This is a genomic window from Pseudomonas sp. NPDC079367 (assembly GCF_044542195.1).
Taxonomy (GTDB): domain Bacteria; phylum Pseudomonadota; class Gammaproteobacteria; order Pseudomonadales; family Pseudomonadaceae; genus Aquipseudomonas.
This window is the reverse complement of sequence record NZ_JBITTW010000013.1, coordinates 308-55903: the sequence shown is the minus strand read 5'-3', so window position 1 is coordinate 55903 and position 55596 is coordinate 308. Positions and strand designations below refer to the sequence as shown.

The 55596-nt window shown below is 61.3% G+C and carries 53 protein-coding genes and 1 riboswitch (1 of these 54 running past the window's edge); of the genes, 28 read left to right on the top strand and 25 right to left on the bottom strand.

Annotated features, from left to right (window positions below):
• Positions 1-334, bottom strand: partial view of a YggS family pyridoxal phosphate-dependent enzyme gene (locus tag ACIGDJ_RS13420; protein WP_397478638.1) — the 5' portion only. Its footprint begins 353 nt before the window's first position; 334 of the gene's 687 nt are visible here — the first part of the coding sequence; its start codon is at positions 332-334; its stop codon lies off the left edge, out of view.
• Positions 335-390: 56 nt separating this feature from the next.
• On the opposite strand from ACIGDJ_RS13420, the gene ACIGDJ_RS13415 reads away from it, so the two are divergent.
• Positions 391-1425: a type IV pilus twitching motility protein PilT gene (locus ACIGDJ_RS13415; protein ID WP_016772732.1), complete on the top strand. Its 1035-nt coding sequence runs from the start codon at positions 391-393 to the stop codon at positions 1423-1425.
• A 150-nt stretch (positions 1426-1575) separates the two neighbouring features.
• On the opposite strand, the gene ACIGDJ_RS13410 is transcribed toward ACIGDJ_RS13415, so the two are convergent.
• Positions 1576-2193, bottom strand: coding sequence for a C40 family peptidase (locus ACIGDJ_RS13410; protein WP_101161233.1), 618 nt, complete (start codon positions 2191-2193; stop codon positions 1576-1578).
• A 248-nt stretch (positions 2194-2441) separates the two neighbouring features.
• Here ACIGDJ_RS13410 and ACIGDJ_RS13405 point away from each other — a divergent pair, with 248 nt between their 5' ends.
• Entirely contained in the window at positions 2442-2876 is a 435-nt protein-coding gene (locus ACIGDJ_RS13405; protein ID WP_101161231.1) for a TM2 domain-containing protein, read from the top strand.
• A 97-nt stretch (positions 2877-2973) separates the two neighbouring features.
• On the opposite strand, the gene ACIGDJ_RS13400 is transcribed toward ACIGDJ_RS13405, so the two are convergent.
• From ACIGDJ_RS13400 to gshB, 7 genes are all read right to left on the bottom strand, one after another.
• Positions 2974-4245 (bottom strand): dihydroorotase, encoded by a 1272-nt coding sequence (locus ACIGDJ_RS13400; protein WP_397478637.1) that lies wholly within the window; start codon positions 4243-4245, stop codon positions 2974-2976.
• Positions 4242-5246: an aspartate carbamoyltransferase catalytic subunit gene (locus tag ACIGDJ_RS13395; protein WP_101161225.1), complete on the bottom strand. Its 1005-nt coding sequence runs from the start codon at positions 5244-5246 to the stop codon at positions 4242-4244. The genes ACIGDJ_RS13400 and ACIGDJ_RS13395 overlap by 4 nt, the downstream gene beginning before the upstream one ends.
• A gap of 27 nt (positions 5247-5273) precedes the next feature.
• Positions 5274-5780, bottom strand: a complete 507-nt coding sequence (gene pyrR, locus ACIGDJ_RS13390) for a bifunctional pyr operon transcriptional regulator/uracil phosphoribosyltransferase PyrR (RefSeq protein WP_101161223.1) — start codon at positions 5778-5780, stop codon at positions 5274-5276.
• A gap of 81 nt (positions 5781-5861) precedes the next feature.
• A complete protein-coding gene (ruvX, locus tag ACIGDJ_RS13385) occupies positions 5862-6299 on the bottom strand; it encodes a Holliday junction resolvase RuvX (protein WP_016772738.1) in 438 nt (145 codons plus the stop codon).
• Positions 6299-6871: a YqgE/AlgH family protein gene (locus ACIGDJ_RS13380; protein WP_101161220.1), complete on the bottom strand. Its 573-nt coding sequence runs from the start codon at positions 6869-6871 to the stop codon at positions 6299-6301. Before ACIGDJ_RS13380 ends, ruvX begins: the two co-directional genes overlap by 1 nt.
• 135 nt (positions 6872-7006) lie before the next feature.
• Positions 7007-7906 carry an energy transducer TonB gene (locus ACIGDJ_RS13375; RefSeq protein WP_101161217.1) on the bottom strand — a complete coding sequence of 300 codons (900 nt, stop codon included), beginning with the start codon at positions 7904-7906 and terminating at the stop codon, positions 7007-7009.
• A 107-nt stretch (positions 7907-8013) separates the two neighbouring features.
• Positions 8014-8985, bottom strand: a complete 972-nt coding sequence (gshB, locus tag ACIGDJ_RS13370) for a glutathione synthase (protein ID WP_101161214.1) — start codon at positions 8983-8985, stop codon at positions 8014-8016.
• 225 nt (positions 8986-9210) lie between these two features.
• On the opposite strand from gshB, the gene pilG reads away from it, so the two are divergent.
• The 16 genes from pilG (at position 9211) to madM (ending at position 27471) form a co-directional block, all read left to right on the top strand.
• Positions 9211-9615: a twitching motility response regulator PilG gene (gene pilG, locus ACIGDJ_RS13365; RefSeq protein ID WP_016772743.1), complete on the top strand. Its 405-nt coding sequence runs from the start codon at positions 9211-9213 to the stop codon at positions 9613-9615.
• A gap of 60 nt (positions 9616-9675) precedes the next feature.
• The gene (gene pilH, locus ACIGDJ_RS13360; RefSeq protein ID WP_101161212.1) at positions 9676-10041 is read left to right on the top strand and encodes a twitching motility response regulator PilH; all 366 of its coding nucleotides are present in this window, start codon (positions 9676-9678) and stop codon (positions 10039-10041) included.
• Positions 10042-10051: 10 nt separating this feature from the next.
• Entirely contained in the window at positions 10052-10591 is a 540-nt protein-coding gene (locus ACIGDJ_RS13355) for a chemotaxis protein CheW (RefSeq protein WP_101161210.1), read from the top strand.
• Positions 10592-10733: 142 nt separating this feature from the next.
• Entirely contained in the window at positions 10734-12782 is a 2049-nt protein-coding gene (locus ACIGDJ_RS13350; RefSeq protein WP_101161207.1) for a methyl-accepting chemotaxis protein, read from the top strand.
• An 11-nt stretch (positions 12783-12793) separates the two neighbouring features.
• Positions 12794-18703, top strand: a complete 5910-nt coding sequence (locus ACIGDJ_RS13345) for an Hpt domain-containing protein (protein WP_397478636.1) — start codon at positions 12794-12796, stop codon at positions 18701-18703.
• Positions 18696-19166 carry a chemotaxis protein CheW gene (locus ACIGDJ_RS13340; RefSeq protein WP_101161201.1) on the top strand — a complete coding sequence of 157 codons (471 nt, stop codon included), beginning with the start codon at positions 18696-18698 and terminating at the stop codon, positions 19164-19166. The genes ACIGDJ_RS13345 and ACIGDJ_RS13340 overlap by 8 nt, the downstream gene beginning before the upstream one ends.
• Positions 19167-19645: 479 nt before the next feature.
• Entirely contained in the window at positions 19646-20011 is a 366-nt protein-coding gene (locus tag ACIGDJ_RS13335; RefSeq protein ID WP_101161197.1) for a DUF6124 family protein, read from the top strand.
• Positions 20012-20257: 246 nt separating this feature from the next.
• Positions 20258-21928 carry a malonate decarboxylase subunit alpha gene (gene mdcA / locus ACIGDJ_RS13330; RefSeq protein ID WP_397504562.1) on the top strand — a complete coding sequence of 557 codons (1671 nt, stop codon included), beginning with the start codon at positions 20258-20260 and terminating at the stop codon, positions 21926-21928.
• Entirely contained in the window at positions 21928-22785 is an 858-nt protein-coding gene (locus tag ACIGDJ_RS13325; RefSeq protein ID WP_101161190.1) for a triphosphoribosyl-dephospho-CoA synthase, read from the top strand. Before mdcA ends, ACIGDJ_RS13325 begins: the two co-directional genes overlap by 1 nt.
• Positions 22785-23084 carry a malonate decarboxylase subunit delta gene (locus ACIGDJ_RS13320; RefSeq protein WP_056786420.1) on the top strand — a complete coding sequence of 100 codons (300 nt, stop codon included), beginning with the start codon at positions 22785-22787 and terminating at the stop codon, positions 23082-23084. Before ACIGDJ_RS13325 ends, ACIGDJ_RS13320 begins: the two co-directional genes overlap by 1 nt.
• Positions 23077-23928 carry a biotin-independent malonate decarboxylase subunit beta gene (locus ACIGDJ_RS13315; RefSeq protein ID WP_101161187.1) on the top strand — a complete coding sequence of 284 codons (852 nt, stop codon included), beginning with the start codon at positions 23077-23079 and terminating at the stop codon, positions 23926-23928. The genes ACIGDJ_RS13320 and ACIGDJ_RS13315 overlap by 8 nt, the downstream gene beginning before the upstream one ends.
• Positions 23925-24710: a biotin-independent malonate decarboxylase subunit gamma gene (mdcE, locus tag ACIGDJ_RS13310; RefSeq protein ID WP_397478634.1), complete on the top strand. Its 786-nt coding sequence runs from the start codon at positions 23925-23927 to the stop codon at positions 24708-24710. Before ACIGDJ_RS13315 ends, mdcE begins: the two co-directional genes overlap by 4 nt.
• A complete protein-coding gene (locus ACIGDJ_RS13305; protein WP_101161183.1) occupies positions 24704-25324 on the top strand; it encodes a malonate decarboxylase holo-ACP synthase in 621 nt (206 codons plus the stop codon). The genes mdcE and ACIGDJ_RS13305 overlap by 7 nt, the downstream gene beginning before the upstream one ends.
• Complete coding sequence (mdcH, locus tag ACIGDJ_RS13300; protein WP_101161181.1) at positions 25321-26241, top strand: malonate decarboxylase subunit epsilon; 921 nt, start codon at positions 25321-25323, stop codon at positions 26239-26241. The genes ACIGDJ_RS13305 and mdcH overlap by 4 nt, the downstream gene beginning before the upstream one ends.
• Positions 26242-26308: 67 nt before the next feature.
• On the top strand, positions 26309-26701 hold the full coding sequence (gene madL / locus ACIGDJ_RS13295) for a malonate transporter subunit MadL (protein WP_101161179.1): 393 nt from the start codon (positions 26309-26311) through the stop codon (positions 26699-26701).
• Positions 26702-26706: 5 nt separating this feature from the next.
• Positions 26707-27471 (top strand): malonate transporter subunit MadM, encoded by a 765-nt coding sequence (gene madM, locus ACIGDJ_RS13290; protein WP_024014642.1) that lies wholly within the window; start codon positions 26707-26709, stop codon positions 27469-27471.
• Positions 27472-27588: 117 nt separating this feature from the next.
• Here the strand turns inward: madM and ACIGDJ_RS13285 are convergent, their stop codons facing one another.
• The gene (locus ACIGDJ_RS13285; protein ID WP_397478633.1) at positions 27589-28509 is read right to left on the bottom strand and encodes a LysR substrate-binding domain-containing protein; all 921 of its coding nucleotides are present in this window, start codon (positions 28507-28509) and stop codon (positions 27589-27591) included.
• A gap of 141 nt (positions 28510-28650) precedes the next feature.
• Here ACIGDJ_RS13285 and ACIGDJ_RS13280 point away from each other — a divergent pair, with 141 nt between their 5' ends.
• The gene (locus tag ACIGDJ_RS13280; protein ID WP_007964065.1) at positions 28651-29268 is read left to right on the top strand and encodes a hemolysin III family protein; all 618 of its coding nucleotides are present in this window, start codon (positions 28651-28653) and stop codon (positions 29266-29268) included.
• A gap of 141 nt (positions 29269-29409) precedes the next feature.
• Here ACIGDJ_RS13280 and ACIGDJ_RS13275 read toward each other — a convergent pair whose 3' ends face one another.
• On the bottom strand, positions 29410-30129 hold the full coding sequence (locus ACIGDJ_RS13275) for a 16S rRNA (uracil(1498)-N(3))-methyltransferase (protein WP_101161176.1): 720 nt from the start codon (positions 30127-30129) through the stop codon (positions 29410-29412).
• Positions 30130-30276: 147 nt separating this feature from the next.
• Positions 30277-31683 (bottom strand): adenosylmethionine--8-amino-7-oxononanoate transaminase, encoded by a 1407-nt coding sequence (locus ACIGDJ_RS13270; protein WP_397478632.1) that lies wholly within the window; start codon positions 31681-31683, stop codon positions 30277-30279.
• A gap of 222 nt (positions 31684-31905) precedes the next feature.
• Between ACIGDJ_RS13270 and ACIGDJ_RS13265 the strand changes: the two genes are divergently transcribed.
• The 3 genes from ACIGDJ_RS13265 (at position 31906) to ACIGDJ_RS13255 (ending at position 35332) form a co-directional block, all read left to right on the top strand.
• Complete coding sequence (locus ACIGDJ_RS13265) at positions 31906-33666, top strand: flavin monoamine oxidase family protein (RefSeq protein WP_397478631.1); 1761 nt, start codon at positions 31906-31908, stop codon at positions 33664-33666.
• Positions 33667-34170: 504 nt separating this feature from the next.
• Positions 34171-34722, top strand: a complete 552-nt coding sequence (locus tag ACIGDJ_RS13260; RefSeq protein WP_101161170.1) for a cytochrome b — start codon at positions 34171-34173, stop codon at positions 34720-34722.
• A 31-nt stretch (positions 34723-34753) separates the two neighbouring features.
• On the top strand, positions 34754-35332 hold the full coding sequence (locus tag ACIGDJ_RS13255; protein ID WP_039757580.1) for a YceI family protein: 579 nt from the start codon (positions 34754-34756) through the stop codon (positions 35330-35332).
• A 246-nt stretch (positions 35333-35578) separates the two neighbouring features.
• Here the strand turns inward: ACIGDJ_RS13255 and ACIGDJ_RS13250 are convergent, their stop codons facing one another.
• From ACIGDJ_RS13250 to ahcY, 5 genes are all read right to left on the bottom strand, one after another.
• Complete coding sequence (locus ACIGDJ_RS13250) at positions 35579-37447, bottom strand: DEAD/DEAH box helicase (RefSeq protein ID WP_101161167.1); 1869 nt, start codon at positions 37445-37447, stop codon at positions 35579-35581.
• 221 nt (positions 37448-37668) lie between these two features.
• Complete coding sequence (locus ACIGDJ_RS13245; protein ID WP_397478630.1) at positions 37669-38481, bottom strand: substrate-binding periplasmic protein; 813 nt, start codon at positions 38479-38481, stop codon at positions 37669-37671.
• An 87-nt stretch (positions 38482-38568) separates the two neighbouring features.
• Positions 38569-39651 (bottom strand): hypothetical protein, encoded by a 1083-nt coding sequence (locus ACIGDJ_RS13240; RefSeq protein WP_101161162.1) that lies wholly within the window; start codon positions 39649-39651, stop codon positions 38569-38571.
• A 73-nt stretch (positions 39652-39724) separates the two neighbouring features.
• Entirely contained in the window at positions 39725-40570 is an 846-nt protein-coding gene (metF, locus tag ACIGDJ_RS13235) for a methylenetetrahydrofolate reductase [NAD(P)H] (RefSeq protein ID WP_101161786.1), read from the bottom strand.
• Between the two features lie 159 nt (positions 40571-40729).
• Positions 40730-42139, bottom strand: a complete 1410-nt coding sequence (ahcY, locus tag ACIGDJ_RS13230) for an adenosylhomocysteinase (protein WP_039757587.1) — start codon at positions 42137-42139, stop codon at positions 40730-40732.
• A 23-nt stretch (positions 42140-42162) separates the two neighbouring features.
• Positions 42163-42261, bottom strand: a riboswitch (S-adenosyl-L-homocysteine riboswitch).
• 196 nt (positions 42262-42457) lie between these two features.
• Here ahcY and ACIGDJ_RS13225 point away from each other — a divergent pair.
• Positions 42458-42865, top strand: a complete 408-nt coding sequence (locus tag ACIGDJ_RS13225; RefSeq protein WP_101161159.1) for an acyl-CoA thioesterase — start codon at positions 42458-42460, stop codon at positions 42863-42865.
• Between the two features lie 222 nt (positions 42866-43087).
• Positions 43088-43999, top strand: a complete 912-nt coding sequence (locus ACIGDJ_RS13220; RefSeq protein ID WP_312999591.1) for a formate/nitrite transporter family protein — start codon at positions 43088-43090, stop codon at positions 43997-43999.
• Positions 44000-44001: 2 nt separating this feature from the next.
• On the opposite strand, the gene ACIGDJ_RS13215 is transcribed toward ACIGDJ_RS13220, so the two are convergent.
• Together ACIGDJ_RS13215 and ACIGDJ_RS13210 are read right to left on the bottom strand one after the other, a co-directional pair.
• Complete coding sequence (locus tag ACIGDJ_RS13215) at positions 44002-45246, bottom strand: cation:dicarboxylate symporter family transporter (RefSeq protein WP_371918394.1); 1245 nt, start codon at positions 45244-45246, stop codon at positions 44002-44004.
• Positions 45247-45323: 77 nt separating this feature from the next.
• Complete coding sequence (locus ACIGDJ_RS13210; protein WP_101161152.1) at positions 45324-45737, bottom strand: VOC family protein; 414 nt, start codon at positions 45735-45737, stop codon at positions 45324-45326.
• Positions 45738-45828: 91 nt separating this feature from the next.
• Here ACIGDJ_RS13210 and ACIGDJ_RS13205 point away from each other — a divergent pair, with 91 nt between their 5' ends.
• On the top strand, positions 45829-46692 hold the full coding sequence (locus tag ACIGDJ_RS13205; protein ID WP_101161149.1) for a LysR family transcriptional regulator: 864 nt from the start codon (positions 45829-45831) through the stop codon (positions 46690-46692).
• Positions 46693-46722: 30 nt separating this feature from the next.
• Here ACIGDJ_RS13205 and ACIGDJ_RS13200 read toward each other — a convergent pair whose 3' ends face one another.
• Both ACIGDJ_RS13200 and ACIGDJ_RS13195 read right to left on the bottom strand, forming a co-directional pair.
• Positions 46723-47985 (bottom strand): cation:proton antiporter, encoded by a 1263-nt coding sequence (locus tag ACIGDJ_RS13200; protein WP_397478628.1) that lies wholly within the window; start codon positions 47983-47985, stop codon positions 46723-46725.
• 89 nt (positions 47986-48074) lie between these two features.
• Positions 48075-49244, bottom strand: coding sequence for an MFS transporter (locus tag ACIGDJ_RS13195; RefSeq protein ID WP_101161143.1), 1170 nt, complete (start codon positions 49242-49244; stop codon positions 48075-48077).
• A gap of 319 nt (positions 49245-49563) precedes the next feature.
• Between ACIGDJ_RS13195 and ACIGDJ_RS13190 the strand changes: the two genes are divergently transcribed.
• A complete protein-coding gene (locus ACIGDJ_RS13190) occupies positions 49564-50397 on the top strand; it encodes an EamA family transporter (protein ID WP_101161140.1) in 834 nt (277 codons plus the stop codon).
• A 40-nt stretch (positions 50398-50437) separates the two neighbouring features.
• Positions 50438-50821, top strand: a complete 384-nt coding sequence (locus ACIGDJ_RS13185) for an MAPEG family protein (RefSeq protein WP_024014628.1) — start codon at positions 50438-50440, stop codon at positions 50819-50821.
• Positions 50822-50911: 90 nt separating this feature from the next.
• On the opposite strand, the gene ACIGDJ_RS13180 is transcribed toward ACIGDJ_RS13185, so the two are convergent.
• On the bottom strand, positions 50912-52084 hold the full coding sequence (locus tag ACIGDJ_RS13180; protein WP_101161137.1) for a murein transglycosylase A: 1173 nt from the start codon (positions 52082-52084) through the stop codon (positions 50912-50914).
• 128 nt (positions 52085-52212) lie between these two features.
• Here ACIGDJ_RS13180 and ACIGDJ_RS13175 point away from each other — a divergent pair, with 128 nt between their 5' ends.
• Complete coding sequence (locus ACIGDJ_RS13175) at positions 52213-52662, top strand: cytochrome c (RefSeq protein WP_312999589.1); 450 nt, start codon at positions 52213-52215, stop codon at positions 52660-52662.
• Positions 52663-52782: 120 nt separating this feature from the next.
• Here ACIGDJ_RS13175 and ACIGDJ_RS13170 read toward each other — a convergent pair whose 3' ends face one another.
• The 3 genes from ACIGDJ_RS13170 to ACIGDJ_RS13160 form a co-directional block, all read right to left on the bottom strand.
• Positions 52783-53178 carry a DUF1090 domain-containing protein gene (locus tag ACIGDJ_RS13170; protein WP_312999588.1) on the bottom strand — a complete coding sequence of 132 codons (396 nt, stop codon included), beginning with the start codon at positions 53176-53178 and terminating at the stop codon, positions 52783-52785.
• 97 nt (positions 53179-53275) lie between these two features.
• On the bottom strand, positions 53276-54940 hold the full coding sequence (ligB, locus tag ACIGDJ_RS13165; RefSeq protein ID WP_397478627.1) for an NAD-dependent DNA ligase LigB: 1665 nt from the start codon (positions 54938-54940) through the stop codon (positions 53276-53278).
• A gap of 189 nt (positions 54941-55129) precedes the next feature.
• The coding region (locus ACIGDJ_RS13160; protein WP_397504561.1) for a methionine adenosyltransferase domain-containing protein at positions 55130-55596 on the bottom strand (467 nt) is incomplete at its 5' end.

The window sequence follows — 55596 nt, the reverse complement described above, 5'->3', positions numbered from 1 at the left end:
GTTCGGACAGGCGTTGGGCAATTTTCAGACGATCCACGGAGTGCACCCAGTCGAAATGCTCGGCAATCGCGCGAGTCTTGTTCGATTGAATGGGGCCGATGAAGTGCCAGATCAAGGGCAGGTCGGCTAACTCCAACTGTTTACCGAGGGCCTCCTGGAGGTAGTTCTCGCCGAAGTCGCGCAGGCCGGCGGCATAGGCTTCACGCAGGGCCTGGGCGGGTTTGGTCTTGCTCACGGCGAGTAGCTGGACGCTTTTTTCAGTTCGTCCGGCAGCGGCTGTCGCGGCCTGAATGCGTGAACTAACGAGGGCGATGTTGTCTGCTATGGTGGACATCAAGAGGCGCCGGCGGTCTGTAGGTTCGCGGCATTCTACTGGAATTGAGGGACGCTATGGATATCACTGAACTGCTGGCCTTCAGCGCCAAACAGGGCGCTTCCGACCTGCACCTGTCGGCCGGCCTGCCACCGATGATCCGTGTCGATGGCGACGTGCGACGGATCAATCTGCCGGCGCTGGATCACAAGCAAGTGCACGATCTGATTTACGACATCATGAACGACACCCAGCGCATCGAATTCGAGAAAAATCTGGAAACGGATTTTTCCTTCGATGTGCCCGGCGTGGCGCGGTTTCGGGTCAACGCGTTCAACCAGAACCGTGGCGCCGGCGCGGTATTTCGCACCATTCCATCGAAGGTGCTGAGCATGGAAGACCTCGCCATGGGCGATGTTTTCCGCAAGATCACCGACGCGCCGCGCGGGCTGGTGTTGGTCACCGGGCCCACCGGCTCCGGCAAATCGACCACGCTGGCGGCGATGATCGATTACCTCAACACCCATCGCCATCACCACATCCTCACCATTGAAGATCCCATCGAGTTTGTTCACGAATCGCGCAAATGCCTGATCAATCAGCGCGAAGTCCATCGCGATACCCGCAGTTTCGCCACCGCGCTGCGTTCGGCGCTGCGTGAAGATCCGGACGTGATTCTGGTTGGCGAGATGCGTGATCTGGAAACCATCCGCCTGGCGCTGACCGCCGCCGAGACCGGGCATCTGGTGTTCGGCACGCTGCACACGACCTCGGCGGCGAAGACCATCGACCGCGTGGTCGACGTGTTTCCCGGCGATGAGAAGTCTATGGTGCGCTCGATGTTGTCGGAGTCGCTGCTGGCGGTGGTCTCGCAGACGCTGATCAAGAAGATCGGCGGTGGGCGGGTGGCGGCGCACGAGATCATGCTGGGGACGTCGGCGATTCGTAACCTGATCCGCGAGGACAAGGTGGCGCAGATGTATTCGGCGATTCAGACCGGCGGGTCGTTGGGAATGCAGACACTCGATATGTGCCTGAAGGATCTGGTGACCAAAGGCTTGATCAGCCGCGAGCATGCGCGAGAGAAAGCGCGTACACCGGATAATTTCTGAGGAGAGCTTTATTGCTGTTGCCGGCCCCTTCGCGAGCAAGCCCGCTCCCACAGGTGACAGCATTCCAACTGATGGAACGCGGTCGAATGTGGGAGCGGGCTTGCTCGCGAAGGGGCCAGCAGTGTTTGAGCAAAGTCCGAATCAGTCAGCCTAGCGCTGGACTACACGCAGTTGCTGTTGCTCTTTGGGCAACACGCGCTTGGCTACGACATAGTGCTTTTGCCAGTACGGCTTGTTCAGCGTGTCGATGCTCACTGATTTGCCCCGGCGCGGGGCGTGGATGAAGCGGTCGTTGCCCAGGTAGATGGCAACGTGATTGACCCGACGGCTCTTGATGTTGAAGAAAATCAGGTCGCCCGGCTTCAGATCCTTGCGCTCGACTTTCTCGCCGTGGCCGCTGGCCATGGCGTTGGAGGTGCGTGGCAGGTCGAACGTGGCATCGTTGAACGCATATTTCACCAGACCGCTGCAATCGAAGCCTTTACTTGGGCTGCTGCCGCCCCAACGATAAGGTGTACCGAGGACGTTTACCGCACGGCTGAGCACATTGCTGCTTTCCTTGCTCGCCATCGGTGGCACCAGCTTGCTGTGGCTCTTGCTGCTCAGCGTGGTGGTCTTGCTCTTGCTGCTTTTGCTCGAAGGAGCCGAAGCATGGGATTTAGGGGTGAAGCCGTTGACGTTGGGAAGACGTTGCTCACGATTGGTGGCGTGGGCGGCCAGTGGCATTAATAGGCAAATAGTCAGCCATGTCTTGAAAAATGGTCGCATTAGGCGTGGCTCATAAGTGATAGCGCGCAACTTTATAACAGCTTTTTTTGCCGTTCCGGGGCCGTTCATCGATTCAATCGGCTGGTTGCGGAACCAAAAACGCTCAAAAAGTACGCAATTGTCCGACAGAAGTCAGGTTCTACAAGGGTTTCGCGCTAGCAACGGTAACATTTGCCATACGTCGGCTACCTGTAAAAAAGTCACAAAGAAATGAAGAATATTTATCTATCGAGTGCAATGAGGTCTTAATGAACAGCTATCAGCTCCCCCGCGTAAAGGAAAAAGACACTCACAGCAAAGTCATCGGCTACCTGCTGTGGATTTTCGGATTCACGGGCGCGCACCGCTTTTATTACGGTAAGCCGGTGACCGGGACGATCTGGTTCTTCACCTTCGGTTTGCTGGGGATTGGCTGGCTGATCGACGTGTTTCTGATCCCGGCGATGGACCGCGAGGCCGACCTGCGTTTTGCCGCCGGGCCGATCGAGTACAACGTCGCGTGGATCCTGCTGACCTTCCTCGGTGTGTTCGGCGTGCACCGGATGTATCAGGGCAAATGGATCAGCGGCCTGCTGTATCTGCTGACCGGCGGGTTGTTCTTTATTGGCGTGCTGTATGACTTCTGGACGCTGAACGATCAGGTGTCGGTGCGTAACGCGCACAATCGCGGCGCTTTCCAGTAAGTCATTGCCAGATCAAAAGATCGCAGCCTGCGGCAGCACCCACAAGTTGGAATGCATTCCATTGTAGGAGCTGCCGCAGGCTGCGATCTTTTGCTTATCAGGCTTGGTGGCTGATCCGCCCATCCACCAGCGTATAGCGAACTACACCCGGCAGGCTGTGGCCAATGAACGGGCAGTTTTCGCCTTTCGACAGCCACCGCTCGCCGGCCACCGTCGACGCTTGCGGGTCGAACAGCACGATATCCGCCGCCCCACCTACCGCCAGTTTGCCCGCCGGCAGACGCAACGCTTCGGCCGGCCCCGCGCTCAGGCGCGCCAGCAGTGTCGGCAGGTCGAGCAGCCCATCCTCGACCAGCGTCATCGCCAGCGGCAGCAGCAACTCAACACTGCTGATGCCCGGCTCAGTCGCGCCAAACGGCGCCAGTTTGGCGTCGCGCTCGTGGGGTTGGTGATGGCTGGAGATCGCCGAAACCACGCCGGACTTCACTGCGTCACGCAGGCCATCGCGGTCGGCACGGGTGCGTAGCGGCGGTTGCACGTGGTAGAGGCTGTTGAAGTCGATCAGCGCTTCGTCAGTCAGGATCAGCTGATACAGCGCGACATCGGCAGTGACTTTCAGACCTCGGGCCTGCGCCTGGGCAATCAGCGCCACACCGCGCGCACTGGTCAACTGACTGAAATGCGCGCGCACGCCGGTCTGCTCGACCAGCAGCAGATCGCGAGCGAGCGCCACGGTTTCGGCAGTTTCCGGGATGCCCGGCAGACCCAGGAAACTGGCGACCGCGCCTTCGTGGGCCAGACCGCCCTCGGCCAGATCGTGATCCTGCGAGTTGAAAATCACCGTCAGGTCAAAAGTCGCCGCGTATTCCAGCGCCCGGCACAGGGTGCGGCTGTTGCGGAAGCTTTCCAGACCGTTGCCGAACGCCACGCATCCGGCGTCGCGCAAGGCCACCAGTTCGGCCAGTTGCTCACCGTCCAGACCTTTGCTCAGCGCGCCGATCGGGAACACCTTGGTATTGCCGGCCTCGCGGGCGCGGTCGAGGATCAGTTCAGCCACCGCCGAGGTGTCCAGCACCGGTTTGGTCTTCGGCGGGCAGCACAGGCTGGTTACGCCACCGGCAGCGGCGGCGCGGGTCTCGCTGACGATCGAGCCTTTGCGGCTGTAGCCCGGCTCGCGCAGGGCAACGTTGAGGTCGACCAGGCCAGGCGCGGCGACGAGGCCTTGGGCATCAATGGTTTCTACGGCGTTGAAACCGGCCGGTGCAGCGCCGAGGGCGACGATTTTGCAGGCTTCAACGTGGATGTCGGTAATTTGATCCAGACCGCTGCTTGGATCGATGACGCGTGCGCCGAGAATGCTGAGCTTCATTGGGCGTTCTCCTGCTCGAATTGACGTTGCGCAGTCTGCCCGCTCATGGCCATGGACAGCACGGCCATGCGAATGGCGATGCCGTAGGTGACCTGATTGAGGATTACCGAGTGCGGGCCGTCGGCCACCGCTGATTCGATTTCCACACCACGGTTGATCGGTCCCGGGTGCATGACGATGCAATCGGGTTTGGCCCCGGCCAGACGCGCAGTGGTCAGGCCGAACAAGCGATAGAACTCGCCCTCGCTCGGCAGCAGGCCGCCGGTCATGCGTTCGCGTTGCAGGCGCAGCATGATCACCACGTCGACGTCTTTCAGGCCTTCGGCCATGTCGGTGTAGACCTTGACGCCGTACTGCTCGATGCCGATCGGCAGCAGGGTTTTCGGCGCGATCACGCGGATGTCCGGGCAGCCGAGGGTCTTCAGCGCGAGCATGTTCGAGCGCGCCACCCGTGAATGCAGGATGTCGCCAACGATCGCCACCGAGAGGTTTTCGAAACCGCCCTTGTGCCGACGGATGGTGAGCATGTCGAGCATGCCCTGGGTCGGGTGCGCATGACGGCCGTCGCCGCCGTTGATGATTGCCACCTGTGGGCAGACATGTTCGGCAATGAAGTGCGCCGCGCCCGAGTCACCGTGGCGCACGACGAACATGTCGGCGGCCATCGCTTCGAGGTTGCGCAGGGTGTCGAGCAGGGTTTCACCTTTGCTGGCCGACGAGGTTGACACGTTCAGGGTAATCACGTCCGCCGACAACCGCTGGGCCGCCAGTTCGAAGGTGGTGCGGGTGCGCGTAGAGTTTTCGAAGAACACGTTGCACACGGTCTTGCCGCGCAGCAGCGGGACTTTCTTCACCGCCCGGGCGCCGACTTCGAGGAACGAGTCGGCAGTGTCGAGGATTTCCGTCAGCAACTCGCGGCGCAAGCCGTCGAGCGAGAGGAAGTGGCGCAGCTGGCCCTGATCATTGAGCTGCAGCGGGCGCTTGGTATCTGGAGGCGTCATCGCGAGGGGGACTCTCAATAGGGCGTATTAAAGGGTGACGTCTTGCAGTTCGAGGGTCAGCGGCTCGGGGCCAGACAACTTGACCCGCTGGTTGCCGGCCAGGCTCAGAGTGGCGCCGACCACGTTTGGACGGATCGGCAGCTCGCCGGCGTCCAGGTCCAGCAGGCAGACCAGCGTCACGCTGGCCGGGCGGCCGTAATCGAACAGTTCGTTCATCGCGGCGCGAATGGTCCGACCGCTCATCAGCACGTCGTCGATCAGCACCAGATGCTGGCCTTCGATCTCGAAGGGCAGGGCGGACGGGCGCACTTGCGGGTGCAGGCCGTTCTGGCTGAAGTCGTCGCGGTAGAAGGACACATCCAGCGTGCCCAGTGGCGCATCGCTGGCCAGTTCCTTGAGCAGCGCCTGCGCGACCCAGATGCCGCCGGTGCGGATACCGATGTAACGCGGTTCGATGATGTCACGCTGGGCAAGGTGCGCCTTGAGGCGGGTCGCCATCTGGCTGATCAGATCGGCGGGATTGGGCAGGCTCATGGTTGCTCCTTCGTGATTCCGTGCTGCGTCCTGCCGGACGAAGCTCGGTTTATAACCAAAAGAAAAGCGCCGAAGCGCTTGTCAGGATTCAAACAATGCAGTGTTTTCATCGAGCCAGCCCTGCAGCAGCAGGGCAGCGGCGATGGCGTCCACCGGGTTGTCGCGGTAACTGCCTTTCTGCCCGCCACGCACCAGTCGCTCGCCCTTGGCTTCGAAAGTGGTCAGGCGTTCGTCGTGGGTATAGAAGGGCAGGTTGTAGCGGCCGTTGAGGCGGCGGGCGAATTTCTCCGCGCGTACGCACATCTCGCTGGGCGTGCCGTCCATGTTCAACGGCAGGCCGACCACTACGGCGTCGGGTTTCCATTCTTTTATCAGCGCTTCGACCTGATCCCAGTTCGGCACGCCATTCTGTGCTTTGAGGGTGCACAGCTCGCGGGCCTGGCCGGTGATGACCTGGCCGACCGCGACGCCGATCTGTTTGGTGCCGTAGTCGAAGCCGAGAATCAGGCGCAGGGCCATCAGGCGTGACCTGCCTGGCTGGTGAGCAGATTAAGGTCGATGCCCAAGTGCCGTGCCGCCGCTTCGAGGCGCAATTCACTGCGGGTGTTGAACAGGATGTCGGCATCGAACGGGCACGTCAGCCAGGCGTTGTCGGCCAGCTCGGCTTCCAGTTGCCCGGCCTCCCAGCCGGCGTAACCGAGGGTGATCAGGCTTTGCGCGGGGCCGATGCCGTCAGCGATGGCGAACAGTACGTCCTGCGAGGTCGACAGGGCCAGCTCACCGTCGAGCTGCGCGGTGGCCTGGAAGGTCTGGCCCGCCGGGTGCAGGACGAAACCACGATCGGTCTGCACCGGCCCGCCGATGAAGATCGGCACATCCTGACAGCGCGCCGGTGGCTCGATGTCCGGGCGCAGCTGTTCGAGGATGTCGGCCAGGTTCAACTCTTGCGGCCTGTTGACCACCAGCCCCATCGCGCCATTGGCCGTGTGCTCGACGATGTAGGTCAAGGTGTGGGCAAAGTTCGGGTCGGCCATGTGTGGCATGGCGATCAGGAAGTGATGCTTGAGGTAGCTGGGGCTGACGTTTTTCATGAGCGCTAGTGTGGCGTCGCAAGGGCGAACTGACAAGCTGAGGCTTTAAAAGATCGCAGCCTTCGGCAGCTCCTACAGAGTGTACGCAGGCCCACTGTAGGAGCTGCCGAAGGCTGCGATCTTTTGATTTTGCTCTTAATTGCTGGACAGTTTGTCGCCCCGGGCAAATTTCCAGGTGCGGATGATTTCCAGGCGGTCGATATCCGACAGATCGCCGGTAAACGGTGCAAACGGCGCAGCGAGGCGAACGATGCGCTGCGCCGCCTGATCGAGCAGTGGCTGGCCGGAGGACTCCAGCACCAGCACTTCATACAGCGAGCCGTCGCGATTGATCGAGACCATCAGGCGCAAATTGCCGTAGATCTGCTTGCGCCGCGCTTCTTCGGGGTAATTGAGGTTGCCGATGCGCTCGACTTTCTTGCGCCAGTCGTCCTTGTACCAGGCGCCCTTGTCGCGCATGGTCGAGGCGGCGCTCAAGCGGTGGATGCGCGGGCGTTTGGCGTACAGCTGTTGTTCCTTGGCCAGCTCCGCTTCGAGGCTGGCGATGTCGCTGGACAGCTGCGAGCTGTCGAACGCCGGCGCGTCGATGGTCGGTTTGACCTCGGTTTTGCTTTCTTCTTTTTTGGTCGGCGCTTTTTTTGGTTTCGGCGCAACGGTGGTCACCGCTGCCTTTGGTGCGGCTTCCTGCACCTCTGGCTTGGCCGCGGGCGGCGGGGTGACTTTCTTGACCTGATTGTCCTGGAATGGCGCGACTTCGGTGGTTTTGGGCAGGGCTTTCTTGTCCAGCGTGCCGCTGCCTTCCTGGTTTTCCTGGGCGAGAAAATCAGCCTTTTCCGGCTTCTTCTCGGCTTTGAAAGTCGCCAGGGTGATTTCCAGGGTTTTGCTGATCTGCTGCGGCTCGACCATGGTGAAGCCGACGCCCAGCAACAGCGCCAAATGAATCAGCGCCGCCAGAAACAGAGTAAAACCGAGGCGATCGGCCGGGCGCACGCCGCGATGGGCGAGTTCAGTGGGCAGATCGGACGGGAGGGTCATGACAAGAAAACCAACATCGCGTTTTTCAGAGGCTGCGCATGATAACGCAATGTTGGTTTCGCGCCTTGGGCTTCACGCTTCAAGCGACAGACTGCATGTGACGTGCATCAAGCTTGTGGCTTTTTGCCGGCCGCTTGCAGCTTTTTATCGATCGCATCCATCAGCATCCCGCCAATATCAGTGCCGAACGCATTGTCGATTTCGCGAATGCAGGTCGGGCTGGTGACGTTGATTTCGGTCAGGTGCTCGCCGATCACGTCGAGGCCGACGAACAGCAGGCCTTTTTCGCGCAGGGTCGGGCCGACCTGGGCAGCGATCCAGCGATCCTTCTCGGTCAGCGGCCGCGCTTCGCCACGGCCACCAGCGGCGAGGTTGCCACGGGTTTCGCCCAGCGCCGGGATCCGCGCCAGGCAGTAATCCACTGGCTCGCCATCGATCATCAGGATGCGCTTGTCGCCATCGACGATCGCCGGCAGGTAGCCCTGAATCATGATCTGCTGCTTGCCATGCAGGGTCAGGGTTTCGAGGATTACCGAGAGGTTCGGGTGGCCGGCGGTGTGGCGGAAGATCGACGAGCCGCCCATGCCGTCCAGCGGTTTGAGGATCACGTCGCCGTGATGGTCGGCGAACTGGCGTAATACGTCCGGGCGGCGGCTGACGATGGTCGGTGGCGTGCACTGCGGGAACAGCGTGGCGAACAGCTTTTCGTTGCAGTCGCGCAGGCTCTGCGGCTTGTTTACCACCAGCACGCCGGCGGCTTCGGCCTGTTCCAGCAGGTAAGTGGAATAGACGAACTCCATGTCGAACGGCGGATCCTTGCGCATCAGGATCACGTCCAGGTCGCTCAGCAGTTTGTCCTGCTCGGCGTCCAGTTCGAACCATTTGTCCGGGTTGGCGAAGACTTTCAGCGGCGCCATGCGCGCCCGCGCCTGACCTTCGGCCTGATACAAATCCTTCTGTTCCATATAGAACAGTTCCCAGCCACGCTTCTGCGCGGCCAGCAGCATGGCCAGCGAGCTGTCCTTTTTATAGGAGATGCTGGCGATAGGGTCCATGACAATCCCGACGCGAACGCTCATTGGGTTTTCCTCGAAATTTGGCTACCGAATCGGTATTGAAAAAGTGCCGCCAGAGTGGCGCCGGGCGGGTTTCGGGTCAAGGAAAAACCCGTCGATAGATTGCATCTGGAGACTGTGCTAAAAAGGCTGGCAGATCGCGCCGACCCTTGGCTATCAAGGGTTTCAGGCCATTATTCACGGCAAAACGGACAATTTGATTCGCAAAGGCGACGGTAGAACCCTCTTATGGAACAGCAGTCCAGCGCCTTGAAGGTCATGGTGATCGACGACTCGAAAACGATTCGCCGCACCGCCGAAACATTGTTGAAGAACGTCGGTTGCGAAGTGATCACCGCCATCGACGGTTTCGATGCGCTGGCGAAGATTGCCGACCACCATCCCGGGATCATCTTTGTCGACATCATGATGCCGCGTCTCGATGGTTATCAGACCTGCGCTTTAATCAAGAACAACAGCGCCTTCAAGGCCACGCCGGTGATCATGTTGTCCTCGCGCGACGGGCTGTTCGACAAGGCCAAGGGGCGGATTGTCGGTTCTGATCAATTTCTGACCAAGCCGTTCAGTAAAGAAGAACTGCTCAACGCGATCCAGGCCCATGTTCCGGGCTTTGCCGCCGTTTTGCCGCAGTAAGACACGCACAGTGACGCTCGGCCAGCGGGCCGGCAGTCGACCAGAAAAATGGGGAAGACCATGGCACGTATCCTGATCGTCGATGATTCGCCGACTGAAATGTACAAACTCACCGGCATGCTCGAAAAGCACGGCCATGAAGTGCTCAAGGCCGAGAACGGCGCCGACGGCGTGGCCCTGGCCCGTCAGGAAAAACCCGATGCCGTGCTGATGGACATCGTCATGCCCGGCCTCAACGGTTTTCAGGCGACTCGGCAGCTGACCAAGGATGCCGACACCGCGCACATCCCGGTAATCATCATCACCACCAAGGATCAGGAAACCGATAAGGTCTGGGGCACCCGTCAGGGCGCCAGGGATTACCTGACCAAACCGGTCGACGAAGACACCCTGATCAAGACCCTGAACAACGTACTCAAAGGCTGATCGCGCAATCATGAGCGAATCGCTGACCGCGTTCGAACTGCTCTGGCAGATCGACCAGCGCTGCCGCTTGCTGGCAGCGGATCTGCCCTCGCAAGCGGCGCGCCCGGATCGCTGGAGCGGGATCGGCTTTCGCCTCGGCGAGCATTGGTATGTGGCGCCGATGGGCGAAGTCAGCGAAGTCCTGCACGAGCCGCGCTTCACCCAGTTGCCCGGGGTCAAGCCGTGGGTCAAGGGTGTCGCCAATCTGCGCGGGCGGCTGCTGCCGATCATGGACCTGTGCGGGTTCTTCGGCCATGAGCTGTCGCCGCTGCGCAAACAGCGGCGGGTATTGGTGGTGGAGCATGAAGACGTGTTCGCCGGGGTGATGGTCGACGAGGTGATCGGTCTGCAGCATTTCGAACAGGGCAGTTTCGAGCCACTGTCGATCAGCAAGCGCCAGGGCTCGAAGGCCGAATTCGTCAAAGGCTATTTCCGCCGCGAACAGAACTGGCGGGTGTTCAGCCTGTTCGCACTGGCCAAATCCCCGGTATTCATGGGTGTGGCGGTATAGCAAGTACAACACTTCCCCCTGTGGGAGCGGGCTTGCTCGCGAATGCGGTGGGTCAGTCAATCCATGTGTCGGCTGACCTACCGCATTCGTGAGCAAGCCCGCTCCGACATTTGAAGGTGGCGGGTTTCATAGGCGAGGACCGATGACAACAGCAAAAACAGGCAAGTCGGCAGAAGCATCGCGCAGCCGTGCGCAGATCATCGTGCTGTTTATCGCGCTGATCGTGTTCATCATGCTGCTGTTCGCGAACTTTGCTTACCTCAACACCCAGGCGAACTACGACAAGCAGTACATCGGCCACGCCGGTGAGCTGCGCGTGCTCTCACAACGCATCGCCAAGAATGCCACCGAAGCGGCGGCGGGCAAGGCGGCTGCATTCAAACTGCTCAGCGATGCGCGCAACGATTTCGCCCAGCGCTGGGGTTACCTGAAAAAAGGTGATCCGAATACCGGCCTGCCGCCGGCACCCGTCGCCGTGCGCCCGGAAATGCGCGCGGTGCAGATGGACTGGGAACGCCTGCTGAAAAATACCGACGCGATCCTCACCAGCGAACAGACCGTGCTGTCGCTGCATCAGGTCGCCGCGACACTTGCCGAAACCGTGCCGCAGTTGCAGATCGAATACGAAAAAGTCGTGGAAATCCTCCTGCAGCGTGGCGCTCCGGCGGCGCAGGTGGCGATGGCGCAAAGGCAATCGCTGCTGGCTGAACGTATTCTCGGCGCGGTCAACACCGTGCTCGCTGGTGACGAAAACTCGCAACAGGCTGCCGACGCTTTTGGCCGCGACGCCGCGCGTTTCGGCCTGGTGCTCAACGGCATGTTGCAGGGCAACCCGGCGCTGAAAATCAGCCAGGTCGAAGACCGCGACGCCCGTGCGCGTTTGAGCGAAATCTCCGAGCTGTTCCAGTTCGTTTCCGGCTCGGTGGATGAAATCCTCGAAACCTCGCCAGAGCTGTTCAAGGTCCGCGAATCGGCGAGCAACATCTTCACCCTGTCGCAAACCCTGCTCGACGAAGCTTCGCACCTGGCCACCGGGTTCGAGCATTTGGCCGGCGGACGCAACACCGACACGATTGGCGGCTATGTGCTGGGCCTGCTGGCGCTGGCCTCGATCATCCTCATCGGTCTGGTCATGGTCCGCGAAACCAATCGCCAGTTGCGCGAAACTGCCGAGAAGAACGAGCGCAACCAGAACGCGATCATGCGCCTGCTCGACGAAATCGAAGACCTCGCCGATGGCGACCTCACCGTGACCGCTTCGGTGACCGAAGACTTCACCGGCACCATCGCCGACTCGATCAACTATTCCGTCGACCAGTTGCGCGATCTGGTGGCGACCATCAACCTCACCGCCGGCCAGGTTGCCGCCGCCGTGCAGGAAACCCAGGCCACCGCCATGCATCTGGCCCAGGCCTCGGAGCAACAGGCCCAGCAGATTTCTGAAGCCTCGACAGCGATCAGCGACATGGCCGAGTCCATCGATCAGGTCTCGGCCAACGCTGCCGAGTCGTCGGCGGTGGCCGAGCGTTCCGTGGAAATCGCCAACAAGGGCAACGAGGTGGTGCACAACACCATCCACGGCATGGACAACATTCGCGAACAGATTCAGGACACCGCCAAGCGCATCAAGCGCCTCGGCGAGTCTTCTCAGGAAATCGGCGACATCGTCAGCCTGATCGACGACATCGCCGACCAGACCAACATCCTCGCCCTCAACGCAGCGATCCAGGCATCGATGGCCGGGGATGCCGGGCGCGGTTTTGCCGTGGTTGCCGACGAAGTGCAGCGGCTGGCCGAACGTTCCTCAGCCGCGACCCGGCAGATCGAAACCCTGGTGCGGGCGATTCAGGCCGACACCAATGAAGCGGTGATTTCCATGGAACAGACCACCACCGAAGTGGTGCGCGGCGCGCGACTGGCGCAGGATGCCGGTGTGGCCCTGGAAGAAATCGAAGGCGTGTCGAAAACCCTCGCGGCGCTGATCCAGAGCATTTCCAACGCGGCGCAGCAGCAGACGTCTTCGGCCGGGCAGATCTCGCTGACGATGAATGTGATCCAACAGATCACCTCGCAAACCTCGTCGGGATCCACCGCCACCGCCGAGAGCATCGGCAACCTGGCGAAAATGGCCAGTCAGTTGCGCCGTTCGGTGTCCGGTTTTACCTTGCCGGCGGCGACAGATAAAGCGTGAGTGGAGTGGTTATGGGTGATCGGCACGACTATGTGGCCCTGGAGTGGGTCAAGGGCGAAATTGCCGAAACGCTGAAGCTGGCGCATCAGGCGATCGAAGCCGTGCTTGACGATCCGCAGGCTCTCCCCGGGCTGGACGATTGCCTGGCCTACATTCATCAGGTCCACGGCAGTCTGCAAATGGTCGAGTTCTACGGCGCAGCGTTGCTTGCCGAAGAAATGGAGCATCTGGTTGAAGCCCTCCAACATCAACGCGTGCCGCACCGCGACGAAGCCCTGCACCTGATGTTGCAAGCGCTGGGGCAATTGCCGGCGTACCTCGACCGCGTGCAGAGCGCCCGCCGTGACCTGCCGCTGGTGGTGCTGCCGCTGATCAATGATCTGCGCAGCGCTCGCGGTGAAAGCCTGCTGGCGGAAACCAGCCTGTTCAGCCCGCCACTGCCCGGGTTGGCGCCGCTCGGCGACGAGGCACTCGCCGCGCTGGAACCGCCCGATCTGCCGAACGTACTGCGCAAACTTCGGCAGATGCTGCAAATGGCTCTGGTCGGCCTGCTGCGCGAACAGGATGACCAGACGCACCTCGGTTATCTGGCCAAAGTCTTCAGCCGTCTCGAAGCACTGAGCGGCGATGCGCCGTTGAGCCCTTTGTGGCAAATCGCCTCGGCGTTGGTCGAGGGCATGCGCGAGGGCGCCATCGCCAACAGTCCAGCGCTGCGCAGCCTGTTCAAGGACGCCGACACAGAGCTCAAGCGCCTGCTCGATCAGGGGATGCGTGGGCTCAACCAACCGGCTCCGGCCGACCTGCTGAAAAGCCTGCTGTTCTATATTGCCAAGGCCGAACATCCCACCGGGCAGATGCTGACCATGAAAGATCGCTACTCCCTGGACGACGCGCTGCCCGACAGCGCGATGGTCGACGAAGAGCGCGTACGCCTCGCCGGCCCCGACCGCGATGCCATGCGTTCGGTGCTGGCAGCGCTGTGCGAAGAGCTGGTGCGGGTCAAGGAGCGCCTCGATCTGTTCGTGCGCAGCGACCGCCAGCACGCCTCGGATCTGGACAGCCTGCTCGCGCCGCTGCGGCAGATCGCCGACACCCTTGCGGTGCTGGGTTTCGGCCAGCCGCGCAAAGTCATCATCGACCAACTGGCGGTGGTCCTCAGCCTTGCTCAGGGCCAGCGCGAACCGAACGACGCAATCCTCATGGACGTCGCCGGTGCCTTGCTCTACGTCGAAGCGACACTGGCCGGCATGGTCGGCACGGTCGAGACGCAAAGCGCCGACGACGCGCGCCTGCCGACCACCGACCTGACGCAGATCCACCAGATCGTGATCAAGGAAGCACGCATCTGCCTGCAACAGTCCAAGGACATGATCGTCGATTACATCGACGCCGATTGGGACCGCCAGCATCTGCAACCGCTGCCCGAGCTGCTGACCCAGGTGCGTGGCGCGCTGGCGATGATTCCGCTGGCCCGCGCGGCGAGTCTGGTCGAGGCCTGCAACGGTTTCATTCGCGAGCATTTGATGCTCGATGCCCATGAACCGGGCTGGGAGCAACTCGATCATCTGGCCGATGTGATCAGCAGCCTCGAGTATTACCTCGAACGCTTGAGCGATGACCCGCAGGCGCCCGCCGAGCATCTGCTTGATGTCGCGCAGAACAGCCTCGCCAGCCTCGGCTTCTTTGCCAGTGAGCAGCCCGGCGAAGCGCAGGTGCCGGTGCTTGATGAGGTGCTCAGCCCCAGCGAAGCGCAGGTCATGCAGAACCTGCAGACCCTCGATGATCCGCAGGTCGTGCAGTCGCTGGCCGAGGTGCTGGCCAGTCCGGTTTCGACGCTCAACCCGCCGGCACGCACTACACCTGGTAGCCTGATGCCGCCGCCGACGGATGAAGAACCGGTCGACGATGAACTGCGCGAAGTGTTCCTCGAAGAAACCGACGAAGTCCTCGCGGTCCTCCACGAATACCTGCCGCGCTGGACCGCCAATCCGCAGGACCGCGCCGCGCTGACCGAGCTGCGCCGGGCGTTCCACACCTTGAAGGGCAGTGGGCGCATGGTCCGTGCGTTGATCCTCGGCGAACTGGCCTGGGCGGTCGAAAATCTGCTCAATCGCGTACTCGAACAAAGCGTCGAACCTGGCGCAGTGCTGCGCCAGTTGCTCGGCGACACCGTGTTGCTGCTGCCCGAGCTGATCAACGAATTCGCCACCCAGCGTCAGCGTCAGCGCAGTGACGTCGATCAACTCGCCGCCCGCGCCCACGCGTTGGCCAAGGGTGATGAACCGCTGGCCGCCGAAGACACCGACGACGTCGCCGCACTCGATCCGCTGCTGCTGGAAATCTTCCGCAAGGAAGCCGAAACCCACCTCGCCAGCCTCAACCGTTTCCTCGATCAGGCCGCCGAGCAGGTGCCGTTGCAAGCCAGTGATGAACTGCAACGCGCACTGCATACGCTCAAGGGCAGCGCGTCGATGGCCGGCGTAGTGCCGATGGCCGAACTCGCAGCGTCACTCGATCAACTGGCCCGCGAATTCAAGGCGCATCAGTTGCCGCTGGATCTGGATGAGGTCGAATTGCTGCTCGAAGCCGAGGGCTTGTTCCGCGTCGGTCTGCGCCAGCTCAAACACGATCCGCTGGCGCCGATTGTCGGGGCGCAGTCGCTGATCAAACGCACCGAGGCGCTGCTCGCCGAACGCCTGCAAGCAGGCTCCGATGGCGCTGACAGCGGCCGGCGGCTCAAACGCGATCCGCAACTGATCAACAACTTCCTCGCCCAGGGCATGGACATCCTCCTCGACGCGGAAAACCTCTTGCAGCGTTGGCAGCAGCACCCCGGCGAACGCCAGGAACTCAGCGCTTTGCTCGATGAGCTGACCACGCTGGGCGAAGGCGCACACCTTGCCGATCTGCTGCCGGTTGATGGCTTGTGCGAAGCCTTGCTCGACCTGTATGGCGCGGTGGAAGAAAGCAGTCTGGCGGTCAGCGAGCGGTTTTTCCACGAAGCGCAGCTGGCCCACGAAGCGCTGATCAACATGCTCGACGAGCTCGCCGCCGGCCAGGAGATCACTGCGCAGCCAGAGCGAATTCGAGCGTTGCAGGAACTGCTCGACGAAGGCCTCGACCCGGCTTCGATGGGCCTGATCCGCAGCGACGGCAGCCGCACCCTGGACATTCGCGAATTGGGCAGCGCCACCGCGCAATTGCAGCAATCGGCTGCCGCGCTCGCGCCTGACGACGAAATCGTCGAAATCTTCCTCGAAGAGGCGGTGGACATTCTCGACAGCGCCGGGCAAGCCTTGCAGCGCTGGCTCAAGGACCCGGACAACGCCGCGCCGCTGTCGTCATTGCAGCGCGACTTGCACACGCTGAAGGGCGGCGCGCGCATGGCCGAGGTCGAGGCCGTCGGCGACCTTGCCCAGGAACTGGAAAATCTCTACGAAGGGCTGGTCGATCGACGCTACAACCACAGCGCTGCGCTCGAAGGTTTGTTGCAGCGCAGTCATGAGCGGTTGGCGCTGATGCTGGAGCAACTGCAAGCGCATCAAGCGCTGACCCCGGCGCAGGATTTGATCGACGCGATCCGTCAGTTGCGTCAGGGCCAGGCCGCCAGCGAATCTGCCCCCGCAGCGGTCGAACACGACAACGCCGGGCATGATCCGGAACTGTTGGAAATCTTCCTCGAAGAAGGTTTCGACATCATCGAAAGCTCCGGCGCCGCGCTGTTGCGCTGGCAGGCCGAGCCGGGCAACCGTCAGGAAATCGAAACCCTGCTGCGCGATCTGCACACCCTCAAGGGCGGTGCGCGGATGGTCGAAATCGGCCCGATCGGTGACCTCGCCCATGAGCTGGAATTTCTCTACGAAAGCCTTTCCACCGGTGCGCTGCAACCGTCTGCCGAATTGTTCGCCCTGGTGCAGCGCGGACATGACCGGTTGGCGCAGATGCTCGACGGCGTGCGCGCCGGGCAACCGTGCCCACCTGCCGATCGGCTGATCAGCGCGATCCAGAATTTCAGCCATCCGGCGCAGGTTGAAGCGCCGCCGGCGCCAGCTCCCGTGGTCAAGCCTGAGGCTGCGCCACCGCCCGCCGATGCTGGGGCGGACATGGTCAAGGTCTCGTCCGAACTGCTCGATGAGCTGGTCAACCTGGCCGGGGAAACCTCGATCTTTCGTGGGCGGATCGAGCAGCAAGTCAACGATGCGCAGATTGCTCTCAACGAGATGGAAACCACCATCGAGCGCATGCGCGATCAGTTGCGCCGCCTCGACACCGAAACCCAAGGGCGCATCCTCAGCCGCCAGCAAGTCGATGGCGAACGCCTCGGTTATGAAGACTTCGATCCGCTGGAAATGGATCGCCATTCGCAGCTCCAGCAACTGTCGCGGGCGCTGTTCGAATCCGCCTCGGACCTGCTCGACCTGAAGGAAACCCTCGACCGCCGCAACCACGATGCGGAGAACCTGTTGCAGCAGCAGGGGCGGATCAACACCGAGTTGCAGGAAGGCCTGATGCGTACGCGCATGGTGCCGTTCGAACGCATGGTGCCGCGTCTGAAACGCATCGTGCGTCAGGTCGCCGAAGAGCTGGGCAAGGATGTCGCGTTTGTGGTCGGCAACGCTGATGGCGAGATGGATCGCAACGTGCTGGAGCGCATGGCCGCGCCGCTGGAACACATGCTGCGCAATGCCGTCGACCATGGCCTGGAATCCACCGAGGTGCGGCTGGCGGCGGGTAAACCGGCGCAAGGGCAGATCACCCTCGATCTGTCGCGCGAGGGCGGCGACATGGTTTTCGACATCCGCGATGACGGCGCCGGTGTGCCTTTGGAAGCCGTGCGGCGCAAGGCGATCAAGCGCGGCTTGCTCGCGCCCGACGCCGAGATCAGCGACCGCGATGTGTTGCAGTTCATCCTCCAGCCGGGTTTCTCCACGGCGGAAAAGATTACCCAGATTTCCGGGCGTGGTGTCGGCATGGACGTGGTCCACGAAGAAGTGCGACAGCTCGGCGGCAGCATGAGCATCGATTCGGTGCCGGGGCAGGGCGTGCATTTCCGTATTCGCCTGCCGTTCACCGTGTCGGTCAACCGCGCGTTGATGGTGCAGTGCGGTGAGGATCAGTACGCGATCCCGCTGAACACCATCGAAGGCATTGTGCGTGTGTTGCCGAATGATCTGGAAGGGCATTTCCGTCACGATCCGCCGCGCTACGAGTATGGCGGTCAGCGTTACGAGCTGTGTTATCTGGGCGAGCTGCTGAAGACGGCGCCGCGGCCGAAACTGCTCGGGCAGAACCTGCCGTTGCCGGTGCTGCTGGTGCATTACAACGACCGCCACATTGCCGTGCTGGTGGATGCCATGGCCGGCACCCGCGAGATCGTGGTCAAAAGCCTCGGCCCTCAATTCGCGGCGGTGCAGGGCGTGTCGGGGGCGACGATTCTCGGCGATGGCCGGGTGGTGCTGATTCTGGATCTGCTCGCACCGATCCGGGCGATGCAGGCGCGGTTGGCGCAAGAGCCGGCGCGCACGGAGATCGACAGCGAACCGCACAAGCCGCTGCTGATCATGGTTGTCGATGACTCGGTGACGGTGCGCAAGGTCACCAGCCGTTTGCTCGAACGTCACGGCATGAACGTGCTGACCGCCAAGGACGGTGTCGATGCGATGCTGCTGCTTGAGGAGCACATGCCCGATCTGATGCTGCTCGACATCGAAATGCCGCGCATGGACGGCTTCGAGGTCGCCACCCAGGTACGCGCCGATGAACGCCTGCGCCATCTGCCGATCATCATGATCACCTCGCGCACCGGGCAGAAACACCGCGACCGCGCCATGGCCATCGGCGTCAACGACTACCTCGGCAAGCCGTATCAGGAATCGGTGTTGCTGGAGAGCATTGCCCAGTGGAGCCAGAAACATGCATGAGCACCGGCTCAACCCGCGCAACAGCCAGCTCACCGGGCTGCTGCTGCCGCTGGCCGATCGCAATCTAATCCTGCCCAATGTCGCCATCGCCGAGCTGATCGACTACCAGGCCAGCGCCTTCGACCTCGACACGCCGCCGTGGTACCTGGGGCGGGTGAAGTGGCGCGAGCGGCAGATCCCGCTGATCAGCTTCGAGTCGGCGTGCGGGCAGAAAATCGTCATCGGCGAACGGGCGCGCATTGTCATTCTCAATGCCTTGGGCGGCTTGCCCGAGCTGAGATTCATCGCCCTGTTGGTGCAGGGGATTCCTCGGTCGTACAAGCTGGACAGTCAGTTGAGTTATGTCGATGTGCCGTTGTGTGCGCTGGAGCAGGCGGCGGTGCAGGTGGGCGAGCAGGTGGCGAAGGTACCGGATTTGTTGGGGCTGGAGAAGTTGTTGGTGGAGGCGGGATTGGCCCGCTGATCCAAGGCTTGACCGATCGTTCCCACGCTCCGCGTGGGAATGCAGCCCGGGACGCTCCGCGTCCCTTTCAGAAGCCGAACGCGGAGCGTCCGTGGAGGCATTCCCACGCAGAGCGTGGGAACGATCAACATCAAGCCATGCCTGTGTTTAAAGACACCCAGTGTTACGCCCCACCAGCCTACAAATCCTTGCGCCGCTGCCTACGCCTGCGCCAGAATCCGCCGGCTTGTGCGCCCAGGGCTTGCTGCGTAACTTGGTTCCGTCACTGATTCGCAGTGATCGGGTTTAGTAGCCCGCGGTAATTCAGCTGGTCGTGCATTCATCACAGGTGTTCCGCACCTGAGCTTGATGGTGGCTGTACGTAGGGCGCTTCGGCGCGCCGGCTTAAGCTGAGTTCCCCGGTCTACTAACCTGCGTACAGTCGCCTCCCTTTCGTTTAGTAGCCAAGGGGTTGGCGCTCAACAACGGGAACACAGCTCATGTTCAAAGTTACGCCAAACCCGCCGACCCAAGACCCGGCATCGCCCTACCAATCTCCCGACTCAAAGAATCTTCACGACGCCGCCGAACGCGCCCTCGACCATTATCTCGGCCCGCACGCCGCCGACTTCATGGCCCCGCCGTACACCCCCAACACGCTATACATGGCCAACCCCGAAGCCGACACCGAGTCCTTGCTGGCCGACGCTTGTGAAACCCTTGGTTCGGCAACGGTGATGCTGCACAACCACGCCGCTTCCGTGGAAGGCTCACAGCGCAAGACCCTGCAGGGCATCGCGCAGATTGTCATGGTGGCGGAGATGGCGGTGAACCGGGTGCTGGACAAACTGGTGCCAACCGACTGAGCGAATGCGCTGAGGCGACTGGCCTCTTAGCGAGCAGGCTCGCTCCCACAATTGGAATGCGTTCGATCGTTCCCACGCGGAGCGTGGGAACGATCAAAAGATCGCAGCCTCGTTTCACTCGACAGCTTCTACAGGGGCTTCAGCTTGTCCGTTACGCTCAGCGTAATGATTCACCATCCAGCTTGATTGATGCCCTCATCGCACACGCCTACCTTGGCTCCACGACAGCGAACCCGTGGAGTGAGCATGACAACAACAACTACCCCCGACTCGCGCTGGACGCGGCGGCGTGACGAGAAGCAGCGTCGGCTCGACAAGGTGCGCGGGCTGGCCGATGGTGCGGTGTTGCCCAGCGACAAGATCGTCGCCGCGCTCGAAGCGCTGATCCATCTCGGCGACCGTGTGGTGCTGGAGGGCAACAACCAGAAGCAGGCGGATTTCCTCTCGCGTTCGCTGGCCAAGGCCGATCCGGCCAAGCTCCATGACCTGCACATGATCATGCCCAGCGTCGGCCGTTCGGAGCACCTCGACCTGTTCGAACGCGGCATCGCCCGCAAGCTCGATTTCTCCTTCGCTGGCACCCAGAGCCTGCGCATCAGCCAGTTGCTCGAAGACGGCCTGCTCGAAGTCGGCGCGATCCACACTTACATCGAACTCTATGCACGGCTGGTGGTGGACCTGATCCCCAACGTCGTGCTCTCGGCCGGGTTCATGGCCGACCGCGCCGGCAACATCTACACCGGCCCGAGCACCGAAGACACCCCGGCATTGATCGAACCGGCCGCATTCAGCGACGGCATCGTCATCGTTCAGGTCAACCAGTTGGTCGACGACGTCAGCGAACTGCCGCGCGTAGACATTCCCGCTTCATGGGTCGATTTTGTCGTGGTCGCCGACAAGCCGTTCTACATCGAACCGTTGTTCACTCGCGACCCGCGCCACATCAAGCCTGTACATGTGCTGATGGCGATGATGGCGATTCGCGGGATCTACGAAAAACACAACGTGCAGTCGCTCAACCACGGCATCGGTTTCAACACCGCCGCCATTGAGCTGATCCTGCCGACCTACGGCGAATCCCTCGGCCTCAAAGGCAAGATCTGCCGCAACTGGACCCTCAACCCGCACCCGACGCTGATCCCGGCGATCGAAAGCGGCTGGGTCGAAAGCGTGCATTGCTTCGGCACCGAACTGGGCATGGAAAACTACATCGCCGCCCGGCCGGACGTGTTCTTCACCGGCCGCGACGGCTCGCTGCGTTCCAATCGTATGGTCTGCCAACTCGCCGGGCAGTACGCGGTGGATCTGTTTATCGGCGCGACGCTGCAGGTCGATGGCGACGGCCATTCCTCGACCGTGACCCGGGGTCGTCTGGCCGGTTTCGGTGGCGCGCCGAACATGGGCCACGACCCGCGCGGTCGCCGTCACGGCACCCCGGCGTGGCTGGACATGCGCCACGCCGATGGGCCGCAACCGATGCTCGAACGTGGCAAGAAACTCGTGGTGCAAATGGTCGAGACCTTCCAGGAGGGCGGCAAACCGACCTTCGTCGAAACCCTCGACGCCGTGGAGGTGGCGAAGAAAAGCGGCATGCCGCTGGCGCCGATCATGATCTACGGCGACGACGTTACCCACCTGCTCACCGAAGAAGGCATCGCCTACCTGTACAAGGCGCGCTCGCTGGAAGAGCGCCAGGCGATGATCGCAGCGGTCGCCGGAGTTACTGCCATCGGCCTGCGACACAACCCGAAAGACACCGAACGCATGCGCCGCGAGGGCCTGATCGCCCTGCCCGAAGACCTCGGCATCCGCCGCACTGACGCCACGCGCGAATTGCTCGCGGCGAAAAGCGTGGCCGATCTGGTCGAGTGGTCCGGCGGCCTGTACAACCCGCCCGCCAAATTCAGGAGCTGGTAATGCACGCATTCAACCTGCAAGCACAACCGCTGTCGCTGGCTGACCGCTTGGCCGATCTGGCGGTGGACGCGCTGATCGACGAAGCGGATCTGTCGCCGAAACCGGCGCTGGTCGACCGTCGCGGCAATGGCGCGCACACCGATCTGCACCTGGGCCTGATGCACGCGTCGGCGTTGGCCTTGTGGCCGGCATTCAAGGAAATGGCCGAGGCAGCGCTGAACATTGGCGAAGTCGGTCTGCCATTGCGCGAAGCGATTGGCCGCATCGGCCGTGAAGGCGAGCAAGCGATGCTCGCGACCACTAACGGCGTCAACACCCATCGCGGTGCGATCTGGGCGTTGGGACTGTTGGTGACGGCCGCCGCGCTGCAACCGAAATCCGTCGCCCTGTGTGCCGCGCGCCTGGCATTGCTCGACGACCGCTACGCACCGAAACCGCTCAGCCACGGCGCACAAGTCGCCCAGCGTTACGGCGCACGCGGCGCTCGGGAAGAAGCGCAACTCGGCTTCCCGTCCGTGCTGCAACGCGGCCTGCCGCAGCTGCACAAAAGCCGCGCCAGCGGCCACGGCGAACAGAACGCCCGGCTCGACGCCTTGCTGGCGATCATGACCGAACTGGCCGACACCTGCGTGCTCTACCGCGCCGGCGAACCCGGCCTGCAGGCCATGCAGTCCGGCGCGCAAGCGGTGCTCGATGCCGGTGGCAGCGCCAGCCTCAGCGGCCGCCGCCGATTGCACGAACTGGATCAACAACTCATCGCATTGAATGCCTCGCCCGGTGGTGCCGCCGACTTGCTCGCCGCCACGCTGCTGCTCGACCGAATCGAGCGCGACGGCATCTTGCAGGGAGCGTTTTGATGGAAAGCCTATCGTTTGAATTCCCCGCCGGGCAGCCGCCACGCGGGCGTGCGCTGGTCGGTTGTGTCGGCTCGGGGGATCTGGAAGTGCTGATCGAACCGGGCCTGGCCGGCAAACTGACGATCAACGTGCAGACCTCGGTCAACGGCGCGCAACAGCGCTGGCAGCATCTGTTTGCGCGGATGTTCGATGGCACCACGCCACCGGCGATGGCCATCGACATCCACGATTTTGGCGCGACGCCGGGGGTGGTGCGCTTGCGTCTGGAACAGGGTTTCGAGGAGATCGGCCATGACTGACAGCGCCGCGTTGCTCAACAAACACAGCTTCGTCGAACTCGGCGCGCGGCAGCGGGCGAAGGCCTTGCTCGACGCCGGGACGTTTCGCGAACTGCTCGATCCGTTTCAACGGGTCATGTCGCCATGGCTTGAGCGCCAGGGCGTAGTGCCGCAGGCCGATGACGGCGTAATCATCGCCAAGGGCAGCCTCGACGGTTTGCCAGTAGTGATTGCCGCGGTCGAAGGCGCGTTTCAGGGCGGCAGCCTTGGCGAAGTCGGCGGGGCGAAAATTGCCGGGGCGCTGGAGCTGGCCGCCGAAGACAACCGCAAAGGCATCCCGACCCGCGCAGTGCTGCTGCTGGAAACCGGTGGCGTGCGCTTGCAGGAAGCCAATCTCGGCCTCGCGGCGATTGCCGATATTCACGCGGCGATTGTCGATTTGCAGCAATACCAACCCGTGGTCGGCGTGGTCGCCGGCAGCGTCGGTTGCTTTGGCGGCATGTCGATTGCCGCTGCGCTGTGCAGTTATCTGCTGGTGACTCAGGAAGCGCGCCTCGGATTGAACGGCCCGCAAGTGATCGAGCAGGAAGCCGGGATCGAGGAATACGACTCTCGCGACCGCCCATTCATCTGGAGCCTGACCGGCGGCGAACAGCGGTTCAACACGGGACTGGTGGACCGTTATGTCGGCGATGATGTGGCGCAGATTCGTCAGCAGGTGAGTGAACTGCTCCAGCAAGGTCTGCCGGCACAGCCGCGCAGTCAACGCGCCGAGTGGTTTCTGCAACGCCTGGCGAGTCTGGACACGGACAAGCAAATCGAGCCTTCGGTGGTTCGCGATCTGTATCAAGGAGAGCGCTCATGAGTGGTTATTCATTGCGCGGTTTGCACTGGTTCAACGCTCTGAGCGCGGGTGCTAAAAACGTCGAAGGCCTGCCGGCGTCGTTGAAAGTCGCTGACGGTGAACTCGGGCGTTTTATCGCCGTGGTCGCCGACCCGGACAATCGCTTTCCCCGCGCTCGCAACGGCGAAGTCGGCTTGCTCGAAGGCTGGGGGCTGGCCAAGGCTGTGGATGACGCGATCAGCGCTGATCGCGATAACGCGCAAAAGCGCCCGATCATCGCCATCGTCGATGTGCCGAGCCAGGCCTATGGTCGGCGCGAAGAAGCGCTCGGCATTCATCAGGCGCTGGCCGGCGCGGCGGGCAGTTATGCCCGTGCGCGGCTGGCCGGCCATCCGGTGATTGCGCTGCTGGTGGGCAAGGCCATGTCGGGTGCATTTCTGGCCCACGGTTATCAGGCCAATCGCCTGATTGCTTTGCGCGATCCCGGGGTGATGGTGCATGCGATGGGCAAGGCTTCGGCGGCGCGGGTCACCTTGCGCAGTGTCGAGGAGCTGGAAGCGCTGGCCTCCAGCGTACCGCCGATGGCTTATGACATCGACAGCTACGCCAGCCTCGGTCTGCTCTGGGAAACCCTCTCGGTGCAGCAGATCGAACAACCGACGGCGGAGGATCTGGCGCGGGTCAGCGAATGCCTCAAGCAAGCCATTGCTGATATCACCGGCACCTATTTGAAAGGCCGCCTCGGCGCGAGCAATCGTGCAGCTTCCAGCAAAGTCCGCGAATTGCTGAGGGCGCAGTGGTGAACCAGCCCATGGCCCACGATCTGCTCTGGGGCATGACCCCGGCGCAGTTGCCGGCGGATGCGCCACAGTGGGCAGTTGATTCGCTGGCCGCCGGGCAACCGGTGGTGGTGCGCCGGGCGTTGAGTGCTGACGGTTTTGTCGCGGTCGGCGTGCGTGGGTTGCTGCGTGAGCAGCGGCTGGCGGCGTTCATGCGCGTCGATTCGATTGTGCGGCGGGTCAGTCCTGAAGCGTTGTGTCATGTCGACAGCGCGCGTGATCTGCCGGTCATGCAAGCGCTCAGACAATTGCGGCCGATGCTCGATGACTGCGGTTCGGTCTGGGGTGTCAGCGGCAGTGTCGGGTTTGAATTGGCCAGTGGTTTCAGAGCGATGCACGCGGCCAGTGATCTTGATCTGATTCTGCGTGCGCCGCAGATGATCGGCCGTGATCAGGCGCGCGAACTGGTCGCGCTTTTTGATCAAACTGCGTGCCGGGTCGACATGCAATTGCAGACGCCGCTCGGTGCCGTGGCTTTGCGCGAATGGGCCAGTGGCTCGGCGCGTGTCCTGCTGAAAAATGCGCATCAGGCAGTATTGGTGACGAATCCGTGGCACCCGCAGGAGCAGGCAGCGTGAGCAGTCTGCTGGTGTTCCCCGGCCAGGGCGCGCAGCAAGCCGGCATGCTCCAGCGTTTGCCTCGCGAAACACTGGTCGAGGCCAGTGATGTGCTCGGCGAAGATGTTGCGCTGCTGGATTCAGCCGAGGCATTGCGCGCGACCAGAGCGGTGCAGCTGTGCCTGCTGATCGCCGGTGTCGCTGCTTCTCGGCAGTTATTGCAGGATGGGCTGAGCGCGGATTACGTCGCCGGCCTGTCCATCGGCGCATACCCGGCAGCAGTGGTGGCGGGAGCCTTGAGTTTCAGCGATGCGTTGCATCTGGTCAGCCTGCGCGGTGAGCTGATGCAGCAGGCTTATCCACAGGGCTACGGCATGACCGCGATCATCGGCTTGCAGTTATCCACCGTCGAAACGCTGCTGGCGCAGGTTCACAGCGAGGATTCGCCGGTGTATCTGGCCAACATCAATGCCGATAACCAAGTGGTGATTGCCGGTAGCGACAGGGCCATGCAAACGGTGGCTGAACTGGCGCGCAGTCGCGGCGCCGGTCTGGCGAAGCGCCTGGCGGTGAGTGTGCCGTCGCACTGTCCGCTGCTGGACGAACCGGCGCAAACCCTCGCCGAAGCCTTCGCCGGGGTTGCGGTTAAAACGCCGAAAATCGCATACCTCAGTGGTAGCCGTGCGCGTCCGGTAATCAAGCCGGAGGCCTTGCGCGACGACCTCGCTTTCAACATGTGCCGCGTGGTGGACTGGCGCGGCACCGTGCAAAGCGCCTACGAGCGCGGCGTACGTTTACAGATCGAACTGCCGCCCGGCGCGGTGCTGACCGGGCTGGCGCGCCGGGTGTTCGAGCAGGGCACCGTCACTGCCTTCGACAGTGCCCGCCTCGACACCCTGCAAGCGCTGTTGCGAGAGGAGGGTGGCCGCCAACTCTAAAACCGCCGCGACTCAAGCTTCGAACAACAAAAACAACATTCGACGATGCACTTTGAGGACTACAACAATGATTATTTACGGTGTGGCGTTTCTCGCCTTTTGTACGCTGGTCGGTATCTGGGTCGGTGAACTGCTCGGCAAGCTGATCGGCGTGCCGGCCAACGTCGGCGGTGTCGGTATTGCGATGCTGCTGTTGATCGGCCTCGGCAGCTATCTCTATAAAAGCGGCTGGCTCAAGGGCAAGACCGAGCAGGGCGTGGAGTTCTGGAGCGCGATCTACATTCCCATCGTGGTCGCCATGGCCGCGCAGCAGAATGTCTACGGTGCGCTGAAGGGCGGGCCGATGGCGATTCTGGCCGGAACCCTCGCTGTAGTGATCGCTTTTGCTCTGGTGCCGGTGCTGACACGCATGGGCAACAAGCAACAGACGCCGATTGCTCCAGCCAAGACTGCGGGGTGATCGCCATGTACGAATCAATGATGAAAGTGATCACCGGCTACGGTCTGATCAGCGGCTTTTTGATTGTCGGCCTGACCATGTGGGTGTCCTACTGGATGTCCAACACCTTCACCAAGGGTCGTCTGCACGGCTCGGCGATCGCCATTCTGCTCGGGCTGGTGCTGTCGTATATCGGCGGCGCGCTCACCGGTGGGCAGAAGGGCGTGGTCGATATTCCGCTGCTGTCGGGCATTGGCCTGCTCGGCGGTGCGATGCTGCGTGATTTCGCGATTGTTGCCACCGCGTTCGGTGTCAGCGTCGATGAGCTCAAACGGGCCGGGCTTGTGGGTGTGCTGGCGCTGTTCGTGGGGGTAGGCACTTCTTTCGTCGCGGGTGTCGGCGTGGCGATGGCGTTCGGCTATACCGATGCGGTGAGCCTGACCACCATTGGCGCGGGTGCCGTGACCTATATCGTCGGTCCGGTGACGGGGGCGGCGATTGGTGCGAGTTCCGAAGTGATGGCGTTGTCGATTGCGGCGGGTCTGATCAAGGCGATTCTGGTAATGGTGATGACACCGTTCGTGGCGCCGATGATCGGCCTGAACAATCCACGTAGCGCGGTGATTTTTGGCGGTTTGATGGGCACCTCCAGCGGCGTCGCCGGCGGGTTGGCGGCCACCGATCCGAAGCTGGTGCCTTATGGTTGCCTGACGGCGGCGTTCTACACCGCGCTAGGGTGCCTGCTCGGGCCTTCGCTGTTGTTTCTGGCGATGCGCGGGTTGATGGGCTGACCGAGCTCACGCTGATCGTTCCCACGCTCTGCGTGGGAATGCAGCCCGGGACGCTCCGCGTCCCAAAGCGGACGCAGAGCGTCCATTGAGGCATTCCCACGCAGAGCGTGGGAACGATCATGGGCTCGCCTGGCGGTTGGCATACATCCGACACTCCGCCAGCAACGCCAGCAAATTCGGATCGCGCTCCTTGGCCTTCAGAAACACCACGCCGATGTGCTGCTGCAAGCGGTACTTCTCCTGCAACGGAATCAGCTTCACCCGATTCTCGTACACCGCCGCAATCCGCCCCGGCAACAAGGCGTACCCCACCCCTGAGCTGACCATGCTCAGCAGGGTGAAGATGTCATTGACCTGCATCGCCACTTTCGGCTCGAACCCCGCCTGCTTGAACACCCGCACACCGTCCTGATGGGTGGCGAAGCCCTGGGTCAAGGTGATGAAAGTCTCGTCGCGCACTTCCGCCAAATCGACTTCACTGCGTTGAGCAAACTTCGAATCCGCCGGGGTGGCGAGGAAAATGTCGTCGGAAAACAGCGCAATCTGCTCGCAATCCGGATCGTTGATGCTGTCGTCCAGCGACACCAGAATCGCATCCACTTCCATGTTTTTCAGCTTGTAGAGCAGGTCGATGTTCGAGCCGAGGATCAGGTCGATGTTGAGTTCGCTGCGGCGGATTTTCAGGCCCATGATCAGCTGCGGCACGGTCTTCACCGTCAGCGAATACAGCGAGCCAAGCTTGAAGCGCTCGGCAGAGAACCCGGCGGCTTCGCGGGTCAGGCGCACGCTGTCGACCACGTCGTTGATCAGCTTCTGCGCACGCTCTTCCAGCACATAGGCGCTTTCCAGCGGCGTCAGGTTGCGCCCTTCGTGTTTGAACAGCGGGCAGCGCAGCGCGCTTTCCAGCGAGTGAATGGCGCGGTGCACGCTGACGTTGCTGGTCTGCAGTTCGGCGGCGGCGCGGGCGAGGTTGCCGGTGCGCATGAAGGCGAGGAACACCTCAAGTTTTTTCAGGGTCAATTCTTCGTCGATCAGCATGGCGCGGACTCTTTTTGGTATCGACCGATTGTGCCCAATTCCCGCGTGCCGCGCAGGCGAGGTTGAACAGAAACATTGCGCTTTTACGCTCAAGGCCCGAGCCTTGCGCGCTTGCGGTAGCGACTATGAGGAAGGCGACACATGTATCACGGGGAAAAACTCAACGCCTGGACCCACCTGGTCGGAGCGGTGGCGGCGTTTATTGGCGGCGTGTGGATGCTGGTGATCGCCAGTCTCGACGGCAGTCCGTGGAAGATTGTCAGCGTGGCGATCTACGCGTTCACCCTGCTGGTGCTCTACAGCGCATCGACCGTGTACCACAGCGTGCGCGGGCGCAAGAAGGCGATCATGAAGAAGGTCGATCATTTTTCGATCTACCTGCTGATCGCCGGCAGCTACACACCGTTTTGTCTGGTAACCCTGCGCGGGCCATGGGGCTGGACGCTGTTCGGAATCGTCTGGGGGCTGGCGCTGATCGGCATCCTGCAGGAAATCAAACCGCGCTCGGAGGCGCGGATTCTGTCGATCGTGATTTACGCGGTGATGGGCTGGATCGTGCTGGTCGCGGTCAAGCCGTTGATTGCCGCGCTGGGCACGGCGGGGTTTGCCTGGCTGGCGTCGGGCGGGGTGTTGTATACGGTGGGGATTATCTTTTTTGCCCTTGATCACCGGCTGCGGCATGCACATGGGATCTGGCATCTGTTCGTGATTGCCGGGAGCTTGCTGCACTTTGTCGCGATTCTGTTTTACGTCCTGTAAATGCAATCCCTGTGACTGATCGTTCCCACGCTCTGCGTGGTAACGCCTCCTGTGACGCTCTGCGTCACGCTGTTTGGGACGCAGAGCGTCCCCGGGCTGCATTCCCACGCAGAGCGTGGGAATGCAGCCCGGCAAAAAGGTTTAGAAATCCCCCCAAAGTTGCTGGGCTACCGCCAGCGCAACCACCGGCGCGGTCTCGGTGCGCAACACGCGTGGGCCGAGGCGGGCGGCGTGGAAGCCATTGCCTTTGGCCTGCTCGACTTCGCCGTCCGTCAAGCCACCTTCCGGCCCGATCAGGAACGCCAGCGTCGCCGGTTTGGCATGACTCACCAACGGCTCTGCCACCGGGTGCAGCACCAGTTTCAACTCGGCTTCGGTCTGCTTGATCCAGTCCGCCAGCAACACCGGCGGATGAATCACCGGCACCCGTGAGCGCCCGCACTGTTCGCAGGCGCTGATCGCCACCTGGCGCCAGTGCAGCAGGCGTTTGTCGGCGCGTTCGTCCTTGAGACGGACTTCGCAGCGATCGCTGAAGATCGGGGTGATTTCATTCACGCCCAGTTCGGTGGCTTTCTGAATCGCCCAGTCCATGCGCTCGCCCCGGGACAAGCCCTGGCCGAGGTGGATGTGCAGCGGCGATTCGACCTGCCCGGCGAATTGCTCGTCGATCTGCACGACGACGCGCTTCTTGCCAACGTCCACCAGCGATCCGCGAAATTCATGGCCGGAGCCGTCGAACAACTGCACCGCATCGCCCTCGGCCATGCGCAGCACGCGGCTGATGTAATGCGCCTGGGCTTCCGGCAGTTCATGTTCGCCGGTGCTCAGCGGGGCGTCGATAAAGAAGCGGGACAGTCTCATTTCGGGTCTCTGCAAATATGAATCAGTTGGATCGGCGTCGACTTCATTCGCGAGCAAGCCCGCTCCCACACTTGAAATGCATTCCCCTGTGGGAGCGGGCTTGCTCGCGAAAGCGGCCGCCAGGCACTACAGATCTTGGATGATTTTTCAGCCCGGATCGCGGAAGCCGGGGTGGAAGTCTTTTGGCACCGCCACGCTGACGCTGTCACGCGTGGCGATATCAATGCCTTCACTCGCCACTTCTGCCAGAAAATCGATCTGCTCCGGGGTGATCACATACGGCGGCAGGAAATACACCACGCTGCCCAGCGGCCGCAGCAATGCGCCACGTTCCAACGCATGCTGGAACACCTTCAAACCACGGCGTTCCTGCCAAGGGTAGGCCTCTTTGCTGGCTTTATCCTTGACCATCTCGATGGCCAGGACCATGCCGGTCTGGCGCACTTCGGAGACGTTGGGGTGATCGACCAGATGGGCCGTCGCCGAAGCCATGCGCTGGGCCAGGGCCTGGTTGTTCTCGATGACGTTGTCCTGCTCGAAGATATCCAGCGTCGCCAATGCTGCCGCGCACGCCAGCGGGTTGCCGGTGTAGCTGTGCGAATGCAGGAAGGCGCGCAGGGTCGGGTAGTCGTCGTAGAAGGCGCTGTAGACCTCATCGGTGGTCAGGCACGCCGCCAGCGGCAGATAGCCGCCGGTCAGGGCTTTCGACAGGCAGAGGAAGTCCGGGCGGATGCCGGCCTGCTCGCAGGCAAACATTGTCCCGGTGCGACCGAAACCGACGGCGATTTCGTCATGAATCAGGTGCACGCCGTAACGGTCGCAGGCCTCGCGCAACAGTTTGAGGTAGACCGGGTGATACATGCGCATGCCGCCGGCGCCCTGAATCAGTGGCTCGACGATCACCGCAGCGACGCTGTCATGATTTTCCGCGAGGGTCTGTTCCATGGCGGTGAACATGTTGCGTGAGTGTTCTTCCCAGCTCATGCCGTCGGGGCGCAGATAGCAATCCGGGCTCGGCACTTTGATGGTGTCCATCAACAGGGCTTTGTAGGTCTCGGTGAACAGCGGCACGTCGCCAACCGCCATCGCTGCCATGGTTTCGCCGTGGTAGCTGTTGGTCAGGGTGACGAAGCGCTTTTTGTTTGGCTGGCCGCGATTGAGCCAGTAGTGAAAGCTCATCTTCAGCGCGACTTCGATGCACGACGAGCCGTTGTCGGCGTAGAACACCCGATTCAGGCCTTGCGGCGTCATCTTCACCAGACGCTCGGACAGCTCGATCACCGGTTGATGGCTGAAACCGGCCAAAATCACATGTTCGAGTTGATCGACCTGATCCTTGATGCGCTGGTTGATACGCGGGTTGGCGTGGCCGAACACGTTGACCCACCAGGAGCTGACCGCGTCGAGGTAGCGCTTGCCTTCGAAGTCTTCGAGCCAGACGCCTTCGCCGCGCTTGATCGGGATCAGCGGCAGCTGTTCGTGGTCTTTCATCTGGGTGCAGGGATGCCACAACACCGCGAGATCGCGTTGCATCCACTGGTTATTCAGGCCCATTTACAGTCTCCTCGAGGCGGCTCGCGTCAGGCGCGGGCGAACAATCGCGCAAGCCTATGCAATGCATCGCGCGGGAACAACCCATTGTGTCGATTGAGCTACTTTGTCTGAGCCGATAGACGTCGCTGGCGGCGTTTTGATGGCTAACGTATTCTTCGCGGTTCTTGAGTCGTCTGACTCGCAAAACTGCTTTTTCCCACATGTTTTTCCGGAGTTCGCTGAATGTCTGTCGGTTGGCTGCGCGCCTGTGCGCTGGTGATGTTGGGGCTGTTCAGCGTTACGGCGCTGGCCAAGGATAAAACCGCAATCGTGATCGGCGGCGGCCTGTCGGGTCTGACTGCCGCTTACGAGCTGCAGAACAAGGGCTGGCAGGTCACCCTGCTGGAAGCCAAGCCGAGCCTGGGCGGTCGCTCGGGCATGGCCACCAGCGAGTGGATCGGCAACGACAAGACCCAGCCGGTGCTGAACAAGTACGTCTCGACCTTCAAGCTCGGCACCACGCCGGCGCCGGAATTCGTCCGTACGCCGAGCTACCTGATTGACGGCGATTATTTCTCCGCCGCCGATCTGGCCACCAAGCAGCCAGCCACCGCGGACGCACTCAAGCGCTACCAGAAAACCCTCGACGATCTGGCGCGCTCGATTGACGATCCACAGAACCCGGCGGCGACCGCCACCCTGCATGCGCTGGATCAGATCACCGTATCCAGCTGGCTCGACAAGCAGAACCTGCCGCCCACCGCGCGTCAGTTGATCAACCAGGACATTCGCACCCACTACGACGAACCTTCGCGTTTGTCGCTGCTGTATTTCGCACAGCAAAACCGCGTCTATCGTGGTGTTTCCGACCGCGACCTGCGTGCCTCGCGTCTGGTCGGCGGCAGCCAGGTGCTGGCCCAGGCGTTCGTCAAACAGATCAAGACCATCAAGACCAGCTCGCCGGTCTCGGCCATTACCCAGGACAAGGACGGCGTGACCGTCAAGGTCGGCAGCGTCGGCTATCAGGCTGATTACGTAGTACTGGCAGTGCCGTTGCGCGCACTGAACAAGATCGCCCTGACCCCGGCGCTGGATGCTCAGCACCTGGCGGCGATCAAAGGTACCAACTACGGTTGGCGCGACCAGATCATGCTGAAGTTCAAGACGCCAGTGTGGGAAAGCAAGTCGCGCATGTCCGGCGAGATCTACAGCAATACCGGCCTGGGCATGCTCTGGATCGAACCGGCGCTCAAGGGCGGCGCCAACGTGGTGATCAACCTCTCCGGCGATAACGCCCGCGTGATGCAGGCGTTCGGCGACAAGCAGATGGTCGATCAGGTGCTGATCCGTCTGCACGCGTTTTATCCACAGGCCCGTGGCTCGTTCACCGGTTATGAAATCCGTCGCTACAGCACCGACCCGTCGATGGGCGGCGCCTACCTGGCTTACGGCCCGGGGCAGATCAGCAAGTTCTGGCGCCTGTGGGAGCGTCCGCTGCAACGCGTAGCGTTCGCCGGCGAACACACCGACACCTTGTACCCCGGCACTCTGGAGGGCGCGCTGCGCACCGGCCAGCGTGCGGCCAGTCAGGTTGAAGATCTGGCGGCAGGCAAATCGTTCGAACCGGTCAAAGTTGTTCCGGCTGCAGCAGCGGCAGGCGCGGCGGGTGCCGTAGCGGCGAAGAAGGGCAACTTCTTCACTAATCTGTTCGGCGGTTCGGATGACGAGAAGAAGCCTGAGCCGGTGAAAGCACCAGAGCCGGCGCCTGCTCCAGCGCCTGCACCGACTCCGGCACCGGCGCCAGCTCCGGTGGAAGCACCGAAGCCAGCGGCCCCAGCGAAAGCTGAACCGGCGAAGAAAGCAGCGGCCAAGCCTGCGGCGAAGAAGCCTGCGGCGAAAACCGAAACCAAAAAGCCTGCCGCGAAACCGGCGGCGAAAAAGGCTGAGCCGGCGAAGAAACCAGCGGCCAAGCCTGCTGCAACGACCGAGACCAAGGCGCAGTAAGCCTTGCGGTGAATGAAAAAGCGCGGCGTTTATGCCGCGCTTTTTTTTGCCTCTGAGACCGCGTTCGCGAGCAAGCCCGCTCCCACCTTTGACCGTGTTTCTTGTTGGAATGCAATCGCTGTGGGAGTGGCCTTGCTCCACCTTTGACTGTGTTTCTTGTTGGAATGCAATCGCTGTGGGAGTGGCTTTGCTCCCACTTTTGACCGTGTTTCTTGTTGGAATGCAATCGCTGTGGGAGTGGCCTTGCTCTCACATTTGACCGTGTTTCCTCAGTTGGAACGCAATCACTGTGGGAGCGGGCTTGCTCGCGAAGGGGCCGGCGCAGGCATTCCGATTCCGATGCCTTGCAACAACATCCCGCCACACTTTTGCCTTTAATCTTTCCTTAATACGCCACTTCCAGACTCTTGATCGTATTTCTCGATATTTCAAAGCGAAATTTTCCGCTTTAATTCGATAGGTAACTCGCTAGTCTTGGTTCGCAGTTCTCACAGGATTTGGGCAATGCAGCTACGTAACTCTTCTTCGCGCTATGGTTGGGTCAGCATCTTCATGCACTGGGGCGTCGCGCTGGCGGTCTTCGGGCTGTTTGCGCTGGGTCTGTGGATGGTAGGGCTGGATTACTACAGCACCTGGCGCAAAGACGCGCCGGACCTGCACAAAAGCATCGGTCTGGTGCTGCTCGGTGTGATGGTGTTGCGGGTGTTGTGGCGTTTCGTCAGCCCGCCACCTTCTACGCTGCAAAGCTACAGCCGCATGACCCGCGTTGGCGCTAAATTCGGCCATGGGTTTCTGTATCTGGCGCTGTTCGCTGTGATGATTGCCGGTTACCTGATTTCCACCGCAGACGGTGTCGGGATCCCGGTGTTTGGCCTGTTTGAAGTTCCTGCACTGCTCTCCGGACTACCGGATCAGGCAGATACCGCTGGGGTGATTCATCTCTGGCTGGCGTGGATACTGGTAATTTTTTCCGGTCTCCATGCGTTGGCAGCATTGAAGCACCACTTTATCGATCGTGATGCGACCCTCACCCGGATGCTCGGTCGCAAAGCCTGAAATTCAACCTCGACTCAAAGGAAAAGAAAGCATGTTGAAAAAGACTCTGGCCGCTCTGGCAATCGGTTCTGCCGTGCTGTCCGCCAACGTAATGGCCGCTGACTATGTGGTAGACAAGGAAGGCCAGCACGCCTTCGTCGACTTCAAGATCAGCCACCTGGGCTACAGCTACATCACCGGCACCTTCAAGGACATCGACGGCAAATTCAGCTTCGACGCTGCCAAGCCTGAAGACAGCAAGATCGAGTTCAACGTCAACACTGCCAGCGTGTTCACCAACCACGCCGAGCGCGACAAACACATCGCCAGCGCTGATTTCCTCAACGCCAGCAAGTTTGGCAAAGCCACTTTCGTTTCCACCAGCGTCAAGTCCACCGGTGCCAATACCGCTGACGTGACCGGCGACCTGACCCTGCTGGGCGTGACCAAGCCAGTGGTCGTGAAAGCAACCTTCCTCGGCGAAGGCAAGGATCCATGGGGCGGCTACCGTGCCGGCTTCGAAGGCACCACCACCATCAAGCGTTCCGATTTCGGCAAGCAGAAAGACCTCGGTCCGAAGTCCGATGCGGTCGAGCTGTATGTTTCGTTTGAAGGTGTGAAAGCGAAGTAATTTTCGCCGCCACATAAAAACGCCCCCGGTCGCAAGGCCGGGGGCGTTTTTTATTGATGCAACACAGATCCGTTGTAGGAGCTGCCGAAGGCTGCGATCTCTTGATCTTGATTTTTGAAGATCAAGATCAAGATCAAGATCAAAAGATCGCAGCCTTCGGCAGCTCCTACACAAAGCGATTTGCAGCGCTTATGAAAAATGCCCCGGTTCTTCCGAACGGGGGCATTTTTCATTGCGGCATGAAACTCAGCGATTGCGCGTCAGCAAGGCTGGTTTCTCGCCACGCGGGCGGCTTGGCAGTTGATCGAGTTGCTCAGGTGTCGGGAAGCGGTCGGCTTTCGATTCCTTGTGCATGATCTTCGGGCCGTTGCTGCGCGGGTTCTGCACGGCCGGTTCGCTGCGCGGCTGATCGTCACGGGCCGGGCGGCGATTGCGTGGTGCGGATTCGTCACGACGACCCTGACCGTCACGCGGTGCGCCATTGCGCGGGCCGCTGCGTTTGGCCGGTGGCGTGCCGGTGGTCGAGCCATTGCTGTTGCGCGGGCCGTTCTGTCGACCCTGTGGCTGGCCACCACGAGGTGCGCCAGTGCCTGCGCCTTGCGCCGGAGCGCCCGGACGACGGCCACGACCCCCGGCAGGGGCGGCTTTCGGCACGTAATCAACGCGGTTACCGAAGTTATCGATATCGTCGTCGAGGAACTCGTCCGGAGCGCGGTCAGCTGCTGCACGCGGTGGCTGACTCGGACGCTGTTCGCGGCTCGGCGTACCTTCGCGTGGCTTCTGCTGACGGGCAGGGCGCTCGCCACGTTCACCGGCCGGCTTTTCCTTGCCTTTGTCCTTGCCTTTGTCCTTGCGACCGCCGCCACCGCCACCGCCATTCGGGCCGTCGCCGCGTGGGCCACGGGAATTGCGCGGGTTGCGGATGTCCGGACGCTCGCGGGCTTCCGGCTTCTCGGCTTCGATGGTGCTGGAGTCGAAGCCCATCAGGTCGCCGTCGGCGATCTTCTGCTTGGTCATGCGCTCGATGCTTTTCAGCAGTTTTTCTTCGTCCGGTGCGACCAGCGAGATCGCCTCGCCCGAACGACCGGCACGGCCGGTACGACCGATACGGTGCACGTAGTCTTCATCGACGTTCGGCAGCTCGAAGTTGACTACATGCGGCAACTGGTCGATGTCCAGGCCACGGGCCGCAATGTCGGTAGCAACCAGAATGCGCACTTCGCCGGCCTTGAAGTCGGCCAGAGCTTTGGTGCGCGCGTTCTGGCTCTTGTTGCCGTGAATCGCCACCGCCGGCAGACCGTGTTTGTCCAGGTATTCGGCGAGACGGTTGGCGCCGTGCTTGGTGCGGGTGAACACCAGCACCTGTTCCCACGCGCCGGCGGTGATCAGGTGCGCCAGCAGGGCACGCTTGTGGCTGGCCGGCAGGCGGAACACGCGTTGCTCGATGCGCTCGACCGTGGTGTTCGGCGGCGTGACTTCGATGCGTTCCGGGTTGTGCAGCAGTTTGCCGGCAAGATCGGTGATGTCTTTGGAGAAAGTCGCCGAGAACAGCAGGTTCTGACGCTTGGCCGGCAGACGTGCGAGGACTTTCTTCACGTCGTGGACAAAACCCATGTCGAGCATGCGGTCGGCTTCGTCGAGGACGAGAATTTCCACGTGGGACAGATCGACGCTGCCCTGGCCGGCGAGATCGAGCAGACGACCCGGGCAGGCGACGAGGACGTCGACGCCACGGGACATGGCCTGGACCTGCGGGTTCATGCCGACGCCGCCGAAGATGCAGGCGCTGACGAATTTCAGGTCACGGGCGTAGATCTTGAAGCTCTCGTGCACCTGGGCCGCGAGTTCGCGGGTCGGGGTCAGGACCAGCACGCGCGGTTGGCGCGGGCCGTGACGCTGGGATTTGTCCGGGTGACCGTTGGGGAACAACCGCTCCAGAATCGGAAGGGCGAAGCCGCCGGTTTTACCGGTACCTGTCTGAGCCGCCACCATCAGGTCGCGACCTTGCAACACGGCGGGAATGGCCCGCTGTTGCACCGGAGTAGGCTCGGTATAGCCCGCATCTTCGATGGCACGGACTAAAGCCTCGGAGAGACCGAGGGAAGCAAAGGACATGAGTAATCCTGTTTTAGTTAGGGCTTGGCCCAATGGGAGTCTTGCCTGGCGCGAATCACGTTTAAGAGGACGCAATCCCGTCCGGTCCAGCGGCGGTTCCGAAGGCTCGTCAGGAGCGCTCGCGCGGGCTGAAAGCTGCGCTGTAGCGGGTCGTGAGGCCTGTTACGGTTCCGGGCGTCCGGGCGTGAGCCTGGCGGGAACGCCGGAGTATAACAGAGCAATCACTGCGCGCTGCTTTCCTGCTGCTCAACGGTTTTGCCGCCGGCCGTGGCCGAGCGCATTGGTGCGCCATCAACAGGTGCGGCACCGTAGCGCGCGCTGAGCTCGGCGTAGGCCGGTTCGCGCTTGAAACGCTTGAGCTCGGCGCCGAAACGCTGCACCAGCAAGTCCATGCCGGCATTGCGCCGAACTGCAAGAAACTGGCTCTGACGGCTGATAACTGTCGGGTTTTCCGTGATCAGATCGCGAATATTCAGTTCATCGAGCAAATGCTGGCCGACGCGGCGATCAGTGATCAGCAGGTCGATACGCCCGCGCACCAGTTTGCCGAAGTTGGCCTCATGGGTGGGCGCCGGTTCGCGGTTGAACAAGTTCGACTGGCTGAAATCCGGGCTGTACAGATAGCCCGGCGAGGTGCCGATGGTCAGGCCCTTGAGCTGTTCGAGTGTGCTGAACGGGTGCGGCCGATCGTTGGCGTAGAACATCACGAATTCAACGTCGGACAACGGTTCGCTGGGGTAGAGCAGGGTGGCATCACGCTCGGCGCTGTGAAAAATGTCCAGCGCACCGTCGGCCTGACCGGTTTCAAGCATCGACAGGCAGCGCTTCCACGGCAGGAACTGCCATTGGACTTCAATGCCCAACCGCTTGAACACGATGGCTGTGGTTTCGTAGTCCAGACCGAGGTTCTGCCCGCCCTGTTCGTACACGTACGGCGCCCATGGCTCGGTGACAATGCGCAACTTCTCGCCCCGAGCGGCGAAGCTCAGGCAAGTCAGAAGGATAACGCTCAGCAGTTGGGCGATGACGGGCATGGCCTGAGGTTAGTACGCGAAACGCCAGATGAGAAGCTCTGGCATGCATGTTTCGCGCAGTCCCCGTGCGGATTGGCCGCAACAGCCTTATTTGCTCGAAGTTTTGAGCAAATGTTGATGGACCGTTGCGTGGCGTGTTCCCAGGATCCGCTTGACCAGGCCACGACTGAACCAGTCTTTGAGCAAGTGCTGGCAAACCGGCTTGCCAATGCGTTCCTGCTGGTTTTGCAGCGCCTTGTCCCACCACACCCGTGCACACGCCTGATCGAACTCGTTGGGGTGTTCATAGCAGCCGTAGAGGATTTCGCGGATGAACTGACGCAGATGTGCCGGCAACAGCAGCGTAATGAGCTTGTGAAACACGCGCTGCAGGCGCGGTGGTCGGGGCAATTGCGGAGATACGCGGCGGGTGTCGTCCAGTGCAGCCTGGCCGGTCGGATTGTCGCCGTGTTTGGCGACCCAGGCCTGAACCTTGGCCCTGAACAGATGTTTGCGACTCCAGTAATGATGGATCAGGTCCGGGCACTTGTTGACGTCCAGCGTGCGATAGGCGGCCACTGACAGGCAGAACTCTTCGAGGGTGTAGGCGCCCTGTGCAGCCGGAAACAATTCATCAATCAAGGCGATGGAGCGGTCGAGCACATGGGCGTCCTGCCGGTGCAAACCGATGACGCCAGAGTTGAGCAGGCGCATGTGATCGTCAGTCAGGCCCTTGTCCAGCAGTGTTGCCGACAGTGTGCGGTAAAGCAGGCTCGCTTTGTTGTCGCCATATCGGGCGTGGTAGTCATTGCACAGCAGGGTGCCGGGCTGCACCCGCTCGAACAGTTTGAGCGGCGAGCAGTGGAAAAACGTATCGGTGTCGATCAACAGCGCCGTTTCGTATTCGGCCAGTACCGAGCGCAATGCGACGTGTTTGATGCGGAAGTGATAACCGTGGGGCTCGCTCCATGTCTGGCGCGTTTGCGCGTCAAGAGGGCGAACACGTACGGGAAGCTGTTCATAGGGTTGCGGATTGTCGGTGAAGACCTGGATGTCGATCGGGGCATCCGGTGTTTCGCGCAACCACGCCAAAGCACTGGCGATGCTGAAAACAGCTTCTTGATGGTAGGTCTCGGCGCCGAAAACCAGATAGACCAGTTGAGGGCGTTTTTTTGTTTGCGCGCAGATCATTGACGACAACATTCCATTGGTGCTTTTTAGTGAAAAGGCCCGATCAGGGCCTTTTGTACCGCATGAAAACCCTTCAGCGCGGTAGCTTGAGGTTGTTCCAGATCGCCAGGCTAGGTTCGGCCTGGTTCATCGAGTAGAAGTGCAGTCCCGGTGCGCCACCCTGCAACAGGCGTTCGCACATCTCGCTGACGACTTGCTCGCCAAAACGTTGAATGCTTTGCGTGTCATCGCCGTAAGCCTCCAGTTGCTTGCGGATCCAGCGCGGGATTTCCGCACCGCAGGCATCGGAGAAACGCGCGAGTTTGCTGTAGTTGGTGATCGGCATGATCCCCGGCACGATCGGCAGATCCACGCCCAGTGCCTGCAAACGGTCGACGAAGTAGAAGTAGCTGTCGGCGTTGAAGAAGTACTGGGTGATCGCGCTGTCGGCACCGGCACGGGCCTTGCGCACGAAGTTGGCGAGATCGTCCTCATAGTTGCGCGCCTGCGGATGCATCTCCGGGTAGGCGGCGACTTCGATGTGGAAATGGTCGCCGGTCTCTTCACGAATGAATTCGACCAGTTCATTGGCGTGACGCAGCTCACCGCTGGTCATGCCCATGCCGGACGGCAAATCGCCACGCAGGGCGACGATGCGCTTGATGCCGGCAGCCTTGTATTCGTTCAGCAGGCCGCGCAGGTCGTCCTTGCTGTCGCCGACGCACGACAGGTGCGGTGCGGCGGGTACTTTGACTTCGCTTTCGAGCTGCAACACGGTATTGAGCGTGCGGTCACGGGTCGAGCCGCCAGCGCCGTAGGTGCAGGAAAAGAAATCAGGGTTGTAAGTGGCCAGTTGACGGGCAGTGGCGAGCAGCTTTTCCTGCCCGGCATCGGTCTTGGTCGGGAAAAACTCGAAGCTGTAGCGACGGTCTTGGGACATGGTCATACCCTTTGGAACACAAAGCCTTTGAAGCTTGCAAAGCCCCTGTGGGAGCGGGCTTGCTCGCGAATGCGCTGGGTCAGTCAACAAAGATGTTGAAGGACTGATCGCCTTCGCGGGCAAGCCCGCTCCCACAGGGGAGGCAGGCCGACGCGTCAATCAGTAGCGATAAGCGTGCGGCTTGAACGGGCCTTCGACGGTGACGCCGATGTAGTCAGCCTGTTGCTTGGTCAGTTGGGTGACCACACCGCCGAAGCCGCGGACCATTTCCAGGGCCACTTCTTCGTCGAGTTTCTTGGGCAGCACTTCAACGGTCAGACGCTCGGCTTTCTGCGCTGGCGACAGGTCGGCGTACTTCTGGCCGAACAGGAAGATCTGAGCCAGAACCTGGTTGGCGAACGAACCGTCCATGATGCGGCTCGGGTGACCGGTGGCGTTGCCCAGGTTCACCAGACGGCCTTCGGCCAGCAGGATCAGGTAGTCGTCGTTCTGTGGATCGAAGCTGCCGGCGCCGGTGCGGTGAACCTTGTGCACCTGTGGCTTCACTTCTTCCCATGCCCAGTTCTTGCGCATGAAAGCGGTATCGATTTCGTTGTCGAAGTGACCGATGTTGCAGACCACAGCGCGCTTCTTCAGGGCCTTGAGCATGTTCGCGTCGCAAACATTGACGTTACCGGTGGTGGTCACGATCAGGTCGATCTTGCCCAGCAGTGCTTTGTCGATGCTCGCTTCGGAACCGTCGTTGATACCGTCGATGAACGGCGATACCAGTTCGAAACCGTCCATGCACGCTTGCATGGCGCAGATCGGGTCGACTTCGGAAACCTTGACGATCATGCCTTCCTGACGCAGGGACTGGGCCGAGCCCTTGCCCACGTCACCGTAACCGATGACCAGCGCTTGCTTGCCGGACAGCAGGTGGTCGGTGCCACGCTTGATCGCATCGTTCAGGCTGTGACGGCAGCCGTACTTGTTGTCGTTCTTGGACTTGGTCACCGAGTCGTTGACGTTGATGGCCGGGATCTTCAGCTCGCCCTTGGCCAGCATGTCCAGCAGACGGTGTACGCCGGTGGTGGTTTCTTCGGTCACGCCGTGAACGCGATCGAGCACTTGCGGGTATTTCTTGTGCAGCAGCTCGGTGAGATCGCCGCCGTCGTCAAGGATCATGTTGGCGTCCCATGGCTGACCGTCCTTGAGGATGGTCTGCTCCAGGCACCACTCGTACTCTTCTTCAGTCTCGCCTTTCCAGGCGAACACCGGGATACCGGCAGCGGCGATAGCGGCAGCGGCCTGATCCTGAGTGGAGAAAATGTTGCAGGACGACCAGCGCACTTCGGCACCCAGGGCAACCAGGGTTTCGATCAGCACGGCAGTCTGAATGGTCATGTGGATGCAGCCGAGGATTTTCGCGCCCTTGAGCGGCTGCTCGGAGGCGTACTTGCGGCGCAGGCCCATCAGGGCAGGCATTTCCGATTCGGCGATGATGGTTTCGCGACGGCCCCAGGCAGCCAGGGACATGTCGGCAACTTTGTAATCGGTAAAATCGGCAGGCGTGTTGACAGCGCTCATGAAGAGCCTCCATTCGTAATGTATGCGAATGGGCGCCGTTGTGCGTTTAGTGTCCGGCGTGAGCCGGTCAACGCCCCATCCGAGCCTGACAGGTCGAACCTGCTGCAGCGCCCCTCGGACAGGTGGCGGGAAAACGGTATCAATCGAAGATGACCGTTTTAAAACGGGGGCGATTATAGCCGCCCGGGCTGATCTTCCAAAGGGTTTCTGTCGGCCAGATGAAGATCGCCAATGGCGACCATAGTCGCAGCTGGCTGGAGCCTGACTGATCGGTCTGCCAAGATGGGCGCATCTTTCGGCAAGCGCTCAGGAGTGAACATGAATTTCCACACCCGCAAATGGGTAAAACCCGAAGACCTCAACCCCAACGGCACCCTGTTCGGCGGCAGCCTGCTGCGCTGGATCGATGAAGAAGCAGCGATCTACGCGATCGTGCAACTGGGCAACCAGCGTGTCGTGACCAAGTACATCTCGGAAATCAACTTCGTCAGCGCCTCGCGCCAGGGCGACATCATCGAACTGGGCATCACCGCCACCGAATTCGGCCGCACCTCGATCACCCTGACCTGCGAAGTGCGCAACAAGATCACCCGCAAGAGCATCCTGACCGTCGAGAAGATGGTGTTCGTCAATCTCGGCGAAGACGGCCTGCCGGCGCCGCACGGGCGGACCGAGATCAAATATGTGAAAGACCAGTTTCAGGAAGATGAACCCGTTACCAGGTGACATGGGCGGCGCGCCCTTCGCGAGCAAGCCCGCTCCCACATTTGGAATGCGTTCCCTTGCGGAAGCAATCCCGCTCCACATTTGGAATTGGAATGCGTTCCCTTGTGGGAGCGGGCTTGCTCGCGAATGCGGTTGTGCAGCCACCGAATCTTTATCTGACCACTGAACAGTCGTGAGCCGCGGGAGTCGTAGCTAAACACCACCCCCCACGGTTCTCACGCCATGACCACCCCCACCAGCGACAAGACCCCCGACCTCTCGGCCAAGGAACAGCACGAAGTCGAGAAGAGCCAGCCGCCGCGCGCGGCCGTTCTGCATGAAATCATCCGCACCCAGGGCGATCAGGAGCTGGAGCGCAGCATTGCCGCGCTGTGGTGGTCAGCGCTGGCGGCAGGCCTGACCATGGGCCTGTCGCTGATGGGCATGGGTTTACTCAATTCGCGCTTGCCTGATGGTGACGAATTCAAGGTGATCGCCAGTTTTGGCTACTGCGCGGGGTTCCTCGCAGTGATCCTTGCGCGCCAGCAACTGTTCACCGAGAACACCCTGACCGCCGTGCTACCGGTGATGACCAAACCGACGCTGCTCAATTTCGCCCGATTGATCCGCCTGTGGAGCGTGGTCCTGATCGGCAACCTCTGCGGGACGATTCTGGTCGCCTACGTGATGCTGGAGCTGCCGATCTTCGACAGCAAGACCGACGTCGCCTTCCTCGAAATCGGCCGCAAGGTCATGGAGCACAGTGCCAGTCAGATGTTTGCCAAGGGCATCGTTTCCGGCTGGATGATCGCCACCATGGTCTGGATGATCCCGTCCATGGAGAGCGCGAAGATGTGGATCATCATCCTCATCACTTACTTCATGGCACTGGGCGACTTCACCCATATCGTCGTCGGATCGGCGGAAGTGTCGTATCTGGTGTTTGCCGGCGAATTGCCGTGGAGTGATTTCTGGGCGGTATTCGCCGGGCCGACATTGGCGGGGAACATCATTGGCGGCAGTTTCATCTTCGCGCTGATCAGCCATGCGCAGATTCGCAGCGAAAGCGGTGCGCCGCAGGCTGACAAGCCGAGCCCTGATGAAACAGGCTCGGCAGGTAAACGCGCAGTGGGTAACGAGCACCGGGGCGAATAGCTTCAGGCTTGCAGCGTCGGCTGATCTGCAGCTGCCGCGTCCTCGGGTGCTTTCAGCTGGCCCTCCCATCGGGCGATGACCAACGGCGCCAAGGCATTGCCCAGCACATTGAGAGCGGTGACGGGCATGTCCATCAGGCGATAGACGCCAGCAATGATCGCGACGCCTTCTACCGGCAATCCTGCGGTAGTCAGCGTCGCGGTCAAAATGATGAACATGAAGCCCGGCACCCCTGCGGCCCCTTTGGACGTCAGCACCATGATCAATACCAGCATGGCTTGATCGGCCCAGCCCAGGTCGATGCCGTAAGCCTGGGCGATGAACAGGGTTCCCAGCCCTGCAAACAGTGAAGCGCCATCGAGATTGAATGAATAGCCCAAGGGAATGACCATGCTGGTGATTGAGCGCGGCGCGCCATATCGCTGCATTTTTTCAATCAGTTGCGGCATCACCGTGGCGGACGCCGCGCTGCTGTAAGCCAGTATGAGTTCACTGCGGATTTCCCTGAGAAGGTGAAAAAATCCGATGCCGGCGATGCGTGCCACCAGCCCCAGTACGCCGAATGCGAACAGCAACACCGCCAGGTAAGTGACAGCGATCAGCTTGGCCAGCGGCATCAACGCACTGAGACCGAAGCTGGCCACGGTGACTCCGATCAGGCCGAAGATGCCGATCGGCGAATAGTGCATGACCAGATGGGTAACCTTGAACATGGTGTCCGAAATGGCTTGCATGACTGCGATCAAAGGCGCCCTTTGCTGCTCGGGCAGCATTGACAAGGCGCAGCCGAACACAATAGCGAAAAACAGCACCGACAGCAGTTTGCCCTGGGACATCGCCAGCACGATGTTATCGGGCACGATGTTGACCAGCGTTCGGCCAAGGTTCTGCGTTTCCCCGGCAGTGGCCAAAGCGGATGCCGGTGCTTGCAGGGTGCTGCTGAAGTCCGCGCCGGCGCCGGGTTGGAATACGTTACCGACGACCAGCCCGAAGACGATGGCAATACTGGTGATGGTAAAGAAGTAGACCAGCGTCTTGATGCCGACTCGCCCGAGCGCTTTTGTGCTGCCGGCGCCAGCAATGCCGACCACCATGCAGGCAAAGACCAGCGGCACCACGATCATCTTCATCAGCCGGATAAACAGATCACCGGCCGGCTGCAGCAGGTTGTCGATAAACCATGCCTTGTGCTCCGGAAACTGGTTGAGAAGGATGCCGACGACGATCCCGGCGACCAGCCCGATCATGATGCGGGTGACAAGGCTCGAGGTGTTTTTCTTGCTCATGTTGTGCCCCTTTTTTCTTGTGTTTGTTGGTGGGGAAATCAGCGCGCGAAGAGGTTGTTGAAGTCCTTGAAGCCTTTGACTTCGATTGGATTACCGCTCGGGTCGAGGAAAAACATTGTGCGTTGTTCCCCTGGCTCGCCGGCAAAGCGGATCACGGGTGGAATCTCGAAAAGGGTGCCGAGGCGGATCAAGCGTTCAGCCAGTGCCAGCCACTCCTGCAGCGGCAGGACGACGCCAATGTGCGGCATCAACACCTTGTGCTCGCCTACCTGTCCGGAGCGGGTAGTGGCAAACGGAACGCCCAGATGCAGGGAGATCTGGTTGCCGAAAAAATCGAAGTCGACCCATGTCTCGGTACTGCGGCCCTCGATGCAGCCCAACACATCCCGATAAAAAATCCGCGACTGGTCCAGGTCGCAAACATGGTATGCAGCGTGAAAAGGTCTGTTCATGGGGTAGCCCTGAGTGAAGGAACTCTCAGGTTAAGCAGGCCGTACGGCGAGGCATAACGGCTTCGCCTTGTTCTGAGCGAAAGGAAAACTTATGGACGTACGCTTTCTGAGAAGTCTGGTGGCCGTCATTGAAACCGGCTCGATTGCAGCGGCGGCGCGGCGGGAAAATCGTACGGCGGCGGCAATCAGTCAGCGTGTGCAGACGCTCGAACGTACCCTGGGCTGTACGCTGCTGCTGCGCACAGCCCATGCGGTGCACCCGTCGGATCAATGCCTGATGGCTTTGCCGAAGATCAAAGCAATTATTGAACTGACACAGGTATTGCAGCATGACCTGCACCAGGATGGATTAACGGGCGAAGTGAAAGTCGGCGCCATTTCCACCGCCCTGACCGGCGTACTGCCAGACTTGATCGAGCGCCTGACACTGTCGGCACCCAACCTGAAACTCAGGATCACCCCGGGTGACTCGAAAAGCCTTTACGAAAAAGTGCTCAATGGCGAACTGGACGCGGCCATTCTGGTGAGGCCGCCATTTCAGCCGCCGAAGGCATTGGCCTGTACGGTGCTGAGGATCGAGAAGCTGGTGCTGGTTGCGCCGCCTGCATGTGTCGGAAAATCGCTCGATACGCTGCTGCGCGAAGGACCTTTGATTCGTTACGACGCGCGTTCCTGGGGCGGTCAGATTGCTCAGCGATATCTTGCTGAACAGGCAATCGAGCCCGAAGTGCTGTGTGAACTGGATGCGCTGGAGACCATCGTGATGCTGGTTGCGCAGGGCATGGGCGTTTCGCTGGTACCGCAATGGTCCGGGATGGCGCTGGAAGGGTTGTACGTTTTGCCGGTGGAGGAGGGACACCTTTACTCACGGGAGCTGGTGGTGATGCACGGCTCGGCGCCGCACCGCCCGTTGGCGATGCGGCACCTGCTCGATCTACTCGGCAGCCCGCCTTGATGAAACTCAATGAAGGGCCACGGCGATGCGTCAGTGCGCAGACTCGCTCGCTACAGTCGGCTCATTGCGCGTCGCGTGCTTGACCAGTTTGCCGATGGACAGGCCCTGCAACAGGATCGACGACAGCACGACGATGTAGGTGATGCTCAGCAACAGATCGCGTTCCGGGCCCAGTGGCAGGGCCAGCGCCAGTGCCACCGAGACACCGCCGCGCAAGCCGCCCCAGGTGAGGATGCGGATGGTGCCGGCCGGCACTGAGCGCCACCGACGCAGCAGCAGGATCGCCGGCGCCACGGTGAGCAGACGCGACAGCAGAATCGCCACCGCCAGCAGACCCGCTGCGGCCATGTGCAACCAGTTGAAAGGGAGCAGCAACAACTCCATGCCGATCAGTGCAAACAGCAGCGCATTGAGCATGTCATCGAGCAATTCCCAGAAGCCATCGAGGTAGCGCCGGGTCATGTCGTTCATTGCCAGATTGCGCCCAAGGTTGCCGATGATCAGGCCGGCCACCACCATCGCGATCGGTGCCGAAACGTGCAGTTCGGTGGACATCGCCGAACCGCCGATCACCAGAGCCAGGGTCAGCATTACCGTGATCTGATGCTGCTCGACGCTTTTGATCATGCGATAGACCAGATAGCCGATCAGCCCGCCGAACAACACACCGCCAATCGCCTCATGGACGAAGAGCATCGCCGTGGCACCGACAGTCGGGGTTTCGCCCAGTTGCGCGATGCCCAGCAGTACGGTGAAGACCACGACCGCCGTGCCGTCGTTGAACAGCGATTCGCCGACGATGGTGGTTTTCAATGGTTTCGAAGCGTTGGCCGTACGCAGTACGCCGAGTACGGCAATCGGATCGGTCGGCGAAATCAGCGCGCCGAACAACAGGCAGTAAAGGAAACTCACGTGCCAGCCGAAGAGGGCAAAAATGTAGAAAGCCAGGCTGCCGATGACGACGGTGGCGATCAATACGCCGAAGGTGGCCAGCAGGCCGATCGGCCACCGGTAACTGCGCAAGTCATTCAGGTTAACGTGCAGGGCGCCGGCGAACAGCAGAAACGACAGCATCCAGTTCATCAGCAGATCGCCGAAGTCGATCTGGCCGATCAGTTGCTGCACGCGGTCTTCGAGGCCGGGAAAACCGAGGACACTGAGGCCTTGCAGGATCAGCGAAAACAGCAGCGCTGTGACCATTACGCCAATGGTCGGCGGCAGGCCTATGAAACGGAAATTGACGAAGGTCAGAAGGGTGGTCAAACAGATAAAAGCGGCGACAAGTTCAAGCATCCGGAGTCCTTTGGATGAAGGGTGAATGGAGTGCGACCGGAGATTGGGCGCAGAAGTTGAAGGGGTGGGGGCTCGGTCTGGCACCACAATCAGCCAGACACATTGACCGTACTCGCCCGCCGCCGTTGCAGGTAGATGAACAACAGCGCCGTCAGCACCGTCAGCACGCCAACCAGTGCCCCGGTCCACGGCAAGTCCGCCAGATCCGCGCCGCTGGCGACTACCAGTCCGCCGATCCAGGCACCTGCGGCGTTACCGAGGTTGAACGCGCTCTGGTTCAGCGTCGAGCCGAGATTCGGCGCTTCGTGGGCCTGATCGATGATCAGCAGCTGCAGAATCGGGCACAGCGCAAAGGCGAAAATCCCCCACAGCACCAGCGTGATTGCCGCCGGAATTACCGAACGGCTGGTCTGGCTGAACGCCGCGAGAATTACCACGACTGCCAGCGCTACACCGACCAGCGACGGCAACAAACGGCTATCGGCCAGGCGCCCGCCGAGCATGCTGCCTGCCGTCAGGCCAACGCCGAACAACAGCAGCATCACCGTCACGCCGTGGGGGCTGACGCCAGTGATGTCTTGCAGGATCGGTGCGATATACGTGAATACGCTGAACAGACTGGTCGAGGCCAGCACGCTCATGCCCAGCGCCAGCAGCACGTTGGCCTTGCCCAGTACTTTGAATTCGCTGGCGAGGTTGGCCTTGTCCATCGCGATGTGTCTGGGCAACCACAACCATTGCGCCAGCGCCGCAACAACGCCGATCACCGACACCGCCCAGAAGGTCGAACGCCAGCCAGCGTATTGACCCAGCGCCGTGCCCAAGGGCACGCCGAGGACGTTGGCCAATGTCAGGCCGGTGAACATCATCGCAATGGCTTGCGCGCGCTTGTTTGGCGCGACCAGCCCGGCGGCGACCACCGAGCCGATCCCGAAAAACGCGCCATGACACAGTGCCGTGACGACGCGCGCCGCCATCAGCGTTGCGTAGTTCGGCGCGAGTGCGCAAAGCACATTGCCAAGAATGAACATCAGCGTCATGCCCAACAGCGTTGCTCTGCGCGGCATGTTGGCGGTGCCGATCGCCAGAATCGGTGCACCGAACACCACGCCCAGGGCGTAACCGGTGATCAGCAGGCCGGCATGTGGAATGCTCACGGCAAGGTCGCGGGCCACATCGGGTAGCAGGCCCATGATGACGAATTCGGTGGTGCCGATGCCGAACGCGGCAACGGCGAGTGCAAGCAAAGCGAGGGGCATGCGCAAGGTCTCTGTCAGTCGTCTTGACGCTTTGATCAGGCATACGCGTGCCAGCGACCGTTTTCGGAGAAAGCGGAGCAGGCAGCTTTTATTGGTTTTTTTTTGGTGTGCAGCTGAGTACGGCGTGGTGGGTTGCAGTATAAACAGCTGCTGACACATGGCGAATCAATAATCTGACTGGTTGTCGTGTGGATTACTTTATGTCCACTGCAGAAGCTGCCGAAGGCTGCGGTTTTTTGCTTTTGGTTTTGACAGACAAGGTCTAAAGATCGCAGCCTTCGGCCGCTCCAACAAGATAATAAAAACAAAGGAGTCAATTGTGCTGGCAACAGCTCTGGTAATGGTGGCGGCGCTGTTGCATGCGGCGTGGAATACCCTGATCAAGTTCAGTGCCGAGCGGCTGCTGGTGGTGGCGTGCATGGACACCGTGGCGCTGTTGTTCGTCGCCCTCGCGTTGCCCTTCGTGAGTTTGCCGCCTGCGGAGATCTGGCCATGGATTCTCGCTTCGGCGGCGTTTGAGCTGCTGTATCGCTATCTGTTGATTCAGGCTTATCGCGTGGGCGATCTGGGTCTGGTCTATCCGTTGATGCGCGGGCTTTCGCCGCTGGTAGTGCTGGCGTTGACCCTGATGTTCGCCGGTGAGGAGCTGAGCACGCAGCAGATTTTCGGAATCATGCTGATCCCGTTGGGCATGGTCTGCCTGCTGTGGCAGGGCGGTGGCGGCGGCCGTTTGCCGTGGTCAATGCTGCCGGTCGTGGCGCTGATCGGCCTGTGCATTGGTTGCTATACCTACATCGATGGTCAGGCGCTGCGGCGTTGGTCGCATCCGCTGGATTATCTGGTCTGGGTCACGTTGCTCAGTGCCTGGCCGTTTCCGCTGTTGGCATGGGTCGCCCGGCGCCCCGCATTCCTGCTGTTCTGGCGCGAGCAATGGAGACTGGGCCTGGCGGTCGGGTTCTGTGTGTTGTTCAGCTACGCTCTGGTGCTGTGGGCGATGCAGTTGGGGTCGATCGCCGAAGCGGCGGCGTTGCGCGAAATCAGCGTGATTCTGGTGGTGCTGTTCGGCATGCGTTACCTGAAAGAACCTTTCGGCCGGCCGCGGCTCTTAGCCTGTGGGCTGGTGCTGATCGGCATGCTGGTGATGAAGTTCTGACCGCTCGCCAATTACTCGAATCGAAAAAAAGGACGACGTTATGACGGTGGCTCTGTGGTGTGTGTTGATCGCGATTTTTCTGCCGTACGTGTGCACGATCGTGGCGAAGGCAACCGGCGGTTTCCGCCTCAAGGACAATTACGATCCAAGGGATTTTCTCGACAGCGTCGATGGCGTCGCCCGTCGCGCCCATGCTGCGCAACTGAACAGCTTTGAAGTGACGCCGGCCTTTGCCGCAGCGGTGATCGTTGCACATCTGGTCGGCACTGCGGAGCTGGTAACGGTCAATGTGCTGGCGGTGCTGTTTATCACCAGTCGCCTGCTGTACATCATTTGCTACCTGGCCGACTGGGCTGCACTGCGTTCGGTGGTGTGGTTTATCGGGATGGGGTTGATTGCTTCGTTCTTCTTTGTGTCTATCTGATAGCAGGATCAAAAGATCGCGGCCTGCGGCAGCGCCTACAGAGGAATGCGTACTCCTGTAGGAGCTGCCGAAGGCTGCGATCTTTTGCTTTTAGGGTTCGTCAGCCACCTGCGGCACTTGCGGCAACGCTGCCCCTTTGGGCCAGAGCATCCAGATCTGCCCTTGCTGCTTCATGTCTCCGGCCAGTTGCCCGGCCGCATCGCCGGTGCCCCAGAACAGATCCGCGCGCACCTCACCGGCAATCGCGCCGCCGGTGTCCTGCGCCGCGACCGGGCGTACCAGCGGTGTGCCATCAGGTTTGGTGGTCGACAGCCATAACAGACTGCCCAACGGAATCACCTTGCGATCCACCGCCGCGCTGTAGCCAGCTGTCAGCGGCACATTCAGCGAGCCGCGCGGGCCTTCGTTGCTGTCCGGGTTGCGAGTGAAAAACACGTAGCTCGGATTGCTGGCGAGCAGCTCAGGGATGCGCGTCGGGTTGGCCTTGGCCCAATTGCTGATCGCGCTCATGGTCACGTCTTCTTTCTTCAGCTCGCCCTGCTCGACGAGCCAGCGACCGATCGGCCGGTACGGGTGGCCATTCTGGTCGGCGTAAGCGATGCGCAACTGTTTGCCGTCCTCGGTCTGAATCCGGCCCGACCCCTGGATCTGCAGAAATTGCAGGTTCATCGGATCAGTCAGATAGGCAACGACGGGCGCTTTCACGCCTTTGGATGCAATCGTCGCCGCGTCGTCGTAAGGCTTGAGCACGCGACCTTCGAGGCGGCCGCGCAGGCGCTTGCCTTTGAGTTCCGGATAGAGGCTGTCGAGCGAGACAATGATCATGTCCTCGGGCACGCCATACACTGGCACGTTTGCTGACGCGGTCGGCGTCAGGCTGCCGGGGTAGACCGGTTCGTAGTAGCCCGTGATCAGACCGTTGGGGTTGTCGTTTTCGGCGCGCAGGCCGAAGACATCGAGGTTGTGCTTGAGAAATGCGCGAATCTCGGCGGCGCTTTGCGGCACATTGGCCGCCGCTGCGCAGGTCGGGGCCCACACTGCGTCGGTTTTGAGACGGGTGCAGGCGCTGCGCCACGAACCGAAACCGGCGACCAGGTCGCTGTCGGACACAGCGGGCAGGGCTTCCCAAGTGGCGCTTGAGTAGGTGGCCAGTGCATGGGTTTTCGGTTTGTCGCTGTCACCGCCGGTGCAGCCAGTGAGTGCGGCCAGCAGGGGAAGGGTGGCAAGCAGTGGGTGACGCCAGGCCTGGAAACGGCGATTCATGGAGTGATTCCTGTGCCGGTTGCCCAAGTGCTCCATGCGCTCAGGCAACCCGTATTTTTAATAGGGCTATTGGTGTTTGACGGTGACGCGAGGATACTGGCCGCCGATTTCCGCGACCTGAAGCCGCCATGACCCTCAAACGAATTGCTGTTGTATTGCTGGCCTGCCTGACCCTGTCCGCCTGTGGCGGCGTTGACCCGAATTCGCCGCTGGGCCAGCGCAAGGCCATCTTCAAGCAGATGCTCAAGACCAGCGAAGACCTGGGCGGCATGTTGCGCGGGCGCATTGCGTTCGACGGGCCAAAATTCACCGAGGGTGCGGTCAAGCTCGATGCCTTGTCCCATGAACCGTGGAAGCATTTTCCGCAGGTGCGCGAAGAAGATCACACCAGCGCCAAAGATGATGTCTGGCAGAAACAGGCGCGTTTTCAGCAACTGGCCCGCGCACTTGAAGCCGCCACCGGTGAACTGGTGGTTGCCAGCCAGGTTCAGCCGTACAAGGTCAGCAATCTCGGGCCGGCCGTGCAGAAAGTTGAAGATGCCTGCAGTGCTTGCCATAAAGAGTTTCGCGATCATTGATTTGTATTGCTTGAGCTGACACCTTCGCGAGCAGGCTCGCTCCCACCCTTGACCAGGTGGTTCATGTGGGAGCGAGCCTGCTCGCGAACGCGGTTTGCCATTCGCCACGAAACCAAAGTCTTACTTGTCGATCTCGTCCAGCGCTTCCTGCAGCTCTTTACGCGACTCTGCCAGTTTTTCCTTACGCTTGTTGATCTTCTCCGGATCGCCTTTTTTCATGGCTTTGTCGAGGTCCGCCTGACGCTGGCTCACCTCATGCTTGGCCTCCAGCACCTTGTTTTCGCGTTCTTTCTTCAAACCGGCGTCGGTGCAGTGTTCGTTCACTTCGCGCAGTGCGGTTTCCAGACCTGCCTGCTGCTCCATGTTGCCGCGCGTTTTGGCCTGTTCGATCTGATTGATGATGCCCTGCTTCTTGGCAGCGCAACCGGTCAGGCCCGGGCCATCTTCTTCGGCCATGACCGGAGCGGCCATGACACCGCAAAGAGTAAGCAGGGCGAGCGGTGCGAGAAATTTCATAAAAGCTCCATGTGCATAGGCAATCGGGGTTGGAGGGCACTGCGCTGTTGGAGCGTCTGCCCGGCCGTTGGGTTCCCGCAAGGCGGGGATTGCAGATTCAGAAGCCGTCGATTCCGGCGGCTTTGAGAGTGTCACTCAAAGCCAGCACCTGCGGATCGCGAAAAAATGCGCTCAGCTGTGCCGCGCGTCCCGGGCCGATGCCGGCTTCTGCCTGCCATTGTTCAGTGTCGCGTTGTGCCAGGGCCTGCCATGAATCTTCCAGTTGTGCCTGTCCGGTCGGTGGCATGCCCAGCGCTTTCAACCAGTGAGCGAACGGCTGTTGCCGTGCGCCGTGAAAACTGTGGATCAGGCGTGCGCTGCTGCGCTCGCCGAGGCCGGCAATGTTAGCAAGCTCTGACGCGTCGAGGGTCAGCCAATCCAGCAGGTGTTTCAGGCGGCCTGTTTCCAAAAGTTTCTCCCAGGTGCCACGCCCGACATGGTGCATGGCCAGACCCTGCTTGCCACTGAGCCAGGTCAGGCGCGCGAGAAACTGGCTTTCACACCCGGGCGTTGGTTGCCAGCAGCTCAGGGCGTGGTAGTCGCCGGCATGGGGAATGCGGATGTCTGCCCGTTCGCTGGTGCGCAGCACGACACTGTCCAGACGTGGAATGGTCAGCCCGGCCAGACTGATTGCCACCTGGTCGCCCGGACGGATGTCGAGCGTTTGCCAGCGTTTGAGCGAGCTGACGCTGACCCGTTTGATCTCGCGGTCATCGAGTCTGACCGGCAGCAGTTCCAGTACCGGCGTGATGCGCCCGGTGCGGCCGATGTTGAAATTGACCTTGCGCACTTCGGCCAATGCCTGGGCGAACGGGTATTTCCAGGCAATCGCCCAATAAGGTGCCTTGGGCTGCCAACGGTGCGCAGGTGGCCGCTGGTTCTGGCGCAACACCACGCCGTCACTGGCAAAGGGCAGCGGCGAGCGATACCAGTGTTCGCGCCATTGTCGCGCGTCTTCGAATCGGGTGATGGGTTGTGCATAGGTCTGGGTTGTCGCGAATCCCAGCGTCTGCAGTTCTGACAAGCGTTCAGGAAGGTCTATCGGGCCTTGCGGCCAGTCCCAAACAAACAGGCCGATCCCGGCGGCCTGTTCGGCATCGAGGGTTTTACGCCCCATAAGGCCGGCCACGGTGGCGCGGGCATTAATACTGCCGGACCTGGCTTGCACATGTGCATTCAAGCGCCAGTAGAGTTCACCCTGCACCAGCAGATCCCGTGGCTGCGTCAGGCGTTGCGGAATGGTCGCGATCTTGCGCGCCGAGACTGTCCAGTCTTGACCAGTGACCCCGTCACCGCGACTGATGGCCTGGCGCAATATTCCCTGGCGGTAGATCAGCGTGACAGCCACACCGTCGACCTTGGGCTGCACCCAGACGTTCTGGCGATCGCGTAGCCAGTTGGCGACATCTTCGGCTTTGTGCAGCTTGTCCAGACCGGTGTGGGCGATCGGGTGGGTAACCGTGCCGGACGCGGTGCGCAACGGCTGCGGTGATGACGGTTGGTTGAAGCAGGCTCGCCATTTTTCCAGTCGCAGCAGGGACTGGTCGTAGAGTTCGTCGGTGATCAATGAACGGCCTTCGCGATGATAGGCGTTGTCCCATTGGTCGATCTGGGTCTGCAGGGTGGTGATTTGCTTTTGCGCTTTGAGAGCCGTCCAGTCGGGGCAGCTGGCGAGCGTCGGATGGGCAATAACAATCAGCAGTAAGGCAAGCAGCGAGCGCATCGTGAGCATCCTTGCTCAGTGATAGTTCTTGAAGGCTAGTCAGAATTTCGAGCAAGGTCGGGCGGGTGTTTTGCGGGGTATTTCGTTAGATCAAAGTCAAATGATCGTCCGAAGGCTGCGAACTTTTGCTCTTGCATGAAAAAGCCCCGCACGGCGCGAACCGTGCGGGGCTTTCATGCAGCCAGGGTTTTACAGGCCAGCGGCAGAACGCAGGGCGTCGGCGCGGTCGGTTTTTTCCCAGGTGAACGTGGTGAAGCTGTCTTCGCCAACGGTCTTGGACTGCGGCGCGCGACCGAAGTGGCCGTAGGCTGCGGTTTCCTGGTACATCGGGTGCAGCAGGTCGAGCATGGTGGTGATGGCGTATGGACGCAGGTCGAACACTTCACGCACCAGTTTGATGATCTTGTCATCGCTGATCTTGCCGGTGCCGAAGGTGTTCAGCGAGATCGAAGTCGGTTGGGCCACACCGATCGCGTAGGAAACCTGAATCTCGCAACGCTCGGCCAGGCCGGCCGCGACGATGTTCTTGGCCACGTAACGGCCAGCGTAGGCAGCCGAACGGTCAACCTTCGATGGATCCTTGCCGGAGAACGCGCCGCCGCCGTGACGGGCCCTGCCGCCGTAGCTGTCGACGATGATCTTGCGGCCGGGCAGAC

Coding starts and splice junctions, on each gene's coding strand:
- ACIGDJ_RS13415 (WP_016772732.1), top strand. CDS start 391: ATGGATATCACTGAACTGCTGGCCTTCAGCGCCAAACAGGGCGCTTCC.
- ACIGDJ_RS13410 (WP_101161233.1), bottom strand. CDS start 2,193: ATGCGACCATTTTTCAAGACATGGCTGACTATTTGCCTATTAATGCCA.
- ACIGDJ_RS13405 (WP_101161231.1), top strand. CDS start 2,442: ATGAACAGCTATCAGCTCCCCCGCGTAAAGGAAAAAGACACTCACAGC.
- ACIGDJ_RS13400 (WP_397478637.1), bottom strand. CDS start 4,245: ATGAAGCTCAGCATTCTCGGCGCACGCGTCATCGATCCAAGCAGCGGT.
- ACIGDJ_RS13395 (WP_101161225.1), bottom strand. CDS start 5,246: ATGACGCCTCCAGATACCAAGCGCCCGCTGCAGCTCAATGATCAGGGC.
- pyrR (WP_101161223.1), bottom strand. CDS start 5,780: ATGAGCCTGCCCAATCCCGCCGATCTGATCAGCCAGATGGCGACCCGC.
- ruvX (WP_016772738.1), bottom strand. CDS start 6,299: ATGGCCCTGCGCCTGATTCTCGGCTTCGACTACGGCACCAAACAGATC.
- ACIGDJ_RS13380 (WP_101161220.1), bottom strand. CDS start 6,871: ATGAAAAACGTCAGCCCCAGCTACCTCAAGCATCACTTCCTGATCGCC.
- ACIGDJ_RS13375 (WP_101161217.1), bottom strand. CDS start 7,906: ATGACCCTCCCGTCCGATCTGCCCACTGAACTCGCCCATCGCGGCGTG.
- gshB (WP_101161214.1), bottom strand. CDS start 8,985: ATGAGCGTTCGCGTCGGGATTGTCATGGACCCTATCGCCAGCATCTCC.
- pilG (WP_016772743.1), top strand. CDS start 9,211: ATGGAACAGCAGTCCAGCGCCTTGAAGGTCATGGTGATCGACGACTCG.
- pilH (WP_101161212.1), top strand. CDS start 9,676: ATGGCACGTATCCTGATCGTCGATGATTCGCCGACTGAAATGTACAAA.
- ACIGDJ_RS13355 (WP_101161210.1), top strand. CDS start 10,052: ATGAGCGAATCGCTGACCGCGTTCGAACTGCTCTGGCAGATCGACCAG.
- ACIGDJ_RS13350 (WP_101161207.1), top strand. CDS start 10,734: ATGACAACAGCAAAAACAGGCAAGTCGGCAGAAGCATCGCGCAGCCGT.
- ACIGDJ_RS13345 (WP_397478636.1), top strand. CDS start 12,794: ATGGGTGATCGGCACGACTATGTGGCCCTGGAGTGGGTCAAGGGCGAA.
- ACIGDJ_RS13340 (WP_101161201.1), top strand. CDS start 18,696: ATGCATGAGCACCGGCTCAACCCGCGCAACAGCCAGCTCACCGGGCTG.
- ACIGDJ_RS13335 (WP_101161197.1), top strand. CDS start 19,646: ATGTTCAAAGTTACGCCAAACCCGCCGACCCAAGACCCGGCATCGCCC.
- mdcA (WP_397504562.1), top strand. CDS start 20,258: ATGACAACAACAACTACCCCCGACTCGCGCTGGACGCGGCGGCGTGAC.
- ACIGDJ_RS13325 (WP_101161190.1), top strand. CDS start 21,928: ATGCACGCATTCAACCTGCAAGCACAACCGCTGTCGCTGGCTGACCGC.
- ACIGDJ_RS13320 (WP_056786420.1), top strand. CDS start 22,785: ATGGAAAGCCTATCGTTTGAATTCCCCGCCGGGCAGCCGCCACGCGGG.
- ACIGDJ_RS13315 (WP_101161187.1), top strand. CDS start 23,077: ATGACTGACAGCGCCGCGTTGCTCAACAAACACAGCTTCGTCGAACTC.
- mdcE (WP_397478634.1), top strand. CDS start 23,925: ATGAGTGGTTATTCATTGCGCGGTTTGCACTGGTTCAACGCTCTGAGC.
- madL (WP_101161179.1), top strand. CDS start 26,309: ATGATTATTTACGGTGTGGCGTTTCTCGCCTTTTGTACGCTGGTCGGT.
- madM (WP_024014642.1), top strand. CDS start 26,707: ATGTACGAATCAATGATGAAAGTGATCACCGGCTACGGTCTGATCAGC.
- ACIGDJ_RS13285 (WP_397478633.1), bottom strand. CDS start 28,509: ATGCTGATCGACGAAGAATTGACCCTGAAAAAACTTGAGGTGTTCCTC.
- ACIGDJ_RS13280 (WP_007964065.1), top strand. CDS start 28,651: ATGTATCACGGGGAAAAACTCAACGCCTGGACCCACCTGGTCGGAGCG.
- ACIGDJ_RS13275 (WP_101161176.1), bottom strand. CDS start 30,129: ATGAGACTGTCCCGCTTCTTTATCGACGCCCCGCTGAGCACCGGCGAA.
- ACIGDJ_RS13270 (WP_397478632.1), bottom strand. CDS start 31,683: ATGGGCCTGAATAACCAGTGGATGCAACGCGATCTCGCGGTGTTGTGG.
- ACIGDJ_RS13265 (WP_397478631.1), top strand. CDS start 31,906: ATGTCTGTCGGTTGGCTGCGCGCCTGTGCGCTGGTGATGTTGGGGCTG.
- ACIGDJ_RS13260 (WP_101161170.1), top strand. CDS start 34,171: ATGCAGCTACGTAACTCTTCTTCGCGCTATGGTTGGGTCAGCATCTTC.
- ACIGDJ_RS13255 (WP_039757580.1), top strand. CDS start 34,754: ATGTTGAAAAAGACTCTGGCCGCTCTGGCAATCGGTTCTGCCGTGCTG.
- ACIGDJ_RS13250 (WP_101161167.1), bottom strand. CDS start 37,447: ATGTCCTTTGCTTCCCTCGGTCTCTCCGAGGCTTTAGTCCGTGCCATC.
- ACIGDJ_RS13245 (WP_397478630.1), bottom strand. CDS start 38,481: ATGCCCGTCATCGCCCAACTGCTGAGCGTTATCCTTCTGACTTGCCTG.
- ACIGDJ_RS13240 (WP_101161162.1), bottom strand. CDS start 39,651: ATGATCTGCGCGCAAACAAAAAAACGCCCTCAACTGGTCTATCTGGTT.
- metF (WP_101161786.1), bottom strand. CDS start 40,570: ATGTCCCAAGACCGTCGCTACAGCTTCGAGTTTTTCCCGACCAAGACC.
- ahcY (WP_039757587.1), bottom strand. CDS start 42,139: ATGAGCGCTGTCAACACGCCTGCCGATTTTACCGATTACAAAGTTGCC.
- ACIGDJ_RS13225 (WP_101161159.1), top strand. CDS start 42,458: ATGAATTTCCACACCCGCAAATGGGTAAAACCCGAAGACCTCAACCCC.
- ACIGDJ_RS13220 (WP_312999591.1), top strand. CDS start 43,088: ATGACCACCCCCACCAGCGACAAGACCCCCGACCTCTCGGCCAAGGAA.
- ACIGDJ_RS13215 (WP_371918394.1), bottom strand. CDS start 45,246: ATGATCGGGCTGGTCGCCGGGATCGTCGTCGGCATCCTTCTCAACCAG.
- ACIGDJ_RS13210 (WP_101161152.1), bottom strand. CDS start 45,737: ATGAACAGACCTTTTCACGCTGCATACCATGTTTGCGACCTGGACCAG.
- ACIGDJ_RS13205 (WP_101161149.1), top strand. CDS start 45,829: ATGGACGTACGCTTTCTGAGAAGTCTGGTGGCCGTCATTGAAACCGGC.
- ACIGDJ_RS13200 (WP_397478628.1), bottom strand. CDS start 47,985: ATGCTTGAACTTGTCGCCGCTTTTATCTGTTTGACCACCCTTCTGACC.
- ACIGDJ_RS13195 (WP_101161143.1), bottom strand. CDS start 49,244: ATGCCCCTCGCTTTGCTTGCACTCGCCGTTGCCGCGTTCGGCATCGGC.
- ACIGDJ_RS13185 (WP_024014628.1), top strand. CDS start 50,438: ATGACGGTGGCTCTGTGGTGTGTGTTGATCGCGATTTTTCTGCCGTAC.
- ACIGDJ_RS13180 (WP_101161137.1), bottom strand. CDS start 52,084: ATGAATCGCCGTTTCCAGGCCTGGCGTCACCCACTGCTTGCCACCCTT.
- ACIGDJ_RS13175 (WP_312999589.1), top strand. CDS start 52,213: ATGACCCTCAAACGAATTGCTGTTGTATTGCTGGCCTGCCTGACCCTG.
- ACIGDJ_RS13170 (WP_312999588.1), bottom strand. CDS start 53,178: ATGAAATTTCTCGCACCGCTCGCCCTGCTTACTCTTTGCGGTGTCATG.
- ligB (WP_397478627.1), bottom strand. CDS start 54,940: ATGCGCTCGCTGCTTGCCTTACTGCTGATTGTTATTGCCCATCCGACG.